At 71.0% G+C, this 57,671-nt stretch carries 34 protein-coding genes (2 of these 34 running past the window's edge); 11 read left to right on the top strand and 23 right to left on the bottom strand.

The window, feature by feature from the left end:
* A protein-coding gene (locus tag OV207_RS21165; protein ID WP_267556932.1) for a TfoX/Sxy family protein crosses the window boundary here: on the bottom strand, positions 1 to 156 show its 5' portion. Its footprint begins 336 nt before the window's first position; 156 of the gene's 492 nt are visible here — the first part of the coding sequence; it begins with the start codon at positions 154 to 156; the stop codon falls past the left edge of the window.
* 261 nt (positions 157 to 417) lie between these two features.
* On the opposite strand from OV207_RS21165, the gene OV207_RS21160 reads away from it, so the two are divergent.
* Positions 418 to 1,791, top strand: coding sequence for an MFS transporter (locus OV207_RS21160; RefSeq protein WP_267556931.1), 1,374 nt, complete (start codon positions 418 to 420; stop codon positions 1,789 to 1,791).
* Positions 1,792 to 1,795: 4 nt separating this feature from the next.
* Here OV207_RS21160 and OV207_RS37675 read toward each other — a convergent pair whose 3' ends face one another.
* The 6 genes from OV207_RS37675 to OV207_RS21130 form a co-directional block, all read right to left on the bottom strand.
* Entirely contained in the window at positions 1,796 to 2,164 is a 369-nt protein-coding gene (locus OV207_RS37675) for an imm11 family protein (RefSeq protein WP_324291552.1), read from the bottom strand.
* Positions 2,165 to 2,374: 210 nt separating this feature from the next.
* Entirely contained in the window at positions 2,375 to 3,709 is a 1,335-nt protein-coding gene (locus tag OV207_RS21150; protein WP_267556929.1) for an AHH domain-containing protein, read from the bottom strand.
* A gap of 59 nt (positions 3,710 to 3,768) precedes the next feature.
* Entirely contained in the window at positions 3,769 to 5,997 is a 2,229-nt protein-coding gene (locus OV207_RS21145; protein WP_267556928.1) for a DPP IV N-terminal domain-containing protein, read from the bottom strand.
* A 33-nt stretch (positions 5,998 to 6,030) separates the two neighbouring features.
* On the bottom strand, positions 6,031 to 6,657 hold the full coding sequence (locus OV207_RS21140) for an aminotransferase class I/II-fold pyridoxal phosphate-dependent enzyme (protein ID WP_267556927.1): 627 nt from the start codon (positions 6,655 to 6,657) through the stop codon (positions 6,031 to 6,033).
* Between the two features lie 53 nt (positions 6,658 to 6,710).
* On the bottom strand, positions 6,711 to 8,036 hold the full coding sequence (locus OV207_RS21135) for a putative sensor domain DACNV-containing protein (protein ID WP_193347460.1): 1,326 nt from the start codon (positions 8,034 to 8,036) through the stop codon (positions 6,711 to 6,713).
* A gap of 118 nt (positions 8,037 to 8,154) precedes the next feature.
* Positions 8,155 to 8,457 carry a hypothetical protein gene (locus OV207_RS21130; RefSeq protein ID WP_193347461.1) on the bottom strand — a complete coding sequence of 101 codons (303 nt, stop codon included), beginning with the start codon at positions 8,455 to 8,457 and terminating at the stop codon, positions 8,155 to 8,157.
* Positions 8,458 to 8,646: 189 nt separating this feature from the next.
* Between OV207_RS21130 and OV207_RS21125 the strand changes: the two genes are divergently transcribed.
* The 3 genes from OV207_RS21125 (at position 8,647) to OV207_RS21115 (ending at position 11,795) form a co-directional block, all read left to right on the top strand.
* Entirely contained in the window at positions 8,647 to 9,126 is a 480-nt protein-coding gene (locus OV207_RS21125) for a YqaA family protein (RefSeq protein ID WP_193347462.1), read from the top strand.
* A 230-nt stretch (positions 9,127 to 9,356) separates the two neighbouring features.
* Complete coding sequence (locus tag OV207_RS21120; protein WP_420715250.1) at positions 9,357 to 11,018, top strand: lamin tail domain-containing protein; 1,662 nt, start codon at positions 9,357 to 9,359, stop codon at positions 11,016 to 11,018.
* A gap of 156 nt (positions 11,019 to 11,174) precedes the next feature.
* On the top strand, positions 11,175 to 11,795 hold the full coding sequence (locus tag OV207_RS21115) for a glutathione S-transferase family protein (RefSeq protein WP_267556926.1): 621 nt from the start codon (positions 11,175 to 11,177) through the stop codon (positions 11,793 to 11,795).
* 68 nt (positions 11,796 to 11,863) lie between these two features.
* On the opposite strand, the gene OV207_RS21110 is transcribed toward OV207_RS21115, so the two are convergent.
* Positions 11,864 to 12,610, bottom strand: coding sequence for a helix-turn-helix domain-containing protein (locus tag OV207_RS21110; RefSeq protein ID WP_267556925.1), 747 nt, complete (start codon positions 12,608 to 12,610; stop codon positions 11,864 to 11,866).
* 218 nt (positions 12,611 to 12,828) lie between these two features.
* Between OV207_RS21110 and OV207_RS21105 the strand changes: the two genes are divergently transcribed.
* Positions 12,829 to 14,976, top strand: a complete 2,148-nt coding sequence (locus tag OV207_RS21105) for a dipeptidyl-peptidase 3 family protein (RefSeq protein WP_267556923.1) — start codon at positions 12,829 to 12,831, stop codon at positions 14,974 to 14,976.
* A gap of 16 nt (positions 14,977 to 14,992) precedes the next feature.
* On the opposite strand, the gene OV207_RS21100 is transcribed toward OV207_RS21105, so the two are convergent.
* Entirely contained in the window at positions 14,993 to 16,171 is a 1,179-nt protein-coding gene (locus tag OV207_RS21100) for an AI-2E family transporter (RefSeq protein WP_193347466.1), read from the bottom strand.
* Positions 16,172 to 16,320: 149 nt separating this feature from the next.
* Between OV207_RS21100 and OV207_RS21095 the strand changes: the two genes are divergently transcribed.
* The gene (locus OV207_RS21095) at positions 16,321 to 16,737 is read left to right on the top strand and encodes a DoxX family protein (protein ID WP_193347467.1); all 417 of its coding nucleotides are present in this window, start codon (positions 16,321 to 16,323) and stop codon (positions 16,735 to 16,737) included.
* Between the two features lie 29 nt (positions 16,738 to 16,766).
* Here OV207_RS21095 and OV207_RS21090 read toward each other — a convergent pair whose 3' ends face one another.
* Positions 16,767 to 18,050: a threonine/serine ThrE exporter family protein gene (locus OV207_RS21090; protein WP_324291551.1), complete on the bottom strand. Its 1,284-nt coding sequence runs from the start codon at positions 18,048 to 18,050 to the stop codon at positions 16,767 to 16,769.
* Positions 18,051 to 18,188: 138 nt separating this feature from the next.
* Here OV207_RS21090 and OV207_RS21085 point away from each other — a divergent pair, with 138 nt between their 5' ends.
* Positions 18,189 to 18,995 (top strand): pseudouridine synthase, encoded by an 807-nt coding sequence (locus tag OV207_RS21085; protein WP_267556921.1) that lies wholly within the window; start codon positions 18,189 to 18,191, stop codon positions 18,993 to 18,995.
* A gap of 72 nt (positions 18,996 to 19,067) precedes the next feature.
* Here OV207_RS21085 and OV207_RS21080 read toward each other — a convergent pair whose 3' ends face one another.
* The 7 genes from OV207_RS21080 to OV207_RS21050 form a co-directional block, all read right to left on the bottom strand.
* Complete coding sequence (locus OV207_RS21080; RefSeq protein WP_267556920.1) at positions 19,068 to 19,277, bottom strand: hypothetical protein; 210 nt, start codon at positions 19,275 to 19,277, stop codon at positions 19,068 to 19,070.
* Between the two features lie 131 nt (positions 19,278 to 19,408).
* A complete protein-coding gene (locus tag OV207_RS21075; protein WP_267556919.1) occupies positions 19,409 to 21,358 on the bottom strand; it encodes a serine/threonine-protein kinase in 1,950 nt (649 codons plus the stop codon).
* A gap of 225 nt (positions 21,359 to 21,583) precedes the next feature.
* Positions 21,584 to 23,278, bottom strand: coding sequence for a serine/threonine-protein kinase (locus OV207_RS21070; RefSeq protein ID WP_267556918.1), 1,695 nt, complete (start codon positions 23,276 to 23,278; stop codon positions 21,584 to 21,586).
* A gap of 113 nt (positions 23,279 to 23,391) precedes the next feature.
* Positions 23,392 to 25,338 carry a serine/threonine protein kinase gene (locus OV207_RS21065; RefSeq protein ID WP_267556917.1) on the bottom strand — a complete coding sequence of 649 codons (1,947 nt, stop codon included), beginning with the start codon at positions 25,336 to 25,338 and terminating at the stop codon, positions 23,392 to 23,394.
* A gap of 139 nt (positions 25,339 to 25,477) precedes the next feature.
* Entirely contained in the window at positions 25,478 to 26,365 is an 888-nt protein-coding gene (locus tag OV207_RS21060) for a glycoside hydrolase family protein (RefSeq protein ID WP_267556916.1), read from the bottom strand.
* Positions 26,366 to 26,422: 57 nt separating this feature from the next.
* The gene (locus OV207_RS21055) at positions 26,423 to 27,493 is read right to left on the bottom strand and encodes an MBL fold metallo-hydrolase (RefSeq protein WP_267556915.1); all 1,071 of its coding nucleotides are present in this window, start codon (positions 27,491 to 27,493) and stop codon (positions 26,423 to 26,425) included.
* 108 nt (positions 27,494 to 27,601) lie between these two features.
* Positions 27,602 to 29,155 carry an ELWxxDGT repeat protein gene (locus OV207_RS21050; protein ID WP_267556913.1) on the bottom strand — a complete coding sequence of 518 codons (1,554 nt, stop codon included), beginning with the start codon at positions 29,153 to 29,155 and terminating at the stop codon, positions 27,602 to 27,604.
* Between the two features lie 151 nt (positions 29,156 to 29,306).
* Here OV207_RS21050 and OV207_RS21045 point away from each other — a divergent pair, with 151 nt between their 5' ends.
* Positions 29,307 to 30,686: a TAXI family TRAP transporter solute-binding subunit gene (locus tag OV207_RS21045; protein WP_267556911.1), complete on the top strand. Its 1,380-nt coding sequence runs from the start codon at positions 29,307 to 29,309 to the stop codon at positions 30,684 to 30,686.
* Between the two features lie 34 nt (positions 30,687 to 30,720).
* On the opposite strand, the gene OV207_RS21040 is transcribed toward OV207_RS21045, so the two are convergent.
* Positions 30,721 to 31,059: a TerB family tellurite resistance protein gene (locus tag OV207_RS21040; RefSeq protein WP_193347478.1), complete on the bottom strand. Its 339-nt coding sequence runs from the start codon at positions 31,057 to 31,059 to the stop codon at positions 30,721 to 30,723.
* A 188-nt stretch (positions 31,060 to 31,247) separates the two neighbouring features.
* Between OV207_RS21040 and OV207_RS21035 the strand changes: the two genes are divergently transcribed.
* Positions 31,248 to 32,354 (top strand): helix-turn-helix transcriptional regulator, encoded by a 1,107-nt coding sequence (locus tag OV207_RS21035; RefSeq protein ID WP_267556910.1) that lies wholly within the window; start codon positions 31,248 to 31,250, stop codon positions 32,352 to 32,354.
* Here the strand turns inward: OV207_RS21035 and OV207_RS21030 are convergent.
* Both OV207_RS21030 and OV207_RS21025 read right to left on the bottom strand, forming a co-directional pair.
* Positions 32,349 to 33,230, bottom strand: a complete 882-nt coding sequence (locus OV207_RS21030) for an alpha/beta hydrolase (protein ID WP_267556909.1) — start codon at positions 33,228 to 33,230, stop codon at positions 32,349 to 32,351. The genes OV207_RS21035 and OV207_RS21030 overlap by 6 nt on opposite strands.
* Before the next feature lie 3 nt (positions 33,231 to 33,233).
* The gene (locus OV207_RS21025) at positions 33,234 to 34,193 is read right to left on the bottom strand and encodes an epimerase (RefSeq protein WP_267556908.1); all 960 of its coding nucleotides are present in this window, start codon (positions 34,191 to 34,193) and stop codon (positions 33,234 to 33,236) included.
* A gap of 289 nt (positions 34,194 to 34,482) precedes the next feature.
* Between OV207_RS21025 and OV207_RS21020 the strand changes: the two genes are divergently transcribed.
* Together OV207_RS21020 and OV207_RS21015 are read left to right on the top strand one after the other, a co-directional pair.
* Positions 34,483 to 35,232, top strand: a complete 750-nt coding sequence (locus tag OV207_RS21020) for an endonuclease I family protein (RefSeq protein WP_193347483.1) — start codon at positions 34,483 to 34,485, stop codon at positions 35,230 to 35,232.
* A 10-nt stretch (positions 35,233 to 35,242) separates the two neighbouring features.
* The gene (locus OV207_RS21015; protein ID WP_267556907.1) at positions 35,243 to 35,893 is read left to right on the top strand and encodes a hypothetical protein; all 651 of its coding nucleotides are present in this window, start codon (positions 35,243 to 35,245) and stop codon (positions 35,891 to 35,893) included.
* Between the two features lie 9 nt (positions 35,894 to 35,902).
* Here the strand turns inward: OV207_RS21015 and OV207_RS21010 are convergent, their stop codons facing one another.
* The 3 genes from OV207_RS21010 to OV207_RS21000 form a co-directional block, all read right to left on the bottom strand.
* Entirely contained in the window at positions 35,903 to 36,643 is a 741-nt protein-coding gene (locus tag OV207_RS21010; RefSeq protein WP_267556906.1) for a YqjF family protein, read from the bottom strand.
* Between the two features lie 90 nt (positions 36,644 to 36,733).
* Entirely contained in the window at positions 36,734 to 37,951 is a 1,218-nt protein-coding gene (locus OV207_RS21005) for an acyltransferase family protein (RefSeq protein ID WP_267556905.1), read from the bottom strand.
* A gap of 85 nt (positions 37,952 to 38,036) precedes the next feature.
* On the bottom strand, positions 38,037 to 57,671 hold the 3' portion of the coding sequence (locus OV207_RS21000) for a non-ribosomal peptide synthase/polyketide synthase (RefSeq protein ID WP_267556904.1). It continues 2,937 nt past the right edge of the window; 19,635 of the gene's 22,572 nt are visible here — the last part of the coding sequence; its start codon lies off the right edge, out of view; the stop codon is at positions 38,037 to 38,039.

Genomic DNA, 57,671 nt, shown 5'->3' with positions numbered 1-57,671 from the left:
GTCCACCTTCAGGTGAAGCTGGCCCTGGATGATGATCCCGAACATCCGGCCCCCGAAGTACAGGCCCCAGCCGCCGAACATGGAGCGGGCCTGCACGGGACCGAGCGGCTCCAGCAACTCCAGTGTGTATTCGACCAGGCTGTCCGTGCGGGGCATGGCTCTCTCCTGAGGGACTTCGCGGCCCGAAGCGGAGCGGTTCTAGGAGACTCCTCCACGCCAGGGAAGCGCACCGAGGCCGGGGGCTCCGGATGTGGGGGCGATGCCTGCTTGCCGACCTCTATTCCCTGCGCCGCGCGCCTTGCGCCACGGCTACGGGAGGCGCTGCTTGACGTGTTCGGTGATGGCGTTGTTGAGGGCGCGGGTGGCCATGCAGAAGATGCTATTTCCGGATGGTGCCTGGCGGCGTAATGAAGGGGGATGGATGGAAGCGGCGTGACGGTGGACGCGGGCAGCCGGATGAAGCCGGGTGGGGCGCGTCGGGTGGCCACGGGCGCGGTGCTGCTGGCGCTGGTGGTGAGTGCCTTTGAAGGCACGGTGGTGACGAGCGCCATGCCCACCATCACGCGGGAGCTGGGCGGTGACGCGCTCTATTCGTGGGTGTTCTCCGCGTTCCTCTTCGCCTCGACGGTGGGCGTGCTGGTGAGCGGAAAGCTCGCGGACCGGCTGGGGCGCAAGCCGGTGTTCTTCGCGGGGATGGGGTTGTTCCTGCTGGGCTCGGCGCTGTGTGGCCTGGCGACGTCGGTGCCCGCGCTGGTGGGCTTCCGGGTGATGCAGGGGCTGGGCGCGGGGGCGTTGCAGCCCACGACGCTGACCATCAGCGCGGACCTCTACACGCTGCGCGAGCGGGCCGCCATCCAGGGCCTGTTCACCGGAGCGTGGGGCGCGGCGAACGCGTTGGGGCCGCTGATTGGAGGCTGGCTGGTGATGCACGCCTCCTGGCGGTGGGTGTTCCTGGTGAACCTGCCGGTGGGGGTGCTGTCCGCGGTGCTCCTGCACCTGTCCTATCGGGATCCGCCCCGGCGCGAGTCGGTGACGTTGGAGCGCTGGGGCCCGGTGCTCGCGGGCAGCACGGTGGCGCTGCTGCTCTTCGCGTTGGAGCCGGGCGCGTCGTGGGCGCGCGGCGTGTGCGCGCTGGGCGCGGTGGGGGTGGCGGCGCTGTTCGTGCGTCAGCAGCGCCGGTCGGCCGCGCCGCTGTTGCCGGCGGAACTGGTGAAGGACAGGACGGTGCTCAGCGGCATCGCGGGAGGGCTGTTCGCGGGGGCGCTGCTGTACACGATGTCGGCGTGGGTGCCGCTGTGGATGACGGAGCAGGGGGGACATTCGCCCATTGGGGCGGGGCTCGCGCTGGTGCCGATGTTGTTGGGCTGGTCGGTGGGGTCCACGGTCGGGGTGAAGGTGCTGGTGCGAGGCGGCATGCGCGCGAGCGTGGGGTTGGGCTTCGCGCTGGCGGCGACGGGGGCGGGGCTGTTGTCCGTGGCGGCGCTGCGAGGGTGGGGGATTCCGGCCACGTTCGCGGCGCTGGCGCTGGTGGGGATGGGCGTGGGGCCGGCGGCGAGCAGCTCGCTGCTGGGACCGCAGTCGCGGGCGCCGTGGCAGTACCGGGGCATCGTGACGAGCACGCTGTATTCGATGCGGCTGTTGGGCGGCTCGCTGGCGGTGGCCGCGCTGTCGCTGGCGCGAGGGCACTTCGCCGTGCAGTTCGCCATCGCGGCGGGGCTCACGGCCCTCGCCGCGCTGGGCATGGCGCTGGCGGCGCCGGGGCTGGAAGGCAACGTGCCGCGCGAAGGGTGAGGCCTTACACCTCCGTGAAGTGCATGCCGGTGGCGCCGGTGCGCTCCAGGGCGTTCTTGAGGGCTTCGGAGACGATGAGGGCGACCGTCCATCCCCAGGGACGGAAGAGCTGGGCGTCGCCTACCTTCGATGGGTCGATGCGCATGCCAGACACGGAGCGGTATTCGCCAATCCGCTCGGGCTGACCGTGCTTGGGCTCCCAGAGGCGGATTTCTTCCGAGGCCTGCTCATTGATGCAGCGGATGAGTTTTGTCGCGACGAGGAGGACGTATTGATCCGGATGCTTCGGGATGCTCACGGGGATGAGCTGCACGTCGTCCGCCGCGCGCTCCGCCAGGACCGTCGCGAGCTTGACGTGGATGATGGGCGTCATGCCCACGGGAATCCGTGAGAAATCCAGCGGCCTTCCATTTTCGCTGAGACGAACGGTCAGTCGGCCTTCAGTTTGGACGGGCCGCCCGGCGGTGAACATCCAGGGATCCTCTTCCTCCTGACGCAAGTCGTTCCAGGGGCTCTCCAAGAGCCAGGTGCCGTCCTGTACGTCTTCCGAAAGTTCGAAGAATCGAGCAGCCATTTGAGTTCTCTAACGCCCCTCGCGCGGGGCCAGGAGTTTATTGATCTTCGTCCCCTGGGTGGAGGCTTCCTCGGCAAGCTCTTGAAGAGCGCCTGTGAGGGCCTTGCGGCATTGCACCACCGTGCGGCACTGCCCCATGGCCGCATTCAGCCGCTGCATCACCAGCTCATGGTATTCGCGTGGATGCGGACCGCGATGCCCTGGAACCTCAACGATGTTCTGGGGGTCCTTCAAATCCATCCCGGCCCTCTTGAAGAGGTCCCTGAACCGCTGCGTCCACGGCCCGCCGCGCGTGGAGGACTTCTCGTTGCGGATGGTGGCCAGGTGGTGGCGCTGCGTCCCTCCGGGCCGTGAGGACATCGCGACCGCGTTGGGGGCGAGGGCAATGGTGAAGCCCTCGGCGCTCATCGCCACGGAGCGCACGCCTCCGATGGCGGCGTACTGAAAGCCCGCCTGCGTCTCCACCACGAGCGCGGCCGGCGCGGAGCCGGGCAGCCCCTGCGCCTTCGTCGCGAGTCCCACCGTGTTGCCCACCGCCGCGGTCGCCAGCATGACGAAGACCCGCGCCGCGTTCTCGCCCAGCACCTCCCCGTACGCTTCACCCGCGTCGCGCACCTGGACGAAGGTGGTGGCCTGGTCCACGCGGCGAACCAGGGTCATCCATCCCTCCAGGAGACTCCACACCGTGTCCACGCCCAGGTACGCAATCGCCGTGGCGGTCATCAAGGCGGCGAGCCCCTTGGACACGGGCTCCGGCAGGGCCCACAACAGCAGATACATCGTCACGGCGGACGTCACCGTGGCGAGCACGGCCTGGGGCTGGGCCAGGTGCTCCAAGGCCTCGGACGTCTCCTGCCAGACGGAGTCCATGGCCACGGCCATCGCCAGCGCATAGCGGCCGTCGCTGCCCAGCAGCGGCCCCTCCTCCAGCAGCCGCAGGCAGTCCCCTCCCTGCTTGCGCCTTGAGCACCACTGCTTGTAGCCGCGCGTCAGGTCGTCGGATGCCTCAAGCAGGTGCAGCTCGCGTGTCTCCGCTGCGTCCAGGGGCACGATTTCCCGGGTCCGCTCGCGGAAGCCATACAGGCCGCTGCGCTCCGGCAGGCCGAACAACTCCCGGGCCTCCCTGAGGGGATGGGCGAAGGGCCGGACGTCGCGCGCGAGCACCCTCAGGGCCTGCTGGAACTCCTCCGCCTCCAGCCGGGCCTCGGAGAGGGAGGCGCCCGCCTCCTCGCGAGGCGTGACGACGACCCGTGCACCGTCGTCCGTCTCCAGGCGCACCACCCGCGTCGTCGCGCAGCCCGACACGAGCAGTCCCAGCAGCAGCGCCCACCCCATCCGCGTCATGCTCGCCTCGCAGTCACGTCCGCCGCGGGCGTCACGGTAGCAGCAATCCCAACCACCCCTCAGCGAGGCGTGCCCAGCTCCCGGAGGAAGAACCGGCGCACGTCGTCCAGGTAGTAGCGGCCGGCGGGGCCGGTGGGGTTGTGTCCCTCTCCGGGCATGATCAACAGGTCGAAGTGCTTGTTCGCGCGCACCAGCGCCTGGGCCATCCTCATCGTCGTGGACAGCGTCGCGTTCACGTCGCTCGTGCCATGCATCATCTTGAGCGCGCCCTGGAGCCTCCCCGCCAGCGCTTCGTTGGCGCCCGCCGCGTAGCCCTCCGGGTTCTCCGACAGCAGGCCCATGTTCGGCTCGTTGATGATGGCCTCCTCCGTCAGCGCCCCCGGGGCCCCCGCATAACCCGCCTTGAAGAACTCCGGCGCGGTCAGCATCCCTCGCAGCGCGAAGTACCCACCCCATGAATGCCCATGGATGCCCACCCGCTCCAGGTCCATGTAGGGACGGCTCGCGCCCGCCTGCTTCAGGGCCGTGACGTGGTCCGGAATCTCCGTCTGCCCCACGCGCCCGTAGTTCACGTCCTGGAAGGCCTTGCCCCGCCCCGGGGTGCCCCGGGCGTCCAACACCATGACGACGAACCCCATCTGCGCAAGGGAGTGGGCAATGAGGCTCTCGCCATTGCCCACGTACCCCCACGGCACCACCGAGATGAACGGCCCCGCGTAGATGACGTCGATGACCGGGTATCGCTTCTTCGGGTCGAAGTCCCAGGGCTTGTACAGCACGCCATGCAGCGGCGTGGTGCCATCCGCCGCCTTCACCCGGAGGGGTTCCGGTGGTGCGTAGTGCAGCGCCGCCAACGCGCTCACGTCCGCCTCCGCGCACCGGAACGCCTGCTTCCCGTCCGTGGACGCCACGTCCCAGGCCCTGGGGCGCTCCCGGCTGGAATGCGCATCCACGAAGTAGCGTGTGGAGGGAGACAGCCAGACCCGGTGCACGCCGGACTCTGGAGACAGGCGCTTCAGGTCCCCTCCCTTCAGCTCGGCCCGGTACAACAGCCGGTCGTAGGGCGCTTCCCGCTCGGCGGAGGCCATCACGAAGAGGGCATCCCCCCTGGGCGCGACCCCTACGACTTCGTGCACGGGAAACGACCCCCGGGTGACCTGTCGCACCCACTTGCCCGAATAGTCATACAAGTAGACGTGACGCCAGCCGTCCCGCTCCGACATCCAGAGGAAGTGCTGGGAGTCGGGCAGGGGCTTCACCTGTTGGGACCACCCCTCCAGCGCGAAGTCGAGCGCCCCTACGAAGCTCTCCGGCCGCTCCTCCCGCAGCACGCGGCGGCGCTTGCCCGTCGCCGGGTCCACGCCCACCAGGTCCAGGCGCTTGCCATTGCGTGAGAGGTGGAGCACCAGCGCCTCGCTCCCATCCGGACGCCAGCCCGCGAACCACTCGTAGCCTTCCGTCGCCTCGCGCGGCACGGCCGTCACCTGCCCCGTCTCCACCGTGACGAAGTGCAGCTCCTGGCGCATCAGCGGCGTGCCCGTCTTGGCATACGGCGCCCACGTCACCTTCTCCAGCGCGGTGCCGTAGTCGACCAGGGGAATGGGGTGCACGCCTCGCGTGTCCTCGCGCCCCACCGCGACGAACCGACCCTGGGGCGACCACGCGGCTTCGGGCACGCGCCAGGCATGGTCCTCCGTGCCGTCACGCTCCACCCGCGTCCTTCCCCGAGCCTCCACCACCGCGAACCCCGCGTCCTTCTGGATTGCGATTGCCTTGCCATCCGGAGACAGGACATTGCCGGGAACGAGCGACAGTGCCTCCGGCGCCTCGTCGGCGAGCGCCACGACGCGACCCTCGGACAGCTCCAGCGAGAAGGCCTTCCCCTGCACGGAGAAGACGATCCCCCGGGCATCCGGCGTGAGCCGGAAGGGCATGAAGCCGGACAGCTTCACCGGTCTTCCCATCACCCGCGTCAGCTGGGTCCGTAGCGAGTGGGGAGACAGCAGCGGCCGCTGGGTCTTCTTCCGCGCATCGACCAGGACCCAGGTCTCCTGATGCGGGTCGCGCACGGACCAGTACACGAAGCGCTCCCCGTCCGGCAGCCACCGGGGGGGCGTCCGGGTGTCACGGATGCGAGCCGGCAGGTTGAACGACGCATCGGAGAAGTCGAGCCGCTCCTGGAGCGGATCCAGGGCGCCCGCCGCCGTCGCCCTCCAGGGGAGCAGCAGCCCCATGCCGAGCAGGAACAGCGACCAGACGCGGAGCCGTGAGGCAATGGGGCGGGACATGGGCACCTGCCGGAGGACGGAAGGGAAGGGTGGTCAGCTCATGCGGCGCGGTGCCGGTGCCGTGACATCCAGCAGCTCGGCCAGGGTCTTCAGGCCCCGCTCCAGCTCCGCTCGGGAGCTGGCCGCGCCCAGGGACATCCGGAGGGCATTGGGCGCATGGCCGGGCAGGGCCGCGAACAGGTGTGCGGGCCCCAGGAGCACGTCCCTCGCGGCGGCCTGCTCCACCAGCTCCGTGGCCCTCCGGTGCTCGGGGATGGGCATCCACAGGAAGTACGCGGTGGCGTGCGCGAGGTACGGATGGCCCTTCAGCACCTTCGTCGCCAGGGCCTGACGGGCCGACGCCTCCGCCCGCCGCGCATCGCGCAGGGCCACCGCCGTGCCGTCCGCCATCCACTGCGAGGCAAGCTCCTGCATCAGGGGAGACCCGGACCAGACCGTCGCCGCCGCGGCCTCCTCCAGGGCCCGGCGGGCCTCGGCGGGCGCCCGGATGTAGCCGATGCGCAACGCGGGCAGGGTCGCCTTGGACAGACTTCCAATGTGATACGTCCGCGAGGGCTCCAGCGCCGCCAGGGGCGGAGGGGCCTTCGCGACGAGCGGCGCCAACGCCCCGTTCTCGATGATGGTGACGTCGTGCTCACGGCAGACCTCGTACCATGACAATTTCCAGGACGCTTTCGGGGCCTCTTGGGGACCCGGAGTGTTGGCTGGGGGGCTCAGTCCTCCGTGAGGAGGAGGCTCCAGAGCAGGACCTTCTTCTTGCCAGGAGGGCGGTGCAGGCAGCGGACCGGGCCGTCCTGGGAGGCGACGAACACGATGGCGCCGGAGTGCTGGTTGGCGAAGACGGCCGCGGCGCGGTGGCGTGAGCCGTGCTGGCTGATGGGGTAGTGCGGCCCGGGGCGCCCGTGGAGCGTGCGCGCCTCGAACACCTGGGGCGGGCCGCTGCGCGGGATGGCGATCTGATACCCCGCGCAGACCACCTCCAGCTCCGGCCCCAGCACCAGCGCGTTGTCCACCGCGGTGAGCTGCCCGATGCTCTCCACCAGCGCCTGGAAGTCGCTCTCCGTCGCCTTGTCGTCGTGTTCGGCGGCGGCTTTCTTCAGCTCCCGGTCCTCCGGCGGCTCCGCCTCCGACGCGCTCTTTCCGGACTCCGCGCGCCAGGCGCCGTTGATGAGCTCCGCCCGCGCCTGCACGAAGCGCTGCAAGCGCTCCCGCAGGAGCGAGCCCTGCTCCGACGGCAGGCTGTATTTGCCGCGCGTGCGGAAGCGGTCCAGGTCGTGCTGCTTGGGCAGGAAGGCAATCAGCCCGCCGTGGTGCAGCGCGGCCATCTTCCGGATGAGGCCGTGCACCGCGTTGGACACGTACCACTCGCGGTTGCCGCCCATCAGCGGCTGCACCTTGGGCAGCGACTCCACCAGCGTGGCGCAGTGCTCCATCAGCGCCGAGCGCACCATGCTGTCCTCGTGGAAGAGCAGGTCGTGCAGGGCCACGCGCCGGCCCGGGGGCACGGGGGCGCCCTGCTCGTAGCGGAACACCTCGCGGCCCTGCGTGCTCACCACCAGGTGGCCCGGCTCCGGCGCGTGGAGGATGAAGACGTCCTCCTCTCCCTCCGCGTGGAACTCCGTGTACTCCACCCGCCGCGCCAGCCCCTGGATGCGCAGCTTGCCGTCGCGCGGCCCCACCACCACCGCCGTCCGGGGCAGGTGCGCCGCGGGCGCCAGCTTCACCAGCGCCTCCACGCTGAAGTCCGTGATGCTCGACTTGGGCTCCAGGGGCAGCGTCTCCCACGCCTTGCGGTGGCCCCTCACGCCGCCGATGAAGACCGTCTCCCGCACGGCCTGGAGGCCCGGCAGCCCCTGCGCGTGGTAGGCGATGCGCACGCGCGTGGCCTCGCCCTCCTCCCGGCCCAGGCTCGCGAAGAAGACCGTGTCCGCCAGGACGACCAGCAGGCGCAACGTCGGCTCGGCCACGGGCGTCTTGGCGAACTGGCGCAGCCAGCTGCGCAGGGCTTCTCCGGGATATTGCAGGCCGGGTTCATCCATCGGGCGCGCAGCATACCCACGCCTTCCAGCTTCCCAATGGAAGTCGCGTCACCGCCGCACCGCGCCGTCGGCTTTCCATCCTCGCCCGCGCGAACCCGACCTGTAGCACCGGGCGTCGCTACTCCTCGATGGATGGCTGGAGCGTGCCGAACCGCTCCACGCCCTGGTCCAGCGCCGAGCGCACCGCGTGCAACAGCGCGCCATCCGACATCCGCCGCACCAGGACGAGGCGGGACGTCACGAAGGACGGCGCTCCGCCCAGCCGCGCCTCCAGTGCCTCCAGCGTCTGCACGGTGAGGACGAAGCTGCGCCCGTCGCGCAGCCGCACCACCACGTCACGGGAGCCCTCGAAGGGCAGGCCCGCGTCATCGGCCACGAGCAGGGTGGCGATCCGTTCGTCCTCGGTGTCGATGGACCGCATGCCTGTCCGCTCCCGGGAAGGTCGTCGCATGCCCGGGAGATTGGGGACCCCCACCCGCGCCTACAACCCGTCCCTCGCGCTGGCCCCCGGGGACGGACACGCCTTCACCCTGGAGGGCAGGGCGGCGGGCAGGGCCCGACACGGCGGACGAGACGCAGGGCCAGCGCGGGTGTATGGCCCGGACCAACCATGCCCGTGCCCGCCGAGCCGACCACGCTGTCCACCTGGGGCCTGCCCGGGATGTTCTTCGTCGCCATGCTGGCGGGCTCCGTGGTGCCGGTGCCCTCCGAGGCGATGCTCGCCGCGCTCATCTACAACGGCACCCCACCCCTCACCGCCACCGTGGTGGCCACCGTGGGCAACGTGCTGGGCGCGGTGACGCTCTACATCCTGGGCCAGTGGGTGTCGCGGGGCGGCGGCGGGCCCGTGGGCCGCTGGTTCTCGCGCAGGCGTCAGAAGGAAGGCCCCCGCATGGAGCGCATCGAAGCGAACCTGCGCACCTGGGGCGCCCCCGCGCTCCTCATGTCGTGGCTGCCCATCCTGGGCGACGCGTTCGTCATCGCCGGCGGCTTCGTGGGCGTGCGCCCCGTGCCGTTCGTCTTCTTCGTCACCCTGGGCAAGGGCATCCGCTACACCTTCGTCGCCCTCTCCACCGCCGCCGCCATGTAACATTGTGTAATAATGCGGCGGGCTGTTGACAGCCGGTTCACGCAACGTTTCAGAGTTTGTGACGGAGATGCGCGCAACGCCTCGTGTACGCGGAATACTGCGTGCGCGGCGCTGCCGTGACGTCCCAGACCCCTACGGCTCCTGGTTCTCCGCCGGGAGCAGGATGAAACATCGTGAGCCTGAAACAAGACCTCTTCCGGCGGCCTGCCGCCTCCTGGCGAACGTGGTCCTTGACGCTTCTGTGCGCGGCGCTGACCGCGTGCGGGGGGCCGGTGGAGTCGCAGGAGACCGCGCCCGAGCTGGCCACGCGTGAGGACGGGCTGGCCAACGTCCGCCTGCGGCTGATGGCGGCCAACATCACCAGTGGCAACGGCCAGGACTATGATCCGGGCCACGGCATCCGCATCTTCCAGGGCACCGACGCCGACGTCGTGATGATCCAGGAATTCAATTACAAGACGGACTCGGCGGCGGACATCCGCAGCTTCGTGGACACCGCCTTCGGCACCGGCTTCTCCTACTACCGGGAGGCCGGGGCGCAGATTCCCAACGGCATCATCAGCCGCTACCCCATCATCGCCGCGGGCGAGTGGGACGACACGCAGGTGTCCAACCGCGACTTCGCGTGGGCGCGCATCAACATCCCGGGCCCCAAGGACCTGTGGGTGGTGAGCGTGCACCTGCTCACGAGCGGCTCTGGCGTGCGCAACACGGAGGCGTCCAACCTGGTGCGGTTCATCAACGCCAACGTGCCGGCGGGGGACTTCCTGGCCATTGGCGGCGACTTCAACACCGGCAGCCGCAACGAGGCCACCTTCAGCACCTTCTCCAGCGTGGTGTCCACGGCGTCGCCGTATCCGGCGGACCGCAACGGCAACACCAACACCAACGCGGGCCGCAACTCGCCGTATGACCACGTGCTGGTGGACAACGACCTGCGCGCCTACCAGACGTCGGTCATCATGGGCTCCAGCACCTTCGCCAATGGGCTCGTCCTGGACACGCGGGTGTATTCGCCCCTGTCGGACATCTCTCCCGCGCTGTCGGGGGACAGCGGCGCCTCCGGGATGCAGCACATGGGCGTCATCAAGGACTTCCTCATCCCGGGGGACGGCACGACCTCCAGCTCCGTGACGGTGCTGTCGCCCAACGGTGGCGAGAGCTGGACGGGGGGCTCCGCGCGCACCATCAGCTGGACGGCGTCCGGCATCTCCAACGTGAAGGTGGAGTATTCGCTCAACGGCTCCACCTGGACGACGGTGACGACGAGCACGAGCGCGGCCTCCGGCAGCGTGGCGTGGACGGTGCCCGGCACCGCCAGCACCAGCGCCTGGGTGCGGGTGAGCGACGCGAGCAACGCCGCCCTCAACGACCTGAGCAACGGCGCCTTCGCCATCACGACGGGCGGCGGCTCGGGCGGCACCGGGCAGGTGTTCATCAACGAGGTGCTGCTGAACGAGGCGGGCTCGGACGTGAACGGCGAGTTCGTGGAGCTGGTGAACACCGGCACGGCGGCGGTGGACCTGAGCGGCTACACGCTGTCGGACAGCGCGAGCGTGCGGCACACCTTCCCGAGCGGCACCACGGTGGCGGCGGGCAAGGCGGTGGTGGTGTTCGGCGGCGCGTCAGGCATCCCGTCCGGCACGGTGGGCGCGACGGCGGCGACCACGGGCACGCTGGGCCTGTCGAACAGCGGTGACACCGTGACGCTGAGGAGCGCGTCGGGCGCGACGGTGGATTCGGCCACCTTCGCTTCGGGGCTCGCGGGCACGGACGGCGTGTCCGCCAACCGCAGCCCGGACGTGACCGCCGGCGCGGGCTTCGCGCTGCACTCGGCGGTGTCGGGGACCAGCAGCTCGCCCGGCAGGCGCGCCAACGGCTCGGCCTACTAGAAGGCTCCAGTGGAAACCGGGCCCGGACGGGTCGCCTCCAGGGGCGGTCTTTCGGGCCCGGTTTTTATTTTTGGGGGCGGCCCCGGGGCGGTCCATTGATGAACACCCGCGGCGAGGACCGCGACGGGGCAGGGGATGAGCTGGGAGAGTGGTCCCATGCTGAAGGTCCACCACCTCAACGAATCGCGCTCGCAGCGCATCCTCTGGCTCCTGGAGGAGCTGGGGCTGGATTACGAAATCGTCCGCTACCAGCGCGACCCGAAGACGCGGCTGGCCCCGCCGGAGCTCAAGGCCGTGCATCCCCTGGGCAAGTCGCCGGTGGTGGAGGACGACGGCCGCGTGCTGGCCGAGTCCGGAGCCATCATCGAGACGCTCATCCGCCGCCACGGGAAGGGACGGCTCGCGCCCGCGTCGGAGGACCAGGACGCGTACATGCACTGGCTGCACTTCGCGGAAGGCTCCGCGATGCTGCCCGTGATGCAGCTGCTCTACGTGAAGCGGCTGGGGGAGGCCGGAGCGTCCCTGATGCCGCGCATCGACTCCGAGCTGAAGAACCACCTGGGCTACATGGAGGGCGCGCTCCTGGGCCGCGAGTACCTGGTGGGCCAGGCGCTGAGCGGCGCGGACATCCAGAACAGCTTCGTGCTGGAGTCGGCGCGGGCGTTCCGGTTGCTCGGGGAGTATCCGAACCTGACGGCCTATCTGGACCGCCTGCACGCGCGCCCCGCGTACCAGCGCGCCGTGGAGAAGGGCGGCCCCTACGCGATGGGCCGTTGAACCACTCCAGTCACACTTACTTTGACAAGAGGGCTTGGCCAACGGGGCTGACCGGAGCTACTTGGCAGTTACCGGTCCACGCCCTGTTTATTGATAACGGCGTTTGATTTTAGGAATTTGATGAGCAGCGTTTCAACTTGCTTGCGGAGGAGCTCATCCTTGATTTCAACGTAGGAGCCTGTCTCAACAATGGGCTTCTTGAACCAGAACTTCTCGTGATGGTCTTGGATTCGCTTGCCAATGTTGCCACCCATGCCGACGTACATGGGTCTCTCGCTGATGTCGTACAACACATACACGCCAGCAGTGCTCGGTAGGCTGTTCGTTTCGTGCGGATTGAAGTCAGTCAGTCCTCCCAAGCCTTCAATTCTGGCTTCTTCCTCCATCTCGGTGATGAGGTCATCGGGGGCTTTTTCCCCAAAGGCCTTTTCAAACTTTCGAATCGTTTCCGTGCGTGGGTTTTCGATTCGCCCTGCTTCAATGCCGTAGATTGTGGGGATCGATACGCCGGATGCATTCGAGAGTTCGGCAACTGATAGATCCTTATTCAGTCGGCTCTTGCTGAGCCATGCTCCAAAGGGTGAAGGCCCTTCTGTTGCCGCCGACTCGGTTTCTGATTGAGACTTTGAGGGACTGACAATCCCCCCCAGGTGCCGCTCAAGCTTCTTGAGTTCACCCTCGTCAGGCTCTGTTTTTCCCTTTTCCCAATTTGAAATGGTTGTTTGCGTTACCTTCAGTTTTTCGGCAACGAAGGCCTGGGAACGATTGCTTTGGAGTCGTGCTCTTCGGATTCTCTTGCCTAGGCTCTTGCTCATGGCTCGCCGGGATGAAGGGGGATGTCAGGATACACTCCTTTCATTATAGAGCCCAACGGCCTTTCTCCGCGATGCCCTGGATCAGGGGCACATGTGGCCCAAGTGGTGGTGGCATGCTGAAGGCAATGAACTCCAAGGGAATAGAAGCTGCGTTCTCCTTGCCTGAGTCCTCTGCGCGCGCGATAGCCACGTCCCCGTCACGTCCTACTGGAGCCTCCATGAAGCCCCTGCTGCTGGCCGCCGTCCTCGCCGCCACGCCCTCCACCCCGCCGTCGTCTCCTCCGGCGCCCGCCCAGGTCGCGCAGCCCAGCCTCACCGTGCCCGGGGGGAAGTTCCTCCGCGCCCGCTCCGGCAACACCGCCGTCGCCCAGATGTTCGCGCCCGGGGTCGCGGAGCTGTCCGCCGCGGAGAAGCGCGTGGCGTGGTCCCTGACGCTCGCGGCGCACGCGGGGGAGGACATCGCGTATGACCAGCTCGGGTGGAAGCTGGTGCCCGCGAAGCGGCTGCTCGAAGGCGCCTGGCTCTTCGGCCGGGATGCGAAGAGCGCGGCCTCCGGCTTCGACGCGAAGCTGGCGGAGTACCTGCTGCGCTTCTACGGCCACGGCGGCAACCACGACAGCACCACCGGCCAGAAGTTCGTCCCGACCTTCACCGCCGCGGAGCTGTCCGCCGCCGCCGCGCGCGCGCTCACGGCCGGGGCCCCCTATCCGGTGAAGGACGAGGCCGCGCTCAAGGCCTGGCTGGAGGACCTGGGGCCCACGCTCTTCGACGCCGCCTTCGAGCCGCAGCTCACCTCCAAGGCCCCGCCCCCGGGGCAGGACCTGCTCACCGCGTCCTCCAACACCGCCTATGGCCCCGGCGTGACGTTGAAGGACCTGGCGGGCTTCCAGGAGAAGTACCCGCTCAACTCCCGCGTGGTGAAGGAGAACGGCAAGCTGGTGGAGCAGGTGTTCCGCGCCGGCACGCCGGACGGCAAGGTGAAGCCGGGGCTGTACGCGAAGGAGCTGTCGCGCGTCATCGCGCACCTCCAGGAGGCGATGAAGTCCGCGGAGCCCGCGCACAAGGCGGCGCTGGGCAAGCTGGTGCGCTACTTCCAGACGGGCAGCCCCAGGGACTGGGACGCGTACAACATCGCGTGGCTCAAGGTGGATCCGAAGGTGGACGCCAACCTGGGCTTCATCGAGACGTACGTCGACCCGCGCGGGCACAAGGGGCAGTGGGAGGGGCTCATCAACTACCGCGATGCGAAGGAGAACCAGATCATGGAGCTCATGGGTCGCAAGGCCCAGTACTTCGAGGACCGGCTGCCCTGGCCGGAGAAGTACCGCCGCAAGAAGGTCGCGCCGCCGGTGGCCAAGGCCATCAATCTCATCACGTCCTATCCGCAGCCGCCCGCGGGCATCAACCTGCCCAACGAGCAGCACGTCCGCGAGAAGTACGGCAGCAAGAGCGTGATGGTGACCAACGTCATGGACGCCGCCGCGGCGGTGACGCGCCTGCCCCTGGCGCTGGAGTTCTCCCGCACGCCGCAGGACCGCGAGCAGGCCCAGAAGCACTCCGTCACCGCGCGCAAGTGGCGGGTGGCCTTCCATGAGGTGCTGGGCCACGCCTCCGGGCAGGTGGACGCGAAGCTCAAGGGGAAGGCCCCGTCCTCGTTCCTGAAGGAGTACGACAACACGCTGGAGGAGGCCCGCGCGGACCTGGTGGCCCTGTGGCACGCCTTCGACCCGGCGCTCGCGGAGCTGTCGCCGGACCATGACGCCATCGCGAAGCAGATGTACCGGGACTTCCTGGTGGAGGGCCTCACCAACCTGCGCCGCGTGGAGACGGGCAACGCGTTCGAGGAGGACCACCAGCGCGGCCACCACATGACGGTGACGTTCCTGGAGGAGAAGGGCGTCGTGAAGCCGGTGGTGGAGGACGGCCGCACGTACCTGACCGTGCCGGACTACGCGAAGATGCGGGAGGCGGTGGGCGAGCTGCTCTCGCGCCTGATGGTCATCAAGGCCACCGGCGACTACGAGGGCATCCGCGCGCTGGTGCAGCAGAAGGGCATCCACTTCGACCCGAAGCTGCGCGACGAGGTCGCCCGCCGGGTGAAGGCCGTGGACGTGCCCACGGTGCTGCTGCTCAATTCGCCGCGCCTGGTGCCGGTGCTGGATGCGAAGGGGAACGTGGTGGACCTGAAGGAGGACGCCACCCAGGCCTTCGTGGATCAGCACCTGGAGCGCAGCCTGCTGGGGCGGTTGTCGCCCCTGGAGGCCCGGGCCGCCGCCGTGAAGGTGGCGGCATCACCGGACGCGCTGCGCGAGGCGTTCCGCGCGCTGGGGGCGGAGGCGGCTTCGCCGAAGAAGCCCGCGCCCTGACGCGGCGTCAGGGGCTTCAGTGCTTGGGCGGCGCGTCCACGTCGGAGAGGGGCTCCCCCGACTCCGAGGTGAGCACGACGCGCCGCTCGTCGGGGTCGACGGGGTGACCGCCCGGCGTGGCCGGGTCGCCCAGGCGGGGGTTGGGCCGGCCGTAGTCGCGCTCGAAGATGCGCACCACGGAGAGGAAGAAGGCGACGATGAGGGGCCCCAGCAGCAGGCCCACCGCGCCGAAGGCCGCGAGTCCGCCCAGGAGCGCGAAGAAGATGATGGCGCCGTGCTGGTTCATGCCCTTCTTCGCGAGCAGCGGCTTGACGACGTTGTCCACCAGGCCCACCACCACCACGCCCCAGATGGTCAGGAAGAGCGCCGCCCAGGGGTGCCCGCTCAAGAACATCAGGCCCGCGGCGAGCAGCACCACCACCGCCGCGCCCACCGCGGGGATGAGGGCCAGGAAGAAGGTGAGGCCGGCGAAGAACAGCGGCGCCGGCACGCCCACGATGATGAAGCCCACCAGCGCGGCCACGGCCTGGACGCCCGCGGTGGCCACCGTCGAGACGAGCACCGACACGGACGTGCCCCGGAACTCGCGCAGCAGCTCCCGCGTCTGGCCCCGCCGCAGCGGTGAGACGCTCTCCACCCACTGCACCAGCCGTTCACCGTCGGTGAGGAAGAAGAAGAGCGCGATGAGCATCATCGTCGCCTGGAGCAGCAGGGTGCCCGTGGCGGCCACCGCGCCCGTCACCGCCCGGGCCGCCGTGCCGCCCTGGCTCGTGACCTGCTCCTGGAACTTCGAGTCCAGTTGCTCCTGCTCCAGCGGGAGCCGCTCGATGAGGTTGGTCACCGGTCCCTGGATGCCGCTGGGGAGCTTCTCCACCAGCCCGCTCATGCCGTCCTTCTGCACCGTCTGGGTCACGAAGCGCACGCCCTCGGACACCTCCGCGACGACGAAGGCGGTGAGGCCGCCCAGGGGCAGCAGGAGCGCCATCAGGATGCCCAGGACGATGACGCTGGCGGACACGCTGCCGTGGCCCCGCAGCCGCTTCTTGAGCCGGGTGTGCAGGCCGTGGAACGTCCCGGCCAGCACCGCCGCCAGGAACAGCGCCTCCGCGAAGGGCCGGATGACCAGGGCCAGCAGCAGGATGGACAGCAGGATGAGCCCAACGAAGACGCGGCGCGCTACCTGATCAGAGGCCATGGCCTCCCGAACTTAAGGAGCCTGCCCCTCCCCCGGGAGCCCGCCCGGTCGGAATGTTGCAGGAAGAATTCCCCAGGGGAGGCCCCTTCCGGCTGCCTGCCTGCTCACCGGACTTGGGGGCGGCCAGGACGACGCTAGAGTGCGGCGCCATGCCGCCCTTCGACTCCGCCCGCTTCACCTTGTGGCTTCCCCAACTGCTGTGCGCCGCCTTCCTGGCCATCCTCTTCCTGCAGTCCGGCCTGGACAAGGTGGTGGACTGGAAGGGCAACCTGGGATGGCTCACCGGCCACTTCGCCAAGTCCCCCTTGAAGGGCGTGGTGACGCCGATGCTGGCGGTCATCACCCTGATGGAGCTGGCGGCGGGCGCGCTGAGCGCGGCGGGCGCGGTGGCGCTCGTCGCCTCGGGCAGTCCGTTCCTCGCGTACCTGGGGGCGGTGCTGTCGGCGGTGTCGCTGCTGGCGCTGTTCTTCGGCCAGCGCATGGCGAAGGAGTACGCGGGGGCGGCGGTGCTGGTGCCGTACTTCGTGGTGGCCCTGGCCGGCGTCTACCTGCTGCGGCTGACGTAGCGGGCTTCGAAGCCCCTGGGAGGAGCCGCTCAGAGCACCTTGCGCGGGGGCATGATGGCGTTGGCGGACAGCAGGCCCGCCGCCAGCGCCACCGCGACGAGCAGCATGGAGAAGGCGGTGTCCACGCCCGCCACCACGTCCCGCTCCAGCAGCGACGCCAGGCTGCGGAAGCCCACGCTGCCGGGGACGAGCAACATCAGGCCCGGCACCACGGTGGTGACGGACGGACGGTTGCGAAGCCGCGCCAGCGCGTTGCTCCCGATGCCCAGCAGCAGCGCGCCGACGAAGGCCCCCAGTTGGGGCCCCAGGAGCAGCGTCCCCAGCCGGGCGCCTCCGAACGCGGCGGCGCCGGCCAGGGCAATCCAGCCCCAGTCGCGCGGCCGGGCGCGGAAGAGCACCGCGATGGCGAAGCCCGCCACCACGAGCGCCGCGACGGCGGTGCCCGCGGGAATCACGGCGGGCAGGGGCCCGACGGGGACGGGTGGCAGCACCGTGGCCACCCGGCTGCCCAGCGCGGCGCCGAAGCCCAACTGGAGGAACACCAGCGCGGCGTGCGTGAGCCGCGACGTGCCGGAGATGAGGTTGCGCGTGGCCACCTCATTGACGGCGATGGTGAGCGTGAGCCCTGGCAAGAGGACGATGAGGCCCGCGAGCGTGGCGACTTCTCCATACAGGGGGCCGAAGAAGTGCGCGGCGATGCCCGCGAACGCGGCGGACAGCACGGCCGCCACGGGCTCCAGCACGCGCGCGGTGGTGGGCTGCTTGCGCGTCGCCAGGTCCACCAGGCCGATGCACAGGCTGCTGAAGCCCGCGACGCCCGACTCCTTCCAGCCGCCTCCGAACAGGATGGCGGCGGCGGCGCCAGCCAGCATCCAGCAGAGCAACTGGAGGGCGGGCCCGTAGCGCGGGGGGCGGGCGAGGATCTCCTCCACCCGCACGGCGCCCTGCGAAGGCGTGAGGCGCCCCTGGATGACGTCCTCCGCCAGCAGGTCCAGGAGGATGAGGCGCTCCAGGTCCATGTCGCCGGGCTCCACGCGGATGAGGCTGGTGCGCAGGTCCTCGGCCGGGCCGAAGGAGGCGAAGATGGAGGTGGGGGTGGAGAAGAAGCGGGCCTCCAGGCCCAGCCGCTCGCTCACCCGCTTCAGCAGCCCCTCCAGGCGGTGGGCCGGCGTCCCGTGGCGGTGCAGGGCATGGCCCAGGCGCAGCACGAAGGCCACGGCGGCGCCGGGCGGCGGCGGGGCGAGCGCGGCGAGGAGCTCAGGCGGGGCGGCGGCGGATTCAGAGGGATGCGTGGACACGGCGGGCGGGCACATGCGCAGAGCCGCCCGAGCGAGTCAAACGGCGCGGGGGCACGCCGCAAGCCCTCCTGCTCGCCGCCATGCGCCCGCCAGGCTTGGACCCCCTTGTCGTCACGAAACTGATACAGCGGGCGGGAACCGCGAGGAGGGTGCATGGCGCGCAAGCAACGGACACCGCGATGGTTGGAGGCCGCGAGGCGGCGGGGGCCGGGCGTACCAGAGGGCGCGCGCACGGACTGGCTGACCCGGGCCCTGGGCCGGGCCGGCGTCCTGCCGCGCGCGGAGGCCGAGCAGGCCATCCGCGAGGGCCGGGTGGAGGTGGACGGGCGCGTGGAGACGGACCTCTTCGCGCCCGTGCGGCCGGAGTCCCGCGTGCGCCTGGACGGCGTGGAGCGCGAGCTGACGGCGCGGGTGTGGGCGCTGATGTTCCACAAGCCCGCGGGGCCGGTGGTGCACGGCTCCGACCCCGAAGGCGTGGGCACCGTCTTCGAGCGGCTGCGCGCGGTGCTGCCCCCGGAGCTGGCGGGCTTTGAATGGTACGCCGTGGGCCGGTTGGACCGGGACACCACGGGCCTGCTGCTCTTCAGCAATGACGAACAGCTGGTGAGACACGCGACGGCGCCTGAAACACACCTGCCCAAGCGCTACGTGGCGCGCGTGGAGGGCGCGCCCACGGAGGAGGTGCTGGGGCGGCTGCGCATGGGCCTGGAGCTGGAGGACGGCCCCACGCGGCTGGCGGGGGCGGCGCTGCGGGAGCCGGACGTCGTCGTGCTCACGCTCACCGAGGGGCGGCACCACCAGGTGAAGCGGATGCTCGAAGCGGTGGGGCACCCGGTGCTCACGCTGCACCGCGAGGCGGTGGGGCAGGTGGTGCTGGACGTCCCGGAAGGCGCCTTCCGTCCGCTCACGGACGAGGAGGTATCGGAAGGCCTGGGCTTCTCAGGCGCTGTCTGGGATTGACCGGGGCAGGGAGCGCCCCGGCCCTCCCACGGTGACGGGGTGGCCCTCGCCGCCGTCACCGGAAGCAGCGGCTCACAGCAGCTCGCAGATGTTGCGCACGCAGCAGTTCCAACAGACGGCGTGGGTCCCACCGTTGCTCTGACATTCGTAGACGCACCGGGCCATCTCCTGGGTGATGCCAGGCACGGGGGCCTCCGGGGAGGGGCTGGAGGCGATGGCGGACGTGCCGCCGAGTGCCAGACCGAACATGAACACGGTCGCGGTGAGCAGCTTCCTCTTCATCTTGGGCATCCTTTGGAAGTGCGCCCTGGGGGTGGGCACATCCGCCATGGTAGGCCTGTCTGTCTTTATTCCCAGGCCGGACCCCGTATTCATGGGAAACTCAACAGTAGGCTGCCCCTGGGGAGGAGTGCCTACTCCAGCCCACTGCCAGTGGCAGGCGCTTGACGGGAGTCGCTGAGGATCTCGATGACGCGTTGTCTCCTGGGGTGATCCGCAGGGATGAGCGTCAGGAACATTTCGTAGTGTTGTCTGCTCATCTCCAAGGCCTGGACCTTGGAATAAAGGAAGCCAAGCATGAGATGGCATTCCGGGGTGGCGGGAGCCTTGTCCACGCAGGCCTGGGCAAGTTTGAGCGCCTCCTGGGTGTTGCCTTGCATGTTGAGTGCCGCGACGCGAGTTTGTAGCTCCGCGATCCAGTTGGCAGGCTCTGGCTCTGTCTTGGGAGCTGGCCGGCTTTTGGACCTTATGATGGGAGTTAGATTGGAGCGCGCGAGTTCGCGCTCACGCTGCCATGCCTCCCTCGACGTGACGGACCTGGACAGGGCGAATCGCAACAACTCACGGCATTCTGGATTGTTGGGGTACTTCTCCTTGCAGAGATTTGCCATGTCGACGGCGGCCTCGATCTGGTCCTCCTTGGCCCCGTAGACGTAATTCACCATCTCACTGACATCTTCCGCTTCCTTGTCCAGGGCGGTGGACGCGCCGACGGGGGCTGTCGGGGCTCCGCTGGCCGTGGGCGTGGGCTGCGCTCTCTCTTTCTCGACCGCCTCGACCTTCACCTCGGGTGGTTTGGGAGGCTGCCTGTCGTTGGGCATCGCAGGGCGGAAGGGAATGGGGCGCGGAGCCGTGGCCATGTGCTGGGACGAAAGCGGCTCCATCAAGAGCCAGAGGCAGGCGCCCACGGTCAGCAGGCCGCCCGCGGCCAACCCCTGCATCACCTTGGGCGAGAGGGCCGGTGATGCTTCGAGCGCAGTGCGCTCGGCCGGTTTCGCGACAGGGGCTTTCGCGGCGGGGATGGGCCGGGTTGGAGGCGGCTCCAAGGGACGCGCCGCAGGGGGCTTGTTCGTCACCGGGGATTCACGCCAGGACTTCATCTCCTCCAGGAAGGAGCCCGGCACCGACAGCTCGCGGCCCTCCTGCGCCAGGTCGCCCCGGAACAGCACGCGCAGCAGGTTCGCGATGGTCATCGCGGAGAAGCGCGGATGGTTCGAATACAGAAACCCCGCCAGCGCGTCCTCGAAGGCATGGCTGGATTCAAAGCGGTACTCCCGGTCTGGAGTCAGCGCCTTCATCACGATGTCGTTCAGCTCCTTGGGCAGGTCCGACCGGAGCACGCTGGGGGCAGGGATTTCCCCCCGCCCCACCCGCATCATCACCACGTGCGGAGGGCCTTCCACCGGAAGCTTGCCGCACAGCAATTCATAGAGCACGACGCCGGTGGCCCAGACGTCCGTGCGCGCGTCCACGTCCTCGCCGCGCGCCTGCTCCGGGGAGAAGTAGAGGTACTTGCCCTTCACCACGCCGGGCGCGGTCTTGAAGCCCCGCAGCAGCTGCGCCTTGGCGATGCCGAAGTCGACGATCTTGACCTGGCCCTCGTAGCCCAGCAGCACGTTGTCCGGGGAGATGTCGCGGTGGACGATGCCCAGGGGCTTGCCGCTGCCGTCCGTGCGCGAGTGCGCGTAGTGCAGCCCCCGGCACATCTCCATCACGACGAAGACCGCGATGGGAATGGGCAGCGCGCTCAGGCCGCTCTTCACGGCGCGCTTGAGGACGCGGTGGAGGGGCTGGCCGTCCACGAACTCCATGGCGAGGAAGTACTCGCCGTCCACGCGGCCGAAGTCGAAGACCTGGGCGACGTTGCCGTGGGAGAGCGTGGCGGAGATGCGCGCCTCGCTGATGAACATGGAGATGAAGGCCTCGTCGTCCGCGTACTCCGGGAGGACCTTCTTGATGAGGACGGGCTTGGTGACGCCCGCGTCTCCCACCAACTGCGCGCGCCACGTCTCCGCCATGCCGCCCCGGCCCAGCCAGGACACCAGCTCATACCTTCCGAAGACGTCGCCTGCTTGCAGTGCCATCAGGTGGGCACCTTAGACCCAGATTCCGTGAAGGGCCGAACGAACAGCGGTCTTCCGCGCGACTGTTCCGCAAGACGGCCAATGCAGGGGCGGTTCGCGGTCGGTCCAGGGGGCGGCTTCTGAAAGATGGGCCGGCTGGCTCGCCTCACGGGGGCCTCGCCATCCTTTGCGTTCTCCGCTTGAAATCGACTTGGACGCTTCTTCGCCGTAGCGCGGCCCGCAGAGTCAGGGAGCGGCTTTCCTGGCCTCCAATATCTCGATGACACGAATTCTTTTCGGATGGTCCTGAGGTGCAAGTACCAAAAATCTTTCGTAGTGCTGCTCACCTTTCTGAGGGTCATTCACCTTTGAATAGAGGTAGCCCAGAAGGAGCTGGCAGTCCGGATTCTGCGATTCGTTCTCCTCGCAGCGTTTGGCGACTTTCAGTGCATCTTCGTATTTTCTCTCTGTGGCTAAATGATAGGCTTCCATGTTTATCTTTCTGAATTGGAGAGCTTTTTCGTCGGATGCTGTAGTCGATTGCTTGACGCTAGTTTCTGGCGGTGATGTGGCTGGTTCTTCAATGCGCTCAGCCGGGGGAGTTGCCACCGCGACCTTCTCCTCGCTTGGCTTCGGCGAGGCGGGCGCAGGCGCAGGAGTGGGCCCCTTGTCAGTCACCGGAGGGCGGAAGGGAATGGGCGGTGGCGCTGCGACGACATGTGGAGCTGAAAGCGAATCCAGCAGAATCCAGAGACATGCGCCTACGGTCAGCAGCCCTCCCGCGGTCAGGCTTTGCATTGCCCGTCGTGACAAGCCGGGCGTTGCTGCGTACTCGTGTGGCTCGGTCGTCTGCGTGACCGGCGGTTTGACGGCTCGGACCCGTCGCGTTTCACGGTGCTCCACTGGAATCGGTGCGGTGACTTCCCTTGGCGCCGTCGGTTCACGCCAGGACTTCATCTCCTCCAGGAAGGAGCCCGGCACCGAGAGTTCGCGGCCCTCCTGGGCCAGGTCGCCCCGGAAGAGCACGCGCAACAGGTTCGCGATGGTCATCGCGGAGAAGCGCGGGTAGTTCGAATACAGAAACCCCGCCAGCGCGTCCCCGAAGGCATGGCTGGATTCAAAGCGCTGATCCCGGTCCGGGGTCAGTGCCTTCATCACGATTTCGTTCAGCTCGCTGGGCAGATCCGGCCGGAGCACGCTGGGGGCGGGAATCTCGCCGCGTCCCACCCGCATCATCACCACGTGCGGAGGGCCTTCCACCGGCAGCTTGCCGCACAGCAGCTCATACAGCACGACGCCGGTGGCCCAGACGTCGGTGCGCGCATCCACGTCCTCCCCACGCGCCTGCTCCGGCGAGAAGAAGAGGTACTTGCCCTTCACCACGCCGGGCGCGGTCTTGAAGCCCCGCAGCAGCTGCGCCTTGGCGATGCCGAAGTCGACGATCTTGACCTGGCCCTCGTAGCCCAGCAGCACGTTGTCCGGGGAGATGTCGCGGTGGACGATGCCCAGGGGCTTGCCGCTGCCATCCGTGCGCGAGTGCGCGTAGTGCAGCCCCCGGCACATCTCCATCGCGATGAAGACCGCGACGGGAACGGGCAGGGCGGCCATGCCGCTCTTGATGGCGCGCTTGAGGACGCGGTGGAGGGGCTGGCCGTCCACGAACTCCATGGCGAGGAAGTACTCGCCATCCACGCGGCCGAAGTCGAAGACCTGGGCGACGTTGCCGTGGGAGAGCGTGGCGGAGATGCGCGCCTCGCTGATGAACATGGAGATGAAGGCCTCGTCGTTAGCGTACTCGGGGAGGACCTTCTTGATGAGGACCGGCTTGGTGACGCCTGCGTCCCCCACCAGTTGCGCGCGCCACGTCTCCGCCATGCCGCCCCGGCCCAGCCAGGACACCAGCTCATACCTTCCGAAGACGTCGCCTGTTTGCAGTGCCATGGGTTGTCCATCTTAGGCCCAGATTCCATCCTGGGTTGAATGGATGGCTTTCTTCTCCTGCCCGGTCGCTCAGCGTGTCAGCGAGTGGAAAGAGACGGGATGGGGGGGGTGGATCATTCCGGTGTCCGGGTCGCGCTGGCGTCCTTGCTGGCGTTGCCGAGGAGTTCGACGACGCGCGCCCGCTGCGGGTGGGCCGCTGGAGCCAGCGCCAGGAACTTCGCGTAGTGCTTTTCGCTCTCTGCCCGGCGGTTGAGCTTGCCGTGGATGTCCCCGAGCATGAGCTGGCACTCCGGCATGTGGGGGTTGTTCGCCGCGCAGTCGTTGGCTGCTTCCAGTGCTGCTTCGTATTGCCGGTTCTGGACGAGCCCGGACACCTTGAGCTGGACCTCCTGTTGCTTGGTCTTGATCAGCCCGGAGACCTTCTGCTCGACCTCGTCCTTCTTGGACTTCACCAGATCGAAGACGCTCTTCTTCGCCTCGGGAGCCCTGGGCGCTGCGGGCTCGGGCTCGGTGATGGGCGCGGGGGCTGTGGGGGCCGCGCTGGCCGTGACGATGGCCACCGGAGCACTGACCTCCTGCGTGGCCGCGGGCTCAGCGGTCTGGGGGCGTTGTGCCGTACGGCCCGGCTTCGCGGTGGTCTTCCGGGGCGCGGGCGAAGGACGCGCTACCTCCGGCGCTTCGGTGGGCGCGCCGGTCGGGGCCTCGGCCACCGCTTCCTTCACCTCCGGGCTCGCGGGGGCAGGGGCGGGGGCGGGGGCGGGTGGTTCGTGGGCCACGGCGATGCGGGGGGCGGGTGCGGGATGGGGTGCCACGGCAGCGGGCGGGGGCGTGGGGCCCAGCAGGAACCAGAGGCCGGCCCCCGCCGCGAGCAGCCCTCCTCCCGCGCTCACGCCAATGAGCAGCTTGCGCGATGCACCGGAGGACGCTGGCGGGACGGGCGGAGGCGACCGGGTCGTCTCCGTGAGGGCTGTATTGGGAGGCTTCGCGGTCCTCGCCATGCGCTGGGTCTGGATCCCTTCCTGGGGAGGCCGCGCCGTGGGAGCCGGCGCGAGGGAGGCCGCACCCCACGACTTCATCTCCTGCTGGAAGGTCCCTGGTACCGCCAGCTGCCGGCCCTGCTGCTCCAGGTCTCCCCGGAACAGCACCCGCAGCAGGTTCGCGATGCTCAGCGAGGAGAAGCGCGAATGGTTCGCATACAGGAAGCCCGCAAGCGCCTCCGCGAACTCGTGACTGGATTCGAAGCGCTGCTCCCGGTCCAGGGCCAGCGCCTTCATCACGATATCGTTCAGCTCGCTGGGCAGGTCCGGCCGGAGCACGCTGGGGGCAGGAATCTCGCCGCGTCCCACCCGCGTCATCACCACATGCGGAGGACCTTCCACCGGCAGCTTGCCGCACAGCAATTCATACAGAACGACGCCGGTGGCCCAGACGTCCGTGCGCGCGTCCACGTCCTCCCCGCGCGCCTGCTCCGGGGAGAAGTAGAGGTACTTGCCCTTCACCACGCCAGGCTCCGTCCTGACGCCCCGCAGGAGCTTGGCCTTGGCGATGCCGAAGTCGACGATCTTGACCTGGCCCTCGTAGCCCAACAGCACGTTGTCCGGAGAGATGTCGCGGTGGACGATGTCCAGCGGCGTGCCGCTGCCGTCCGTGCGCGAGTGCGCGTAGTGCAACCCCCGGCACATCTCCATCGCGACGAAGACCGCGACGGGAACGGGCAGGGCGGCCATGCCACTCTTGATGGCGCGCTTGAGGACGCGGTGGAGGGGCTGGCCGTCCACGAACTCCATGGCGAGGAAGTACTCACCGTCCACCCGGCCGAAGTCGAAGACCTGGGCGACGTTGCCGTGGGAGAGCGTGGCGGAGATGCGCGCCTCGCTGATGAACATGGAGATGAAGGCCTCGTCGTCCGCGTACTCCGGGAGGACCTTCTTGATGAGGACCGGCTTGGTCACCCCGGCGGCGCCCACCAGCTGCGCGCGCCACGTCTCCGCCATGCCGCCCCGGCTCAGCCAGGACACCAGCTCATACCGCCCGAACGCGTCCCCCACTTGAAGTGCCATGTGGCGGTCATCTTTACCCCAGAAATCCAGGAGTGCGGAGTAGGCCGCTCCACGTCTGTCTTGGCTTGGGAGCTGGCCCCTTCGCTGCTTGGAGGGCAGGCCGCCTGGCAGTCATGTAGGAGGAGGGCTCACCCCGTCCTCAGGGGGCCTGCGCCGCGGTGCCGGCGGGCAGCGTGACGTAGAGGCGGCCCAGCTCGGTCAGCTCTCCGGAGCGTCCCAGCAGGTTGATGGAGGGGATCTCGTCGTTGCGCCCGGAGAACCAGGAGTAGCGCTCGACGCTGGGCTCCGTCTCCAGCCAGGTGATGGCGTCCACCATGTACTTCTTCTGCACCTCGACGGTGATCTCCGAATGGGGACGGTCGCCGCAGGCGAACTCCGTCAGCCAGAGGGGCTTGTCGTACTTCTTGAACCGGTCCACGTACCACTTGAGCGCGCCCAGGTCGCACGCGTACCAGTGGATGGCGATGGCATCCACCTGGCAGCCCTGGCACGCCTTGAAGAACGCATCCAGGTAGACCACCGGGTCGGTGAACTTGACGCCGTCCTCCGTGACGCAGTCTCCGCAGTAGTTCACCGCCGGGGACACCAGCTTGAGCTGCTTGCGCCGCGCCACCTCCTCCAGCACGGGCCAGAGCGCCGCGGCCTGGCGGGGCGTCTTGTTCGCCTGGCTCAGGAAGTTGGGCTCGTTGAAGCCCAGCAGGTACTTCGCGCCCGCTGGGATTTCGGACGCGAGCTGATCCGCGTTGGGGGTGCCGCCCCAGGCCATGGGGACGAAGGAGACGGACTCGGAGGTGTAGACGCTCGCGGCGCCGGCCTCGGGGCGGGGGGACCAGTTGTACCACCAGCTCATGCCCGGGGAGAGCGCCTTCAGGTCGTCGGCCGAGTGGTAGCCATAGGCGATGCCGCGCTTCGCGCTCTTCGTGGCCGGATCGTCTGTCTGGGATTGTCCACCCGCGGGGTCGCACGCCAGGAGGGGCGACAGCAGGAAGGCCAGGGACAGCGTCGGGACGAACCGGGGGCGGCGCATGGCGGGGACTCTACGCCTGGACGTCAGGTGGGCGTCGAGTCCTCGCGGCGTCAGGCTTTACGGCGCCGGCTGTGGCACGAGCCGGCGCTCGCCCACGTCGCGCCACCACGGCGTCACGCCCTCCACGCGCGAGGGCTCCAGGCCCCTGCCCAGGCCCGGCGTGAACAGGCGCACCTGCTGCTCCGTGGCCAGCCGCACCAGCGTCTCCGCGGGTTCGTCCCACGCGTGCAGCGCCAGGTTGAAGGTGCCCCAGTGCACCGGCATCAGCGTGCCGCCGCCCAGCATCGCGTGCGCCTTGAGCGCGTTCTCCGGGCCCAGGTGGATGCCGCCCCAGCTCGGGTGGAAGGCGCCCACCTCCAGCATCACCAGGTCGAAGGGGCCGTGCCTGCGGCCGATCTCCTCGAACTCCGTGGTGAGGCCGGTGTCGCCGCTGAAGAACAGCCGGTGCTTGTCGGTGGTGAGCACCCACGATGCCCACAGCGTCTTGTTGCGGTCCCCCAGGCCCCGGCCGGAGAAGTGCTGCGAGGGCGCGGCGGTGAAGCCCACCGGCCCGACGCGGTGGTGCTCCCACCAGTCCAGTTCGGTGATGAGCTCCGGCGCGACGCCGAAGGCCTCCAGGTGCTGTCCCACGCCCAGCGCGGTGATGAACGGCACCCGCCGCTTCGCCAGCGCCTGGATGGTGCTCCGGCACAGGTGGTCGTAGTGGTCGTGCGACACCAGCACCGCGTCCAGGTCCGGCAGCGCCTCCAGGGGCACGGGCGGGGCGTGGAAGCGCCGGGGGCCCGCGAAGGCCACGGGCGAGGCCCGGTCGCCGAAGACGGGGTCGGTGAGCACGCGCGCGCCGTCCACCTCCAGCAGCATCGTGCTGTGCCCCAGCCAGGTGACGCGCAGGCCCGTGTCCGGCGCGCGGGCCCAGGTGCCGCGCGGGTCGTCCACCGGGAGCGGGCCGGGCGGCGTGCGCTGCGTCCCGCCGAAGAAGTACTCCCCCAGCAGCGGCAGCGGGTTGCCCTGGAGCCCTGGCCCCACGGGGGCGGTGTTGCGGAAGCCCTGGCCTCCGAACTGGCGGGAGGCCCGGCTGCGTTCAAGGCGTTGTCCCGCGAGGCGTGCGCTGGCGCTGACGGTCGGCATGCGCCGGTCTCTAACACCGTCGTCCCCGCCCGGCACGGTCACCCGCCAGGAGCCCAGGCGGGCGGGGGCCGCCCACCGGCGGGAGCGGGGCGCCTGTCGCCTTCCGGGCTACAGGGCCTCCTCCGGCGCCACGCAGGTGTTGCTCAGCGCGGAGGACCAGAGCTGGCCGGCCTCCGTCTCGTCGAAGGCGCTGAAGTAGACGCGGGCGCCCACGCGGAGGAAGTCACGCGGGTAGGACGTCCCCCCGACGGTGGGCGGGGCGATGTCCTTGAGCCGGCGCGTCCCCGCCGCCGTTCCGTTGCTCACCCAGGGCTCGATGTTGTCCCCGTCCGAGTCCGGGGCGCTGAAGTACACGAGGTTGTCCGCCACCGCGTACACCGGTGAGCCGTACTCGTCCGACAGGCTGAGCGGACGGCGCAGCAGCGTCGTGCCCGCGGCGGTGCCGTTCGTCACCCAGAGCTGGGTGTCCCGGGGCGCCGGGCCGTCGCTGCCGATGTTGACGGCGAAGTAGATCCGCCTGCCCCCCGGGGCGCTGCTCACCGCGCCGATGCTGGGGAACGCCGCGCCCTGCGCCGCGAAGTCATTGGGCAGGGTGACGACGGGCGTCGGGTTCCCGCCCGCGAGCGGGACGCGGTAGATGACCATGTACTGGGTGCTGAACGACGTGGTCGTCACGTACGCGGACGTGCCCAGCGCGCCCAGGATGCGCACCGCGCGCGAGGCGCCGAAGGACGCCAGCCGCGCCGTGCCGCCCGCCGTGCCGTCCGACTTCCACAGCTCCGTCAGGCCCGAGCTCTCCTGCAGCGAGAACAGGGCGAGCGTCCCGGAGGTGCGCAGGTCGATGGGATAGGTGTCCGGGCCCGCGTCCAGCCGCCTCAGCCGCACGGTGCCGGAGGCGGTGCCGTTCGTGCGCCAGAGGCTGGTGGCGCCCGCCTGCTCGCGCACGAAGAAGAGCAGCGCCCCGCCGACGCGGGCATCCAGGAAGCTCACGTCCACGGTCGTCCCGAAGTCGCGCAGGCGCACCGTGCCCGCGTCCGTGCCGTCCGACCGCCACAGCTCGAAGCGCGTGGCGGAGGTGGCCTCGTCGAAGACCTCCCGGAAGAAGACGACGTCGTTGCCCACCGCCGTCAGGTGCGTCAGGAACGAACCCTCCACGCCCGGCGTCAGGTCCTTGACGAGCCGGGTGCCGGCGGTCGTGCCGTTGCTCACCCACAGCTCCTGGCCGCGCGTCGCATCCGGGGCCTGGAAGAAGAGCTGGGAGGGCGTGGCCGTGAGGCTGTTCACCGTGGCGCCGAAGCCGCCGGTGGTGACGGGGAAGCTCCTCACCTCCGTGGTGCCCGCGTCGGTGCCGGTGCTCCTCCAGAGGGCGCGGCGGCCGTCCTCGTAGTTCACCGCGAAGTGGAGCACGCCCTGGAAGTCCTCGAAGTTGTTCGGCGCCGCCGCGAAGCGGGGGATGCCCAGCTCCGAGGGCGGGAGGATCGTCTTCACCCGCTGGGTGGCCGCCGCGGTGGGAGGGCAGAAGGCCTCCTGCGTCACCGGCGACTCCGGGGCCAGGGTGGGCTCCTGTGCGAGTCCCGTCGGCGCCCCTTCGTCCGGAAGGTCCCCGCCGCAGCCCACCCCCACCACCAGCAAAGAGACCACCCACCCGCCGCGCCAACCCATGCCACACCCCTTGCAGAAAGGCCTGGGAGGGAGGGTGTGTCGCGCCAGTGGCTGCGCCAAGTGCCCCCGGGTCGGGCGGTGCTTGCCTGCCTGGACCCACGCAACGTGCGGCGGGGCCTCGCACGGGCCGGTCGGTATAGTGCGCATCCCCATGAAGACGGATTCGTTGAAAGCGCAGCTCAAGCGCACTTTGCGGCGCGACCTGTGGATCGCCATCGTCCCCGCGGTGCTCGTCATCGCGGTCGCGTTCGCGGTGACGTTCTATTTCGTCAAACCCGCGCCGCCCAAGACGCTGGTGATGGCGCTGGCGCCGGACGAAGGCGGCTTCGGCTACATGGCGAAGCGCTACCAGAAGTTCCTCGCGCAGCACGGGGTGACGCTGGAGCTGCGCCCCACGAAGGGCTCCGTCAGCAGCGTGGGCCTGCTGGACGTGGAGGACAGCGGTGTGGACATCGCCTTCGCCCAGAGCGGCACGACGGGCGGCAAGGGCCAGGAGGTGTCCGAGCACGTGGTGTCGCTGGGCAGCCTCTCCTACGTGCCGCTGTGGGTCTTCTACCGGGGCGAGCGCCTGGAGGACGTGCGCGACCTCGCCGGCAAGCGCATCGCGGTGGGGCCGGAGGAGAGCGGCACGCGGTCGCTGGCGATGACGCTGTTGAAGGCGAACCGCGCGGACGCGGCGCCCACGCAGCTGCTGCCGCTGGACCGGGACGCGGCCATCGACGCGTTGAAGAATGGCACCGTGGACGCGGTGTTCCTGGTGTCTCCGGCGGAGTCCCCGCGCATCCAGAAGCTGGCGGCGGTGAAGGACGTGCGCCTCTTGAGCTTCACGCGCGCGGAGGCGTACACGCGCCGCTACCCGTACCTGTCACGCCACGTGCTGCCCCGCGGCGTGTTCGACTTCGCGACGGACGTGCCGGACCATGACGTGCAGCTGCTCGCGCCCAACGCGCTGCTCGTGGCGCGTGACTCGCTGCACCCGGCGCTCGCCTATCTCCTGATGCGCGCGGCCAGCGAGGTCTCCGGCACGGCGGGCATCCTGGACAAGACGGGGGAGTTCCCCGCGCCGCTCGCCGCGGGCTTCCCGCTGAGCAGCGAGGCGAAGCGCTACTACGCGTCCGGCGTGCCGCTCCTGCAGCGCTACCTGCCGTTCTGGGCGGCGAACCTGGTGGACCGGCTTTGGGTGATGCTGGTGCCCATCATCGCGGTGGTGGTGCCGCTGATGCGCGCGGTGCCGGCGGTGTTCCTCTGGCGGGTGCGCTCGCGCATCTTCCGCTGGTACGCGCGGCTGAAAGAGATTGAGATCCAACTGGAGGAGGACCCGGATCAGGAGATGCTCCAGGGCATGCTCAAGCGGCTGGAGGAGGCGGAGCGCGAGGTGAACCGCATCGCGGTGCCGCTCGCCTACCAGGAGAACCTGTACTTCTTCCGCGAACACCTGGACATCGTGCGCCGCCGCCTCACCCGCAGGCTCGCCGACGCGCAGGGGCACGAGCACGAGCACAAGGACCCGCCGCTCCAGATGCCCGCGTGAGGGCGGGGGCGGCGGTTCGCGGCGGCGCGGGCCTTCAGGGGGAGATGCCGAGCAGCTCCCGAATCTGACGGACCATCTCGATTTCGGACGCGTGGACCTGTCCGTCCCCGGCGACCAGGTCGTGCACGGCCTGGAGGACGGCCTTCGGGTCCTCGCGCAGCACGCCCAGGTTCGGGGGCGGCAGCGGCCTTCCCTCCTGGAGGCAGCGGGTGAGGATGCTGAGCTCCGTCAGGGGGACGCTGAAGCCGCGCGCGGTGTCGATGATTTGATCGATCTCCTCGCGGGTGACGCGTTCGTCGCTGGTCGCCACCTGGAGCAGCAGCTTGATGACCTCGATGTGGAAGCGGGAGTCAGGGGGCGTCAGGGTGCTCATGCGGGTTGGGGTCTCCAGGGTGGTCCAGGCTGACCTGCCTGGGCGGACGCGTCCAGGGGGGATTCAAGGGGCGGGGGGCCCGCGGCCGGGCGGGGGTGTCATGGGTGACATACCTTCTGGGAGGGATGGGCAGGGTCAGCCGGAATGTCATGCTCGGGAGGTATTGCAACACCGGGGAGGTACCCACCATGGGCAGAGCAATGAAGTTCCTGGCGCGTGAGCAGGCATTGATTCTGGAGCTGAAGGACAGGCTCCATGGTGCCCGGACCCTGGAGGCCATCTACGAGGCCATCGCGACGACGCTGGCCCGGCTCTGCGAGGCGGACCACATCGCCATTGGCTGCGTCAATCCGGATGGCTCCGCGGGGTTGCAGTGGAAGACGGACACCGTGCAGCCGCTGTTGAGGGATTACAGCGACTGGGCCCAGGACGATTTCGTGTTTCACGCCACCGTGGTCCAGCCCAACGTCGTGCTCAATGACACCCAGATGCTCCAGGGCCGGTCGCTGGAGGAGACGGAGACCTTCCGGCGCAGCCAGGACGCGGGGCTGAACCTGCGGCGCGTGATGGCGTCCCTGCTCTTCGAGGCGCAGGGGTTGAAGGGGAGCATCGCGATGTACCGCGAGGCCTCCCGGGCCTTCTCGCTCCGGGCGCAGTGGCTCCTCCAGCAGCTGGTCCCCTACATCGCCAAGGCGATGGCCACGGTCCAGGAGCTCTACGCCTACCGCTTCGAGAACGACCTGCTGAAGGTCATCTCCATGGAGCCCAACCCCTCCCTGGTCCTGAACGTCCTGGGACGCAAGGTCGTGGAGTCGGGCACCGCCATCCCCCTGCTGGCGAAGTGGTTCTCGTCCCATGAGCTCCACGACGGGGTGCCCCAGGAGTGGACGCGGCGGGTGCGGGAGCTGTCGCGCTTCGATGAGGGGACGGACTTCTCCCTGCAGGCCCTGGTGATGGAGCGGGGGGAGGAGCGGCTGGAGGTGACGTTCACGCCGTCCACGCTCCTGTGGGCGGGCCGCATGCTGTGGCAGGTGCGCCTGAAGGAGCACGCCCACTGGCTGCGGCAGGACTGGCTCCGGTTGCTCTCCGACCGGGAACTCGAAGTGGCGAACGGGCTGTACCGGGGCGCGACGAACAAGGAGATCGCCCAGGAGCTCAAACGCTCCACGCCGAAGGCGGAGGACCGGGAGAAGTCCATCTCCGTTGAGACGGTGAAGGTGCACGTGAAGTCCATCTTCGCGAAGACCGGCGCCAGCTCCCGGGCGGAGTTCGTCGCCCACGGCCGCCGCTCATAGCGCGCGGTCGAAGAACTCGCGCAGGCGCCGCGCGTAGCCCTGGGGGTCCTTCTGGGCGTACTCCCCGTGGGCCGCGTCCGGCACCTCCCACAGTTGCCGGGGCTCACAGGCCGCGCGGTAGAGACGGGCCCCCAGCTTCCGGGGCCCATCCGGGTCGCTGCCTCCGTTGATGAGCAGCAGCGGCCGTCCCTCCAGCCGGCACATCCCGTCCACGGGCCGCACCGCGTCCACGTCGATGCCCGCCCGGCGCAGCCCCCACAGCACGGCCCAGGTGCTCGCGCCGTAGTGCGAGCCCATGTCCCCCGCGAGGTCCGGGAACGCGCCCGCCACCGCCACCGCCTTCACGCGCGGATCCTCCTGCGCCACCAGCAGGGCCGTCGTCCCTCCCAGGGAGAAGCCGAACAGGCCCACCCGTCCCGCCGTCACCTCCGGCCGGGCGCGCACGAAGGCCAGCGCCGCCCGCACGTCCTCGCGCTCGCTGTCACCCCAGCCAATCGCGTCGCCGTCGCTCTCCCCCTGGCCGTGCAGGTCGAACAGCAGCACGCCGTGCCCGGACGCCGCCAGCGCCCGCGCCTCGAAGAGGAGCTGCGCGCGGTTCGCCGCGAAGCCGTGCACCAGCACCACCGCCGTGCCGTCGCGCGAGGGCAGATACCACCCGCGCAGCACCTGCCCGGCGGACTGGAAGGACACGTCCTCCCAGCCCGTCAGTGCTTCCGGCCCGGAAGGACGCACCACCGGGATGCGTGCCGGATGCACCAGCGAGGCCGCCGTGCGCAGGCCCCGCACGGCCGTGAGCGCTCCGAACCCCACCGCGCCCAGGACCCCCAGCAGCGCGAGGACGCGGGCCCACCGGACGCCTGACTTCTCCCTGGACACGGATCAGCCCCGGGCCGGCTCGGTGTTGCGCCAGCGCTCCATCAGGTTCTGCACGGCGGCCCCCCATTCGGGGTGGTCGAAGGTGAAGCCCGCGTCCAACAGGCGGCCGGGCACCACGCGGCGGCTCTTCAGGAGCAGCTCCGTGTCCGAGCGCATGAAGAACGCGCCCACCTCCAGCATCCACTTCATCGCCGGCAGTCCCACGCCCACGTGCGCCGCCTCGCGCAGCTTCGCCATCAGCTCCCGCTGGGGAAGGGGATTCGGGGCCGCGAGGTTCACGGGGCCCTCCAGGTCCTCGCGCTCCAGCAGCAGTTGCACGGCGCGCACGAAGTCCTGGTCGTGGATCCACGACACGAACTGCTGGCCGCTGCCCGCCGTGCCGCCCAGGCCCCGGCGCGTCAGCCCCAACAGCACGTCGAAGATGCCCTCGCGGTCCGGGCTCATCACCATCGCGCTGCGCAGCGCCACCTTGCGCGTGCGCGGCGTGTCCGCCTCCGCCAGCGTGCGCTCCCACGCCAGGGCGATGTCGATGCTGCGCTTCCAGTAGGCGGGCACGTCCGGCTCGCTCCCACCGATGATGCCCGTGGCCTCGTCGTTGGGCGCGTCCAGCCGGTGCGCGTAGAGCGTCGCGGTGCTCATCTGCAGCCACACGCGCGGCGGCTTCGCGGCCTGCGCGATGGCCTGTCCCACCACCCGCGTGGAGTCCACCCGCGAGTCCATCATCTGGCGCAGGTTCTCCGCTGAATAGCGGCAGTTCACGTTGCGCCCGGCCAGGTTGATGACCGCGTCGGCGCCGTCCACCTCCTGCGCCCAGTCACCCAGCGTACGCCCGTCCCAGGACACCGTGCGCGCCACGCCCCGGCCACCCCGGCTGACCAGCACCACGTCGTCACCCCGCGCCAGGAAGGCCCTCGTCAGCAGTGCGCCCACCTGCCCCGTGCCGCCCGGAATCACGATCTTCACAGTGGACCTCCCGCCGGCCCCGTTCCCGGTGCCCGTGCGCTCTTCCAGGCATAGCGCGTCCGCCTTGGAGCCGCCGGGGACCGGCCCCCCAGCCTCCGGGTGTCCCTGGTCCCGACGATGAGTCCTGCTTTCGGGACGGAAGGGGCGCCCCGGCCGGCACATTTCCGGGGATGTCACGGGTTGGGACGAAAAAACCAACCGGAGCGGAGGGAAAATGCGGGGGGCCACGCAACCGGGGCGGCGTCCTGGCGAGAATGGGTCATCCCCCACCTCGAATCCGAGGGCCGTCATGATCATCTCGTCCCGCCCGCTTACCGCGCCCCGCACCACGTCGGCCTCCAGCTTCGAGACCAGCGCCCCGAAGAAGGCTCCCTTCAAGCCCGCGGCGCCGGTGGACGACTTCACGCCGGCCGGTCCTGACCCGCGCTACGACGGGCTGAAGGACAAGGTCCTCATCAAGGCGCTGCACGACGCGGTCTCGAAGCACAAGGACCTGGGCTACAACGGCGCGCGCAAGGTCATCTTCACCACGCTCGACAACCACGCCGGCTTCGTCAAGTGCGTCTACACGGGCAAGGAACTGAAGACGAACAAGATTCCCAACAGCAACGTGATGAACACCGAGCACACCTGGCCCCAGTCCAAGGGCGCCACGGGCGCGGCGAAGTCGGACCTGCACCACCTGTTCCCCACCGACAGCAAGGCCAACTCCATCCGGGGCAACTACCCGTTTGGCACGGTGAAGAACGTGAAGTGGACGGAGAACGGCGCCAAGTTCGGCACGGATGAGAAGGGCCGCACCGTCTTCGAGCCGCCCGATGCGCACAAGGGCAACGTCGCTCGCGCGCTGTTCTACTTCTCCACCGTGTACAACAAGCCCATTCCGCAGGACGAGGAGTCCGTCCTCAAGGAATGGAACACGCTGGACAAGGTCGACGCCGCGGAAGTGAAGCGCAACGACGTCATCGAGACCCACCAGCAGAACCGCAACCCCTTCGTGGACGACCCGACGTTGTCGGAGCGCATCGCGGACTTCTAGAGTCCGCCGCATGCCCCGTTCTCTCGCGCCCTTGTGGGCGCTCGTTCCCCAGCGTCCCGGCGTGCCCCTCCTGAAGGTGGGAGGCGCGCCCCAGGCGGCCGGTCCCCTGGACTGGCCCACCTGTGAAATGTGCGGCAAGCCGCTGCGCTTCCTCTTCCAGTTGCCGCACGTCGAAGGCCGGCTGGACCTGGCGCCATACGCGTCGGTCCACGTCTTCCAGTGCGAGAACCCCGACTCCGTCTGCTTCCGCTGGGACCCCGAGGAGGGCGCCAACGCCGTGGTGCCGGTGACGGCCGGCGCGCCCTCCGGGGTGGAGCCCCCGGAAGGCGTGAAGCCCTACGCCGAGTGGACGCTCGGCTTCGAGCCCGCCACGGAGGACACCGCCGCCCTGTCGGTGGACGTCAACGAGGCCAGCGACGAAGAGCTGGCCGCGCTGGACCGCGCGCAGGCGGAGGCCCCGGAGAGCAAGGTGGGCGGCGTGCCCGGCTGGCTCAACGGCGAGGCGATGCCCGAGTGCTGTGACGAGCCCATGCACTTCGTCGCGCAGCTCGCCGCGATGCCGTATGGCCTGGAGTTCGGCGACAACGGCCGGGGCTACGTCTTCCGGTGCCAGCGCCAGGACTGCGCGCGGCCCTTCCGCTTCCTCACCCAGGGCGCCTGAGCGTTCAGCCTACGGGCCTGACGGGGGCGGCAGCCTGCTGCCCGGGAAGACGGACACCTCCGAGCCGGTGGCGACGAAGGCGGAGTGGGGTGTCGCCTGGAGGCACTCGGCGAAGGCGGGGCCGTAGAAGCGGGCCACGTCGCAGTCGAAGGCGGTCTCCTGGGCGCGCCAGACGCTCCAGCGCGGGTGCTCCACGCGGTACTCCGCGCAGCCGCCGTCGCGCTGGGCGGTGTAGCCCCAGTAGTGCTCGGTGATGAACTCCTCCTGTGAGCCGGGCGTGCTCTCCGCCGGGCTCCCGAGCGTCCGCGCCGACAGCTGGTGCCAGCGGCCGTGGGACTTCCAGGCGTAGGCGACGTGTCCGGGCGTGCCCGTGTCGGCGCCCTCCATGTCCACGGTGTGGCGCATGGGGTGCGCGGCGTAGGGCTCGTTGTAGAGGACGCGCGCCACGGTGGCGATGGCGAGCTTGGGGACGATCTCCCGCACGAACACCACGCCCCGCCGCCAGCCCTCGGGGCCCTGACGGCGCACGTAGAAGCGCAGGTTCACCTCGTCGAAGTCGCGGTGGAACGGCACCGCGAGGCCTCGCACGCGCGTGTCGAGGAAGCGGAAGCCGACCATGCTCGCGAACGTGTGGCCCTGCCACGCGTCGAGTTCGGTTCCCTGGGGGACGAGGGGCCGCAGCACCGCCGGGTCCACCTCGTAGTTGAGCATCAGGAGGTACCGCCACGTCGCCGTCAGGAAGGGGCGCATGGCGAAGGTGTAGCGCGCACGGGGCGCGCGGGGCTCGCGCGGGCCCGGGCATCCCCCCGGGCGTGGCTTCTGTCAGGCAGAAGCCCGGCCCTAAAGCAGCGCGGGACCCTCCCGCCGCTCCCTGTCCGCGAGCCGCCGCTCCAGGCGCTCGCGCCAGCGCAGGGCGGGGCGCTCCACGGCGTGGTGCAGGAGGAGTGACGCGAGCAGCACCGCCACGGCCCCACCGACCAGCGTGACGACGTGGAACGTCCCCATGCCGTGGGGCTCCAGGGCGACGCGCACCAGGTGCTGCATGGACTTGTGCGTGAGGTAGACGGTGAAGCTCAGCACCGCGAAGGTCCGCACGCCCGGGATGCGGGCGCAGACGCGCGAGGCGGCGGGCCCGGCCATGGACACCAGCAGCGCCGCGTAGCCGAGCGACACCAGCGGGAAGGCCAGCACGGCGAAGGAGAACTCTCGGTTGTATTGCTGGTTCACGTACGCCGCGCCTCCCAGGCACAGCAGGCCGAACGCCGGCAACAGCACGCCGGGCCTGTGCGTCCAGCGCTGCCACAGGGCGGGCCGGAAGACGCGCACGGTCGCGAGCAGCACGCCGCACAGCAGCCCGTCGAGCCGTGCGTACGTCGGGTAGTAGAGATAGGTGTCGTATTCGCGCCAGGCCATGTCGTCGGGGCCCAGCTTTCCGAAGAGGTGCAGCCACAGCCCGCCGCGCAGGAGCATGCCGGCCACCATCACGGCCACCGCGCCCGCGAGGACATACGGCGCCCGGGCGCGTCCGCGCAGCGCGAGCAGGGTGAGCGGCAGCGCCAGGTAGAAGTGCTCCTCCACGCACAGCGACCACGCATGGGAGAAGCCGTTCCGGTGCAGGCCGAAGTTCTGCGTGAAGGTGAGGAAGCGCCACGCGGGCGTCACGAGGGGCCGCTCACTCCAGGCGGGCACGAGGAGGTACAGGCCCAGCACGACGAGGAAGGGCGGCAGGATGCGCAGCGCGCGGCGCAGGTAGAAGCGCGGCAGCGACGGTGTCTCGCCCTTCGCCATGGGTTCCAGGAACTGCGCGCCGATGAGGAAGCCGCTCAGCACGAAGAACAGCTCCACGCCCGTCCAACCGAAGTTGGCGACCATCCGGTAGGTGTCGTGACCGGGGGGACGCGGGTAGTGGAAGAGGACGACGAGGACGATGGCCAGGCCCCGGAGCAGGTCCAGGCCGGCGAGGTGACGCGATTCAGACGTGTTCAGGGGAGCGGCTTTCGGCGCGGGGCAGGGGCCCGATGCTAGAGCAAGACCCCGTGGGAATGCAGCCCGCCCCAAGCACCGCGTGCCACCCGGGAGTGGCGCGGGCGCCCTGTGCTCCAGGGCGCCCGGCTCGGCGGTGGCGGGCGGCGTCCCGTCGTGGCTAGTCGTCGCTTCCGTCCGGCTTCGACGGCGCGGCGAGCAGCGTCCGCAGGCGTTCGGCCAGTGCGTCCACGTGGGGCGGCCGGACGAGCGTGTAGTGGTCTCCCGGCACGGAGTGCACCGTCACCCCGCCGCGCGCGAGCGCACTCCAGCCGAGGTCCGCCGGTGCCTCCGGGCCCTGCTCGGCCCGGAGCAGGACCAGGGCCCCGTCATACGGCCCGGGGACGTAGGTGCTCGATGCGCCCTGGTTCACCTTGAAGCGGCGCCACAGCTCGCGCAGCTCCTCGCGGGCCGCTTCCTCCAGGCCCCCGCTCGTGCCCGCGTCGGGCGCTCCTTCCAGCACCTGGCGCAGCTCCACCGGATCCACCAGGCCCAGCACCTCCGCGGCGCGCGGATGCACGTCCGCCAGCCGTGACAGGTGCACCGCGAACTCCAGCACCTGCTGGCCCAGGGCTTCGTCCGGCGTGAGGGGCTGCGCGGAGGCGGGCGCGTCGCCCATCGCGTCGATGACGACGAGCACCTCCACCGCCTCACCCAGGGCGTGGAGCTGACGCGCCATCTCGTAGGCGATGTGGCCCCCCATGGACCAGCCGCCCAGGCGGTAGGGCCCCACCGGCTGCACGCCGCGCATGGACCCCAGGTAGCGCGTGGCCATGGCCTCCACCGTCGTGCCCGCGCCGTCCCTTGGCACCTGGAGGCCGTAGAAGGGCTGCTCCGGCTCCATGCGCCGCGCGAGCTCCAGGTAGCCCAGCACGCTGCCTCCCACCGGGTGCACGCAGAAGAAGGGCGTGCGCCCGCCTCCCTTGCGCAGCATCACCAGCGGCGAATCAGAGGACGTCCCCGCGTCGATGCGCGCGGCCAGTCCCTCCAGCGTCGGCGCCTCGAAGAGGGCCTGGAGGGGCAGCTCCACCTGGAAGGCCGCGCGGATGCGTGACAACAACTGCGTCGCGAGCAGCGAGTGTCCCCCACGCGCGAAGAAGTCGTCCGTCGCGCCCACGTCGTCCTGCTTGAGCACGTCCCGCCAGAGCGCGGCGAGGCGGACCTCCGTGTCGGTGCGTGGCGCGACGACGGCCAGGTCGGCGCGTTGGAGATCGGGCGCGGGGAGGGCGCGTCGATCCAGCTTGCCGCTGGTGGTGCGGGGGAGGGTCTCCAGCGCGACGAAGGCCGAGGGCACCAGGGCCTCCGGCAGGGTGCGCCGCAGGAAGGCGCGCAGGGCTTCGGCCTCCACGGGGGGCGGGGTGCGGGAGACGACGTAGGCCACCAACACCGGGCCGTGGGCCGCCCCGTCGTGGACCACGACCGCGGCCTCGCGCACGCCGGGGTGCAGGACGAGCGCGGCCTCGACTTCGCCGGGCTCGACGCGCAGGCCGCGCAGCTTCACCTGATGGTCGAGCCGGCCGAGGAACTGGAGGCGTCCATCGGCCAGCCAGCGGGCCCGGTCTCCGGAGCGGTACAGCCGCGCGCCGGGCTCGGTGGCGAAGGGGTGGGGGATGAAGCGCTCGGCGGTGAGGGCGGGCCGGCCCAGGTAGCCGTGCGCCAGGGGCACGCCGCCCAGGTGCAGCTCTCCCGGAATGCCCACGGGCACCGGCCGCAGCGCGGCGTCCAGCACGTAGGCCTCCGCGTTGGCCACCGGCCGACCGATGGGCACCGTCATGCCGGACTCCTCCCCGGTGACGGCGGACCACGTGGCGTCGATGGTCGCCTCGGTGGGGCCGTAGGCGTTGACCAGTTGCACCGCCGGCGACACCGAGCGCAGCCGCGCGGCCAGGTCTGGCGTCAGCGCCTCGCCGCCGCAGAAGAGCAGGCGCAGGTGCGTGGCCTTCGCGAAGGCCGGCTCCACCGCGAGGAAGCGCAGCACGGAGGGCACGGCCTGGAGGACGGTGATGCGCTGTCTGGACAGCGTGTCGGCCAGGAGCGCGCTGTCGCGCTGTGCGTCGGGCGGCGCGAGCACGAGCGTGGCGCCGGACAGCAGCGTGGAGAAGACCTCCGCGGCCGAGGCGTCGAAGCCCGGGGCCGCGAGCTGGAGCTGCCGGTCCCCGGCTCCCAGCGCGAACGTGGTGCCCAGCCACGTCGCGTGGTTCGCCAGCGCGCGGTGGGAGATCAGCACGCCCTTGGGCTGGCCCGTGCTGCCGGACGTGTAGAGCACGTACGCGGGCAGCTCCGGGGGCACGTCGGGCAGCGGGGCCCCTTCCGGCGTGGCCTCCAGGTCAGCGCCGACGTCGACGACGCGACCCGTGAAGGCGGGCCGCCGGTCGCGCAGCCGGGGCTCGGTGAGGAGCGCCGTGACGCCCGCGTCCTCCAATTGGAAGGCCAGTCGCTCCGGCGGCGCGGAGGCGTCCAGCGGCACGTAGGTCGCGCCCGCCTTGAGGGCGCCCAGCAGGGCCACGGGCAGCGCGTGCGAGCGCTCCAGGAGCAGGGCCACCCGCGCTCCGGTGGGGATGCCGAGCGCCCGCAGCCGCCGCGCGAGGCCGGCGGCGCGCGCGTCCAACTCCCGGTAGGTGACGGTGCGGCCGTCATGCTCCACGGCCACCGCGTCAGGCGTCTTCCGGACCTGGGCTTCGAACAGCGCGTGGACGGACGTGTCGCGCGGGAAGTCGGCGCGCGCCCGGGTCCACCCGTCGAGCACCTGCCTCCGCTCCGCCTCCGTGAGGAGGGACAGCTCGGACAGGCGTCGCTGCGGATGGGCCGCCGCGTCCTCCAGGAACACGCGCAGGTGTCCCATGAGGCGCTCGATGGTGTCCCGGTCGTAGAGGTCGGTGCGGTACTCCACCGTGCCCTCCAGCGCCTCGGGCTTCTCCGTGAGCGTGAGGGAGAGGTCGAACATCGCGGTGCCCGCGTCCACCGGGAGCGGTTCGATGCGCATGCCGGGCAGCGACAGCTCCACCGCGGGAGTGTTGAGCATCACCAGCGACACCTGGAAGAACGGTGTGCCTTCGACCTGCCGCTTCGGCTGGAGCACCTCCACCAGCTTCTCGAACGGCACGTCCTGATGGTCGTAGGCGTTCAGCGTGACGCGCTTCACCCGGCCCAGCAGCTCGCGGAAGGTGGGGTCTCCGCCCAGCCGCGTGCGCAGCACCAGCGTGTTGACGAAGAAGCCGATGAGCCCTTCGGTCTCCCTGCGCGTGCGGCCGGCGATGGGCGCGCCCACGCTGACGTCGTCCTGCTCCGCCCAGCGTGAGAGCACGGCCTGGAAGCCCGCGAGCAGGCCCATGAACAGCGTGGCGCCTTCCTGCTGGCACAGCGCCGTCAGGTCCTGCGCCAGCTTCCTGGGGAAGCGCAGCTGGAAGCTCGAGCCCGGCTGCCGTGAGCCCGGGGACCGGGGCCGGTCCGTGGGCAGCGCCAGCGACGCCGGGGCCCCCGCGAGCTGGTTCCGCCAGTAGTCGAGCTGCGCCTCCAGCACGTCCCCCTGGAGCCAGTCGCGCTGCCAGACCGCGTAGTCCGCGTACTGCACGGGCAGTGGCGACAGCGCCAGCGGCTGGCCGGAGAGGGTGGCCGCGTAGCGGGAGATCATCTCCCGGACGAACAGGGCCATGGACCAGCCGTCGGAGACGATGTGGTGCATCGTCACGAGCAGCACGTGCTCGGACTGCGTCAGCCGCAGCAGCCGTGCCCGCAGCAGCGGACCCCGGGCGAGGTCGAAGGGCCGCCGCGCTTCCTCCTCCGCGAGGCGCCGGGCGGCCACCTCCCGCTCCTTCGCGGGCAGCGTGCCCAGCTCCTCCACGGGCAGCGGGAACGCGCTCGCCGGAGCGATGACCTGCACGGGCGTGCCCGCGTGGGTCGTGAAGGTGGTGCGCAGCGCTTCGTGGCGGCGCACCAGCTCCGTGAAGGCGCGCTCCAGGGCCGTCACGTCCAGCGCGCCGTGCAGTCGCATCGCGGCCGGGATGTTGTAGATGGGGAGGCCCGGCTGGTACTGGTCCAGGAACCACAGCCGCTGCTGCGCGAACGACAGCGGCAGGTTCCCGTGTCGCGGCATGGGACGCAGCGGGGGCGCCTGGAGCTGGACGGCGCGGGCGAGGGTGGCGTCCAGCATGGCCGCCTGCGCCTCCAGCGTGCGCGCCTCGAAGAGATCCTGGAGCCGGGGCTCCACCGCGAACGTGGCGCGGATGCGCGACAGCAGCTGCGTCGCGAGCAGGGAGTGCCCGCCCCGGTCGAAGAAGTCGTCCTCCGCCCCCGTGTCCTTCGTCCCGAGCAGCTCGTTCCACAGCGTGGCGAGCCGGGCCTCCGTGTCCGTGCGCGGCTGGACGAAGCCGTCCTCCGCGCCCTGGACCTCCGGCGCCGGCAGCGCGCGGCGGTCCACCTTGCCGTTGCGGGTGACGGGCAGCGACGCCCGCAGGACGATGGCCGACGGCACCATGTACCCGGGCAGCCGCTCCCGCAGCCAGCCGCGCAGGGCCGTGACGTCCAGCAACGCCGGTGCTCCGGCCTGCGCGGGAGCCGTCGTCGCGCGCGGCACCACGTAGGCCACCAGCGCCCTTCCTCCGGGCATGTCGTCGCGCGCGAGCACCACGGCTTCACGCACCGACGCATGTCCCAGGAGCACCGCCTCGATTTCGCCCGGCTCCACGCGGAAGCCGCGCAGCTTCACCTGCGCGTCGCGGCGGCCGAGGAACTGGAGCGTGCCGTCCGCCCTCCAGCGGGCCCGGTCTCCAGCGCGGTACATCCGCGCGCCCGGCGCGTCGCTGAACGCATCCGGCAGGAACCGCTCCGCGGTGAGCGCGGGCCGTTGGAGATAGCCCCACGCGAGGCCGTCTCCGGCCACGTACAGCTCCCCCGGCACGCCCGGTGGCACGGGCCTCAGGTGTTCGTCGAGCACGTACACCCGCGTGTTCGCGATGGGCCGGCCAATGGACACCGGCGTCTCCACCGCGTCCGCGTCGGTCATGACGTGGCAGGTGGTGAAGGTGGTGCCCTCCGTGGGGCCGTAGCCGTTCACCAGCCGGCCTGCCCGGGCCACGTGCTCCCGCACGCGCACGGGGTTCAACACGTCGCCCCCGGCGAGCACCTGGCGCACGCGGGCCAGGGCCTCCGGCTCCGTGGCCGCAAGCTGTTCGAACAGCGCGGACGTCAGCCACAGCGTGGTGACGTGGTGCGCGTCCAGCGTGCGGCCCAGCTCCTCCAGGGACGTGGCCTTCGGCTCCGCCAGCACCAGCCGGCCGCCGTGCAGCAGGCAGCCCCACAGCTCGAAGGTCGAGGCGTCGAAGGCGAGCGGGGCCAGTTGCAGGAAGACCTCGTCGGGACCGAACCGGGCGAAGTCCGTGCCCATCACCAGCCGGACGATGGCCCGGTGCGGGACGCAGACGCCCTTGGGCCGGCCCGTGGTGCCGGACGTGTAGAGGACGTACGCGAGCGCGTCTGCTCCCAGTGGGGACTCCGGCGCGGTGTCCGGCTCCGCGTCGAGCAGGGCCGCCTCCGCGTCGAGCAGCAGCCGCCGGGGCGCGGTGGCGGGCAGGTGCTGCTTCATCGCCTCCGACGTGAGGACCCACGCCGCCCCGGTGTCCTCCAGGAAGAAGGCCTGCCGCTCCAGGGGGGCCTCGGGGTCGAGCGGGACGTACGCCGCGCCCGCCTTGAGGATGCCGAGCACCGCCACCGGCAGCTCCAGCGAACGCTCCAGGCACAGCGCCACGCGCGCGCCCGGCGCCAGCCCGCCCTTGCGCAGGTGCCACGCGAGCTGGTTCGCCCGGCGGTCCAGGGCCGCGTAGGTGAGTGTCCTGCCCTGGAACTCCACGGCGACCGCCTCCGGCGTGCGCGCGGCCTGGGCTTCGAACAGCGCGTGCACGGCCGTGTCACGCGGGTACGGCGCGGCGGTCGCGTTCCACTCCACGAGCACGCGGTGCCGTTCGTCGTCGGAGAGCAGCGACAGCGTGGACAGGCGCTGCTCGGGGTGGGCCACCGCGTCCTTCAGGAGCGCGTGCAGGTGCGCCACCATCCGCTCGGCCGTGGCCGCTTCGTACAGGTCGGTGCGGTACTCCAGCGCGCCCACGATGCCCTCGGGCGACTCCCGCAGCGTGAAGGTGAAGTCGAACTTCGCGGTGCCGCTGTCCAGCTCCAGGTGTTGTATCTGGACGCCCGGCACGGTGAGCTCCAGCGAGGGCGTGTTGAGCATCACCAGCGCCACCTGGAAGAACGGTGTGCGCCCTGGCATGCGCGGAGGCTGGAGGGTCTCCACCAGCTTCTCGAAGGGCACGTCCTGGTGCGCATACGCGCCCAGCGTCACGTCCTTCACCCGGCCCAGCAGCTCGCGGAAGGTGGGGTCTCCGTCCAGCTTCGTGCGCAGCACCAGGGTGCTGGTGAAGAAGCCGAGCAGCCCCTCCAGCTCCGCCTGCGTGCGGCCCGCGACGGGCGCGCCCACGCAGATGTCGTCCTGGCCCGAGTAGCGCGCCAGGAGCGCCTGGAGGCCCGCGAGCAGGCCCATGTAGAGCGTGGCCCCTTCCTGCTGGCAGAGGGCGCGCAGGGACTGCATCAGCTCCAGCGGCAGCTCCACCCCCAGCCACGTGCCCGGGTTCCGGGTGTCCGGCGTGCGCGGGTGGTCCGTGGTCAGCTCCAGCGCGGAAGGCGCGTCCTCCAACTGCTTGCGCCAGTAGCCGACCTGGGCCTCCAGCGCGTCCCCTCGCAGCCACTCGCGCTGCCAGACCGCGTAGTCCGCGTACTGGATGGGCAGCTCCGGAAGCGGCGAGGGTTTGTCGGCGAGCCGCGCCGCGTACAGCGTGACCAGCTCGCGGACGAGCACCGCGATGGACCAGCCGTCAGAGATGATGTGGTGCTGCGTGACGAGCAGCAGGTGTTCGCGCTCCGCGAGCCGCAAGAGGCGCGTGCGCAACAGCGGCCCCCGCGCCAGGTCGAAGGGTTGACGGGCCTCCTCCTGCGCCAGGCGTCCCGCTTCGTCCTCGCGCTCGGAGGGGGACAGGTGCTCCAGCGATTCGACCGACAGCCTCCACGGCGCGGGGGGCGCGAAGACCTGGGCGGCGGTGCCGTCCAGCACCTGGAACGTGGTGCGCAGCACCTGGTGCCGGCGCACCAGCTCCGTGAAGGCCCAGGTGAGCGCGGAGACGTTCAGCGTGCCTTCCAGGCTCAGCGCGGCGGGCATGTTGTAGAGCGCGCTGCCCGGCGCGTACTGGTCCAGGAACCACAGCCGCTGCTGCGCGAAGGACAGCTCTGCGGAGGTCACTCCGGGGCGCGCGGTGATGGCGGGCGCGCGGGGGGCGCGGGCCGCTTCGGGCACGCGGTCCTCGATTTGACGGGCGAGCGCCTCCACCGTGGGGTTGTCGAACATCTCGCGCAGCCGCACGTCCACGCCCAGGCTGGTGCGCAGGCGCGAGGCGACTTGCGTGGCCAGCAGCGAGTGGCCTCCCAGGTCGAAGAAGCTCTCGGTGATGCCGACCTCCTCCAGGCCCAGCACCTGCGCGAAGAGGTCCGCCAGCATCTGCTCCAGCGGCGTCGGGGGCCTGCTGGTGGACCCTGTCTCCCCAGGTCCTTCCACGTCTGGCGCGGGCAGCAGCCCGCGCTCCAGCGTCCCGCCAGGCGTGAGCGGCAGCGCGTCCAGGGGCACCAGCGCGGTGGGCAGCAGGTACTCCGGCAGGCGGAGCGCCAGGGCCCGTCGCAGGGCCTCCGCATCCCAGGCGGTGTCCGGCTGGAGCACCACGTAGCCCACGAGCCGCTTGTCGCCGGGCACGTCCTCGCGCACCAGCGCCGCCGCCGCGCGCACGCCCGGAGCCTCACGCAGGGCCGCTTCCACCTGATCCGCCGCGATGAGGAAGCCGCGCACCCGCTCCTGCCGGTCGAACCGGCCGAAGAGTTCGAGGGCGCCGTCCGCGCGCCAGCGGGCCCGGTCACCCGTGCGGAACAGCCGCGCACCGGCTTGCCCGGAGAGGTCGTCCGGGACGAAGCGCTCCGCGGTGAGTCCGGGACGCGCGTGGTAGCCGAGCGCCACCTGGGGACCGCCGACCATCACCTCGCCAGGGACGCCGGTGGGGCAGGGCCGTCCGGTGGGATCCACGACGTACAGCCGCGTGCCGGGTCCGGGCATGCCCGCCGGGGGCAGCCGCTCCCACGAGTCCGGCGGGCCGCGCAGGCGGTAGGCGCTGACGACCTGCGCTTCGCTGGGGCCGTACTGGTGCTCCAGCGTGCCGCGCGGCAGCCGCTTGAAGAGGGCCACGAGCGCGGGCGTCACCTGGAGCGGCTCCCCGTCCGTCACCACCTCCACCAGCCGCCTGGGCACGGTCGCGCCGTGGGCCACCAGCTCCGCCATCGTCTGCAACGCCATGAACGGGAGGAACAGCCGCTCCACGCCGTGACGGGCCATGAGGGCCAGCAGGGCGGGCAGGTCCTGGCGCGCTTCCAGCGGAGGCACCACCACGGAGGCGCCCGCGGTCCAGGCCGTGAACAGCTCCTGCCAGGCGGTGTCGGAGTCGAGCGATGCGAACTGCAACGTGACGGCGTCGAGCTTGGACGAGCGCTGGCGCGTCCACGTCACCACCGAGGACAGCGTGCGGTGCGCCACCACGATGCCCGGGGTGCCGGGCGCATGGCGCAGATAGCAGGGCGAGTCCGGCCAGGTGGCGGACGGTGGGGCATGGGACGGCAGCCTGGCGAAGGTCCCGGCCTCCGTGTCCACGCACACGCTGAGGGCTTGCGTCGCGGGGATCCTGGGGAGCAGCCGTGATTGGGTGAGCACCCCTCGCGCGCCCGAGTCCTCCAGCACGAAGGACAGGTGCTCCGACGGCGCGTCTGGATCCACGGGGACGACGGCCGCACCCGACTTGAGGACGGCGAGCACGCTCACCAGCAGCTCCAGTGAGGGCTCCAGGCACAGCGCGACCCGGTCTCCCGGACGCACGCCGCTGTCGAGCAGGTGCCAGGCGAGCTGGTTCGCGCGGCGCTCCAGCTCCGCGTACGTGAGGGCCTCACGCTCGAAGAGGGCCGCCACGGCGTCTGGCGTGCGGCGGGCCTGGGCCTCGAAGGATTCGTGCACCGGCGGTTCGCTGGGGCCCTGGGACGGCGGGGCGCTCCAGTCCATGAGCACGCGCTGGCGCTCGGCGTCGGACAGGAGGTTGAGCTCGGACAGGCGGTGCTCGGGGTGCGCGACCGCGTCCTCCAGGAGCAGGCGCAGGTGCTCCATGATCCGCGCGGCGGTGGCCGCCTCGAAGAGGTCGCTGCGGTATTCGAAGGCGACCTGGAGCCCGCGCGGCGTTTCGGTGAAGACGAGGGTGAAGTCGAACTTGGACGCGCCGCTGTCCACGTCCAGGGTGCGGAAGGTGAGGCCCGGGCCGGTGAGCTCCGCCACGGGCGTGTTGAGCAGCACCAGCGTCACCTGGAAGAAGGGCGTATGGCCTGCCATCCGGGGCGGTTGCAGCGCTTCCACCAGCTTCTCGAAGGGCACGTCCTGGTGCGCGTACGCGCCCAGCGTCACGGCCTTCACCCGGCGCAGCAGCTCCACGAAGGACGGGTCGCCGTCCAACTGCGTGCGCAGCACCAGCGTGTTGACGAAGAAGCCGATGAGCCCCTCCGTCTGAGGGTGGTTGCGGCCGGCGATGGGCGCGCCGATGCTGACGTCGTCCTGCCCCGTGTAGCGGGACAGCAGCGCCTGGAGCCCCGCGAGCAGGCCCATGAAGAGCGTGCCCTTCTCGCGACGGCACAGCGCCCGCAAGCCCTGCATCAGCGCGTGTGGGAACAGCTCCCGGTGCGTGGCGCCGGGATTGCGCGTGTCGCCCGTGCGCGGATGGTCGGTGAGCAGCTCCAGCGCGGGCGGAGCGCCCTCCAACTGCTTGCGCCAGTACGCGAGCTGCTTGTCCAGCAGCGCTCCCTGGAGCCAGTCGCGCTGCCAGACGGTGAAGTCGGCGTACTGGATGGGCAGCGCGGGCAGCGGCGAGGGCCGGCCGGAGGTGAAGGCTTCATAGAGCGTGACGGCTTCACGGATGAGCACGCCAATGGACCAGCCGTCGGAGACGATGTGGTGGATCGTCACGAGCAGCAGGTGCTCACGCTCCGAGAGGCGCAGCAGGCGGGTCCGCAGGAGGGGGCCCCGCGACAGGTCGAACGGGGCGCTGGCCTCTTCGCGGGCGCGGCGCATGGCCTCGGCTTCGCGCTCGGCGGGGGGCCGGTCGCTCAGGTCTTCGACTTCCAGCGCGGAGTCCACGGTGGGCGAGATGACCTGGATGGGGTCGCCGTTCCGGACCTGGAAGGTGGTGTGCAGGGCTTCGTGGCGGAGCATCACCTCCGCGAAGGCGCGGCGCATCGCGGACACGTCCACCGTGCCCTCCAGGCGCATCGCGGAGGGGATGTTGTAGAGCGCGCTGCCGGGTTCGTACTGGTCCAGGAACCACAGCCGCTGCTGCGCGAACGACAGGGGCAGGTCCCCCGCGCGGGACACGCGCTGGATGGCCTGCGTCTCGGGAGCAGGGGCGGGGGCCCGGGCTGGGGCGGTCGGCGGAGTGGCGCGGGCCGTGGCACCTTGCGGCGAGGGCGTGCGCGCGGAGGGGCCTGGCGGGGGCGTCAGTGGGGCCCGGGCGGCTGGCGGCGTGGGGGCAGGGGCACCTGTCAGCGGCGCGGGCTTCGGGACGGTGGCCTCGGGCGTCGTCGCCGGCCGGGCGTTCATGCCCGGAGTCGGAGCCGATGACGGAGGCGGTGCGCGGCGGGCAGGCGTGAGCAGCTCCACTTCGCCGTCCGCGCGGTAGCGCGCCTGCGTCCCCGTGCCATACAGCCGCGCGCCCGTGCCGTCCGGTGATGCCGGCAGGCGCTCATGGGTCAACGCCGGTGCCTTCCAGAAGCCAAGCGGCACGGCGTCCCCGCCCAGGAACAGCTCACCCACCACGCCCACCGGGGCACGCCGGCCGGCGGCATCCAGCACGAAGCGTGGCCCCGGGGCCGTGGCCTCGCCCGCACCGGGCAACAGTGACACGGGCGAGACGATCCGCGCGGAGGTGGCGCGCTGGAGCGCATGCGCGAGGTCCGCCGACAGGCCCTCCGCGTCGTCCAACACCAGCGTGCGCACCGGCCCCAACACGCTCCGCGCATCCGGCAGCTCCGCGAGCGTGCGCGCGAGCTCGAACGAGCCGCGCAGGTGGGCGGATGGGCTCGTGCGCAGCAGTCGCGCGAGCATCCCGGCACCATCCCCTTCGACGTGCGGGGTGGCCGCCGCGGGCGCTGCGTCTCCCTGGCTCTGTCGGCGCAGCACGTCCAGGTGTCGCAGCCCCTCCAGGGTGATTTCAGGGGCGATGCCGAAGTCGATGAGGCAGGCCACCTCGTCCACGTCCGCCTGTCGCAGTTGCTCCACGCGGGCCGTGAGCGAATCCGGCGTGCCGAACAGGCCGCCCGACTCCAGGTAGCGCGACACGCCCTGCTCCAGGAGCACGTCCAGGTCCTGCGGCGTGAGCGAGCGCACGTCGAAGCCCGGGCCCTGGCTGGCCACCAGTCCGTTCACCAGCTCCACGGAGCTGCGGAAGTAGCGCAGCAGGGGCTCTCGCGCCTGGCGCTTCACGTCCTCGCGGCTGGCGGTGACGAAGGTGTGGAGCATCAGCACGACGTGGCCACGGCCGGGGTGGCCCGCCTTGCGCCGGGCCTCGCGGTAGATGGCGACCTTGCGCTCCAGCTCCACGAAGTCCTGGCCCAGGCCCAGCACGTTGGTGAGCAGACCCGTGCCCAGCTCACCCGCCATCCGGAAGGTCTCCGGGTTGAAGGCGGCGGTGATCCACACGGGCAGCTCCGCCTGCACCGGGCGGGGACGGATGGCCACGTCCACCTCCACGCCCGCGCCGTTGGTGCGGCGCACCGTGCCGCCCTTCCACAGCGCGCGCACCTCCTCCACACCCCGACGCACGGCCTCCGGACGCTGGTGGAAGTTCTGGGGGGCGAAGACGAAGTCGTTCGCGTTCCAGCCCGTGGCGAAGGACACGCCCGCGCGGCCGTTGGAGAGGTTGTCGATGACGGACCACTCCTCCGCGACGCGCAGCGGATCATGCAGCGGCAACACGACGCTGCCCGCGCGGATGGACACCCGCTCGGTGACCATGGCCAGCGCGGCGCTCGTGGCGGTGGGACTGGGGTAGGGCCCGCCGAAGTCGTGGAAGTGGCGCTCCGGCGTCCAGATGGCGCTGAACCCGTGCGCGTCCGCGAATTTCGCGCCGTCGATGAGCAGTTGGTACTTCTTCCGCCCCGACGCCTCCCCGTCATTGGCGAAGTAGAAGAGGCTGAAGTCCAGGGCCCGCTTCGCGGCCGTGCCACCCCGACGCGGCGCATCCCGGAGCGCGACCCGCGACGGCAGCACCACGGAGAGCCCCCGGGACAGGGCCCACAGCAGCTCCAGGTCCGCCGGATCCGCTGCGGCATCCGAGGTGCTCAGCCACAGCTCACCCGGCCGGGCCTCCACGCGCGCATCCATCGCGGCGAGCCGGTGGACGAGGTTGCGGTGGCTCAACATCACACGGGGACGCGTCGTGTCCGCGCCTTCCCGAGCAAGGCAGGCCAGGGCGTCCACGTCCACGCCCGCACCCTGTGCCTGGGCTCCACCACCGCTCAGGGACTCCTCGATGCGGAGCACGTCCGCGGAGACCCCGGGCGGAAGGATGAACCCGGCGTCGGCCACGACGAGGGGCGGCGTGCCCTCACGCCCGAGCGAAGCCAGCTCCCCGACTCCCTCCGGCGACACCAGCGCGTACGCGCCTCCGGAGGCCAGCACCGCCCACAGCGCGACGGCGCGCTCGGTGGACGGCTCCAGGCACACGGCCACCGGAACGCCGGGACCCACGCCCCGCGCGCGCAACCGCTCCGCGAGGGCCCAGGCCTTCTCCCGCAGGGCCCGCCACGTCAGGACCGTCTCGTCCTGCCGCACGGCCACGGCCTCAGGGCTCCGCTCCGCACGGGCCGCCAGCAGGGCCGGCAGCGCTCCACCCTCCGCGACGGGAGCTTCGGTGGGCCGCGCACGCACGGGCATCACGTCCAGCGACAGCCGGGACAGCGGCTTCGTGGGCGAGGCGACGGCGTCGGAGAGCAGCGCCTGCAACTGGGACAACAGCCGCGCGATGGTGTCCGCGTCGAACAGGTCGACGGCGTACTCCAGCGTCCCGGAGAAGCCCCGGGCGTCCTCCCGCATCAACATCGTGAGGTCCGCGAGCGACGTGCCGTACTGCGCGGGCAGCTCGGTGACGTCGTAGTAGACCAGCCGCAGGCCGGGGAAGTCCTCGATGGGCGCGGACACGTTCTCCGCGTGCAGCAGGAAGATGGCGTCGAACAGCCGACCCAGCCGGCCCTCCTCTCCGGGCTCCAGCTCCTCCAGCAACTGCTCGTAGGGCACGTCCGGGTTCGCGAACGCGCTCAGCGTCGTGTCGCGCACGCGCAGCGCGAGCGTGCGGAAGTCCGGGTCCCCGGCCGCGCTCGTGCGCAGCGCCAGCGCGTGCGCCACGTAGCCAATCTGCGGCTCCAGCTCCGGCCGCGTCCGGTTGCCGATGGACGTGCCCACGACGATGTCCTCCTGGCCCGAGCACCGGGCCAGGAGCGCCGTGAAGCCGGCGAGCAGCGTCATGTACCCCGTGAGCCCTTCACGCTGGCTGAACGCGTTCAGCGCGACGCTCAGCTCCTCCGTGAAGGTGAACGCGTGCCGCGCCCCGCGCCGCCGCGCCCCCGGGACGCGCGGGCGGTCCAGCGGCAGGGACAGCGCCCCCGGGCGCCCCGCGAGCTGGCGCCGCCAGTAGGCCTGCTGATCCGCGAGCGTGCCGTCCGCGAGCACCTGGCGCTGCCAGAGCGTGAAGTCGATGTACTGGATGGACAGCTCCGGCAGGGGCACGGGCACGCCGTGCACGAAGCCGGTGTAGAGCGCCAGCGCTTCACGGATGAGGTTCACCAGCGACAGCGTGTCCGCGACGATGTGGTGGATGGTCACCAGCAGCACGTGCTCGGTGTCCGCCATCCGCAGCAGGCTCACGCGCACGAGCGGGCCGCGGTCCAGCTCGAACGGCGCCGCCGGCTCCAGCCGCGCGCGCCGCAGGGCCTCCGCCTCCAGGTCCCCGGCGAAGCCCCGCAGGTCCACCACGGGCAGGGTGATGCGCACCTCGGGCAGCAGGCGCGGCACGCCCTGACCGTCCACGTCGACGAAGACGGTGCGCAGCGACTCGTGGCGGCGGATGACCTCGTTGACGCCGCGCTCCAGCAGGTCCGGGCGCAGCGCACCGGAGACGCGGACGGCGAGCGGCTCGTTGAACAGCGAACTGCCCGGCTCCCGCGCCCCCATCTCCCAGACGCGCTCCTGCACGTACGACAGCGGCAGCGTGCCCGTGCGCGGCCACGGCTGGATGGCCGCCGCCGCCTCGGGCGCTTCCCCTTCCTCCGCGCCGAGCAGCCCCTCCGCCTGGAGTCGCGCTTCGATGCGCTCGGCGAGCCCCGCGACGGTGGGCGCTTCGAACAGGTCACTCAGGGGCACCTGTGTGCGGAACGTCTCCCGCAGCCGCGTGAGCAACTGCGCCGCCATGAGCGAGTTGCCGCCCAGGTCGAGGAAGTTGTCATCCAGGCCGATGTCCGTGATGCCCAGCCGCTCGCGCCACAGCTCCATCAGCCGCTGCTCGATGTCGCTCATGCCGGACGGCGCGGGCACGACGGCCACCGGGGCCACGGCCTCCGCCGGGGGCGCGGCCACGGCCACGGACACGGGGGCGACTTCCGGCAGGGGCAGCACGGCCCGGCCGTCCACCGCGATGCGAACGGTCTCGAACGGGTAGCCCGGCAGCGAGATGCGGCGGCGGGGACCGTGCGCGTGCAGGGCCTCCCAGTCCACGCTCGCTCCCAGGCGCCACAGCGTGCCCACGGCCTCCAGCAGCGTCTGGGCATCGGACGTGGACGTGCCCGCGCGGCGCAGCGACGGCACGGCCACGGTGTCCTGCTCCGTGCGCAGGCGCAGCCGTGCGAGCGCGGTGAGCCCCTGGTCCGGGCCCGCCTCGATGAACAGCCCATGGCCGGAGTGCAGCAGGGTGTCCAGGCCGGCGGCGAAGCGCACCGGCTCGCGCATCTGCCGCGCCCAGTAGCTGGGAGAGGTGGCCTCCTCCGGACGGATCCACGCGCCGGTGAGGCTGGACACGTAGGGCAGGGCCGGGGCCTTCAGCGACAGGCCCGCGACGGCCCGCTCCAGCTCGGGCATCAGCGGCTCCACGGCGCGCGAGTGGAAGGCGTGCGATGCGGGCAGCCGCACCACGCCCACGCGCCGTCCCGCGAGCGTGCGCTCCAACGCGGCCAGCGGCTCCAGCGGCCCGGACACCGTGCAGCGGTCGGCGTCATTGACGGCGGCCACCTCCAGCGTGTCGGAGAGCAGCGGGCGGACGTCCTCCGCGGACATCCCCACCGCGAGCATCCCGCCCGAGGGCAGTCGGGACATCAGCTCGCCCCGCACCACCGCCAGCCGCAGCGCGTCCTCCAACGACAGCACGCCCGCGACGCAGGCCGCCGCGTACTCACCGAAGCTGTGCCCCAGGAGCGCGGTGGGCTTGAGCCCCAACCCCATCCACCACCGGGCGAGTGAGACCTCCACGGCCAGCAGCGCGGGCAGCGCGAAGCGGGGCTCGGCGAGGGCCGCCTCCGCCCCGGCCTCCCCGCCCGGCGGCGGGAACAGCACGGGCCGCAGGTCCTGCTTCAGCCCCACCGACGGCAGCAGGGCCAGGCACGACTCCAGCGCCTCCTGGAAGCGGGGCTCGGTGTCGAACAGCTCGCGGGCCATGCCCACGGACTGGGCGCCCTGGCCCGGGAAGAGGAAGGCCACGCGCCGCGAGGGCGGAGCGTCCAGGTCCCGCACCGTGGACGTCGTGCCGGGCTTTCGCAGCGCCTCCACGAGTCCGGTGACGTCCTCCGCGACCACCGTGCGCCGCACCTCGAAGCCCTTGCGGCCCACGTTGCGCGTGAAGGCCACGTCCGCGAGGTCCACGTCCGCGCGGGCCTCCACCGCGTCGGCCAGCGCGCGCGTCACCGCCTCCAGCGCGGCGGGCGTGCGGGCGGACAGCGTGACGAGCTGCCTTGAGCGGCGGGGCCGCTGCTCTCCGGAGGCAGGCTCGCGCGGGGGCGCTTCCTCCAACACGACGTGCGCGTTGGTGCCACCGATGCCGAACGAGCTGACGGCGGCGCGGCGTGGGCCGCCGGTGCGCTCCCACGGACGCAGCGTGGTGTTCACGAAGAAGGGGCTGCGCGCGAAGTCGATCTCCGGGTTGGGCTGCTCGAAGTGGAGGCTGGGGGGCACCTCCGCGTGGTGCAGCGCGAGCGCGGCCTTGATGAGGCCGGCGATGCCCGCCGCCGTGTCCAGGTGCCCGATGTTCGTCTTCACCGACCCCAGCGCGCAGTAGCCCGTGCGCTGCGTGTGCGCGCGGTAGGCCCGCGTGAGGGCCGCCACTTCAATGGGGTCGCCCAGCGAGGTGCCGGTGCCGTGCGCCTCCACGTACTCCACGCTGTCCGCGTCCACGCCCGCCGCCGCGAGCGCCCGGGCCACCACCTGCGTCTGTCCCTGGACGCTGGGCGCGGTGTAGCTGACCTTGGCCGCCGCGTCGTTGTTGAGCGCGGAGCCCTTGATGACCGCGTACACGCGGTCCCCGTCCCGCACGGCGTCCGCGAGCCGCTTGAGCACCACCACGCCCAGGCCGCTGCCCAGCACGGTGCCCCGGGCCTTCGCGTCGAACGCGCGGCAGTGACCGTCCGGTGAGAGGATCATCCCCTCCTGGAAGAGGTAGCCCGTGCGCTGGGGCAGGGACACCTTCACCGCGCCCGCCAGCGCCAGGTCCGACTGCCGGGCGCGCAGGCTCTGGCAGGCCAGGTGCACCGTGACGAGGCCGGTGGAGCACGCGGTGTAGACGTTGAGGCTCTCACCGCCGAGCTTCAGCTTGTAGGCCGTCTTGGTGGCCACGTTCTCGCCGCCCGTGGTCCCCAGCGCCTCGAACATGGAGGCGGGGTCCTTGCGCGTCTGACCCAGCAGCGACAGCAGGTGCACGCTGGAGCTGCCCGCGCCCGCGTACAGCGAGACGGGCTCGGCGATGCGCTCCGCGTCGTAGCCCGCGTCCTCCAGGGCGTTCCACGCGCACTGGAGGAACAGGCGCTGCTGCGGATCCATCCACTGCGCCTCGCGCGGGGACAGGCCGAAGAAGGCCGCGTCGAAGCCGTCCGCCTCCTCCAGCACGCCGCCGGCCGGCACGAAGTCGGGATGCTCCCGCAGGGTGTCCGGGAGCAGCGGCGACGACTCCAGCTCCTCCTTCGTGAAGCGCGTGATGGACTCCACGCCCTCGCGCAGGTTGCGCCAGAACGCGTGCACGTCCGGCGCGCCGGGGAAGCGGCCCGCCATGCCGATGAGGGCGATGTCGCCGGAGTCCTGCGCGGAGGCCTCGCGCGGGGCCGCCGGGCGGGGCGCGGTGGCGGTGGCGGTGGCCTCGCGCTCCAGCCTCGCAGCCAACTGGACCACCGTCGGGTGTTCGAAGAAGTAGGTGACGGGGATGTCCCGGCCCAGGGCCTCGCGCAGCTGCGTGCTGGCCTTCACCACGAGGAGCGAGCTGCCGCCCAGGTCCTCGAAGAAGTGCGCGTGCAGGCCCACGCGAGGCACGTCGAGCACGCGCGCCCAGACCTCGGCGATGCGCTGCTCCGTCTCAGTGATGGGCGCGGCGAAGGGTGTGTCCGTCGTGGCGGCGGGCACTCCGGGGGCGGGCAGGGCCGCGCGGTCCAGCTTGCCTCCCGGGGTGAGGGGCAGCGCGTCCATCCGCACGAAGGAGGACGGCACGAAGGCGTCGGGCAGGCGCTCCTTGAGGAAGCGGCGCACGGCCGGAAGCTCCAGGGACTCCTCCGCGACGACCCAGGCGCACAGCCGCGTCTCGCCCGCGACTTCGCGCGGGAGCACCACCGCCTGACGCACGCCCGGAACCTGGGCCAACACCGCTTCCACTTCACCCGTCTCCACGCGGATGCCGTGCACCTTCACCTGGGCATCGCGGCGGCCCAGGAACTCCAGGCGGCCGTTGGACAGCGTGCGCACCATGTCGCCGGTGCGGTACAGCCGGGCGCCGGGCCCGGCGGAGAACGGGTCGGGCACGAAGCGCTCGGCGGTGAGCGAGGGGCGCTCCAGGTAGCCCCGCGCCACGCCCACGCCTCCCACGTACAGCTCTCCCGGCACGCCCACGGGCACGGGCTCGCCGCGCCCGTCGAGCACGAACATGCGCACGCCCGGGATGGCGCGACCGATGGACGGACGTCCGGTGTCCACGTCCGGCTCCACGGTCGCGCAGATGGTGACCTCGGTGGGGCCGTAGGCATTGATGAAGTGACGGCCCGGGCTCCAGCGCGAGGCCAGCTCCGGCGTGCACGCCTCGCCCACCGACGCCACGACCTCCAGCAGGGGCAGCGCGGACGGCTCCAGGGGCGCCAGCGACGTGGGCGTGACGGTGAGGGTGGTGATGCGCTCGGAGACGAGCACCTGCTGCAACGGAGGCCCCGGCAACAGGGACTCCGGGGGGGCGAACACCAGCGTCGCGCCGGACAGGAGGGTGGAGAACAGCTCGCACACCGAGGCGTCGAAGCCGATGGACGCCAGTTGCAGGAGCCGGCGGCCCGGACGCAGCGCGAGGGCGTCACGCAGGGCGATGGCCGTGTTGCACAGGCCGTGGTGTGGCAGCAGCGCGCCCTTGGGCGTGCCGGTGGAGCCGGAGGTGAAGATGGCGTAGGCGAGGTGCGCGGGCGTGACGGCCGGCGCGGGCTCAGGCGGCAGGGCTGGCAGCGCGTCCAGTGAAGCCCGCGCTTCGTCCAGCACCACCAGCAGCTCACCCTGGGACGCCAGGCGATCCGCCAGGGCCTCCTGGCTCAGCAACACCGACACCCGGGCTTCGCGCAGCATCGCCTCCAGCCGCGCCGCGGGCTGCCCCGGATCCAACATCAGGAACGCGCCGCCCGCCTTGAGCACGCCGAACAGCGCCACCGCCAGGTCCGGGGTGCGCTCCAGGTGCACGCCGACGAGCTGCTCCGGCCGGACCCCCATCGCGATGAGGTGCCGCGCGAGCTGGTTGGCCCGGGCATCGAGCTGCGCGTATGTGAGCGTCGCTTCGCCCAGCGCGACGGCGACGGCCTCCGGCGTGGCGCGGGCCTGCGCCTCGAAGAGGCGGTGCGCGAGGTCGGGCGCCACGGCGGGGCCGGTGGGACGCCACGCCTCCATCACCTGGCGACGGTCCTCTGGCGTCAGCAGGGGCAGCGCGGTGATGGCCTGCCCGGGGTGCGCCGTCGCGCCGGCCAGCAGCGTGTCCAACTGTCCGAGCATCCGCGCGATGGTGTCCGCGTCGAAGAGGTCGGTGGCGTACTCGCACATCAGCTCCAGCCCGTCCCCGGAGTCGGTGACGGAGAGCGTGAGGTCCAGCTTGGTGGCGCCCGTGTCCCCCAGGGCGCTGCCAAGCGTGAGGCCGGGCAGGTGCACCGGGTGGGACGCGGCGTCCTGGAGGACGAGCTTCACCTGGAAGAGGGGCGCGTGCGCGAGGCTGCGCTCCGGATTGAGGCCGCGCACCATCGCGTCGAAGGGCAGGTCCTGGTGCGCCCACGCCTCCAGGGTCGCGCGGTGGCTCCGGTGCAGCAGCTCCTGGAAGGACGGCGCGCCGGAGAGGTCTCCGCGCAGCGGGAGCTGGTTGACGAACAGGCCGACGATGCCCGCCGTCTC

Origin of the sequence: Corallococcus sp. BB11-1, from assembly GCF_026626625.1 — a bacterium.
GTDB classification, from domain to species: domain Bacteria; phylum Myxococcota; class Myxococcia; order Myxococcales; family Myxococcaceae; genus Corallococcus; species Corallococcus soli.
Note: the sequence above shows the minus strand (reverse complement) of the source record. Positions and strands in the feature narration are given on the sequence as shown.

Coding starts and splice junctions, on each gene's coding strand:
- OV207_RS21160 (WP_267556931.1), top strand. CDS start 418: ATGGATGGAAGCGGCGTGACGGTGGACGCGGGCAGCCGGATGAAGCCG.
- OV207_RS37675 (WP_324291552.1), bottom strand. CDS start 2,164: ATGACGCCCATCATCCACGTCAAGCTCGCGACGGTCCTGGCGGAGCGC.
- OV207_RS21150 (WP_267556929.1), bottom strand. CDS start 3,709: ATGACGCGGATGGGGTGGGCGCTGCTGCTGGGACTGCTCGTGTCGGGC.
- OV207_RS21145 (WP_267556928.1), bottom strand. CDS start 5,997: ATGTCCCGCCCCATTGCCTCACGGCTCCGCGTCTGGTCGCTGTTCCTG.
- OV207_RS21135 (WP_193347460.1), bottom strand. CDS start 8,036: ATGGATGAACCCGGCCTGCAATATCCCGGAGAAGCCCTGCGCAGCTGG.
- OV207_RS21130 (WP_193347461.1), bottom strand. CDS start 8,457: ATGCGGTCCATCGACACCGAGGACGAACGGATCGCCACCCTGCTCGTG.
- OV207_RS21125 (WP_193347462.1), top strand. CDS start 8,647: ATGCCCGTGCCCGCCGAGCCGACCACGCTGTCCACCTGGGGCCTGCCC.
- OV207_RS21115 (WP_267556926.1), top strand. CDS start 11,175: ATGCTGAAGGTCCACCACCTCAACGAATCGCGCTCGCAGCGCATCCTC.
- OV207_RS21110 (WP_267556925.1), bottom strand. CDS start 12,610: ATGAGCAAGAGCCTAGGCAAGAGAATCCGAAGAGCACGACTCCAAAGC.
- OV207_RS21105 (WP_267556923.1), top strand. CDS start 12,829: ATGAAGCCCCTGCTGCTGGCCGCCGTCCTCGCCGCCACGCCCTCCACC.
- OV207_RS21100 (WP_193347466.1), bottom strand. CDS start 16,171: ATGGCCTCTGATCAGGTAGCGCGCCGCGTCTTCGTTGGGCTCATCCTG.
- OV207_RS21095 (WP_193347467.1), top strand. CDS start 16,321: ATGCCGCCCTTCGACTCCGCCCGCTTCACCTTGTGGCTTCCCCAACTG.
- OV207_RS21090 (WP_324291551.1), bottom strand. CDS start 18,050: ATGTGCCCGCCCGCCGTGTCCACGCATCCCTCTGAATCCGCCGCCGCC.
- OV207_RS21085 (WP_267556921.1), top strand. CDS start 18,189: ATGGCGCGCAAGCAACGGACACCGCGATGGTTGGAGGCCGCGAGGCGG.
- OV207_RS21080 (WP_267556920.1), bottom strand. CDS start 19,277: ATGAAGAGGAAGCTGCTCACCGCGACCGTGTTCATGTTCGGTCTGGCA.
- OV207_RS21075 (WP_267556919.1), bottom strand. CDS start 21,358: ATGGCACTGCAAGCAGGCGACGTCTTCGGAAGGTATGAGCTGGTGTCC.
- OV207_RS21070 (WP_267556918.1), bottom strand. CDS start 23,278: ATGGCACTGCAAACAGGCGACGTCTTCGGAAGGTATGAGCTGGTGTCC.
- OV207_RS21065 (WP_267556917.1), bottom strand. CDS start 25,338: ATGGCACTTCAAGTGGGGGACGCGTTCGGGCGGTATGAGCTGGTGTCC.
- OV207_RS21060 (WP_267556916.1), bottom strand. CDS start 26,365: ATGCGCCGCCCCCGGTTCGTCCCGACGCTGTCCCTGGCCTTCCTGCTG.
- OV207_RS21055 (WP_267556915.1), bottom strand. CDS start 27,493: ATGCCGACCGTCAGCGCCAGCGCACGCCTCGCGGGACAACGCCTTGAA.
- OV207_RS21050 (WP_267556913.1), bottom strand. CDS start 29,155: ATGGGTTGGCGCGGCGGGTGGGTGGTCTCTTTGCTGGTGGTGGGGGTG.
- OV207_RS21045 (WP_267556911.1), top strand. CDS start 29,307: ATGAAGACGGATTCGTTGAAAGCGCAGCTCAAGCGCACTTTGCGGCGC.
- OV207_RS21040 (WP_193347478.1), bottom strand. CDS start 31,059: ATGAGCACCCTGACGCCCCCTGACTCCCGCTTCCACATCGAGGTCATC.
- OV207_RS21035 (WP_267556910.1), top strand. CDS start 31,248: ATGGGCAGAGCAATGAAGTTCCTGGCGCGTGAGCAGGCATTGATTCTG.
- OV207_RS21020 (WP_193347483.1), top strand. CDS start 34,483: ATGATCATCTCGTCCCGCCCGCTTACCGCGCCCCGCACCACGTCGGCC.
- OV207_RS21015 (WP_267556907.1), top strand. CDS start 35,243: ATGCCCCGTTCTCTCGCGCCCTTGTGGGCGCTCGTTCCCCAGCGTCCC.
- OV207_RS21010 (WP_267556906.1), bottom strand. CDS start 36,643: ATGCGCCCCTTCCTGACGGCGACGTGGCGGTACCTCCTGATGCTCAAC.